Origin of the sequence: Leisingera sp. ANG-S5 (genome assembly GCF_000813925.1) — a bacterium.
GTDB lineage: Bacteria > Pseudomonadota > Alphaproteobacteria > Rhodobacterales > Rhodobacteraceae > Leisingera.
This window is the reverse complement of record NZ_JWLH01000001.1, coordinates 1-54882: the sequence shown is the minus strand read 5'-3', so window position 1 is coordinate 54882 and position 54882 is coordinate 1. Positions and strand designations below refer to the sequence as shown.

59 protein-coding genes are annotated in these 54882 nt (G+C 64.1%); 25 read left to right on the top strand and 34 right to left on the bottom strand.

The features are described 5' to 3' along the window. Nucleotides 1-18: 18 nt before the first annotated feature. Together RA25_RS00280 and RA25_RS00275 are read right to left on the bottom strand one after the other, a co-directional pair. On the bottom strand, nt 19-1530 hold the full coding sequence (locus tag RA25_RS00280) for a CoA-acylating methylmalonate-semialdehyde dehydrogenase (RefSeq protein WP_039169333.1): 1512 nt from the start codon (nt 1528-1530) through the stop codon (nt 19-21). Nucleotides 1531-1562: 32 nt separating this feature from the next. Further along, nucleotides 1563-2885, bottom strand: a complete 1323-nt coding sequence (locus tag RA25_RS00275; RefSeq protein ID WP_039169330.1) for an aspartate aminotransferase family protein — start codon at nt 2883-2885, stop codon at nt 1563-1565. A gap of 144 nt (nt 2886-3029) precedes the next feature. Here RA25_RS00275 and RA25_RS00270 point away from each other — a divergent pair, with 144 nt between their 5' ends. Next, nucleotides 3030-3596, top strand: a complete 567-nt coding sequence (locus RA25_RS00270) for a cupin domain-containing protein (RefSeq protein ID WP_052254122.1) — start codon at nt 3030-3032, stop codon at nt 3594-3596. Between the two features lie 397 nt (nt 3597-3993). On the opposite strand, the gene RA25_RS00265 is transcribed toward RA25_RS00270, so the two are convergent. After that, a complete protein-coding gene (locus tag RA25_RS00265) occupies nt 3994-4512 on the bottom strand; it encodes a YHS domain-containing (seleno)protein (protein WP_039151496.1) in 519 nt (172 codons plus the stop codon). A 273-nt stretch (nt 4513-4785) separates the two neighbouring features. Between RA25_RS00265 and yghU the strand changes: the two genes are divergently transcribed. Continuing rightward, on the top strand, nt 4786-5661 hold the full coding sequence (gene yghU / locus RA25_RS00260; RefSeq protein WP_039169327.1) for a glutathione-dependent disulfide-bond oxidoreductase: 876 nt from the start codon (nt 4786-4788) through the stop codon (nt 5659-5661). 69 nt (nt 5662-5730) lie between these two features. On the opposite strand, the gene RA25_RS00255 is transcribed toward yghU, so the two are convergent. The 3 genes from RA25_RS00255 to RA25_RS00245 all read right to left on the bottom strand — a co-directional run bounded on the left by RA25_RS00255 (nt 5731) and on the right by RA25_RS00245 (nt 7654). After that, nucleotides 5731-6144, bottom strand: coding sequence for an ester cyclase (locus tag RA25_RS00255; RefSeq protein WP_039169326.1), 414 nt, complete (start codon nt 6142-6144; stop codon nt 5731-5733). Nucleotides 6145-6236: 92 nt separating this feature from the next. Continuing rightward, on the bottom strand, nt 6237-7040 hold the full coding sequence (locus tag RA25_RS00250) for an SseB family protein (protein ID WP_039169323.1): 804 nt from the start codon (nt 7038-7040) through the stop codon (nt 6237-6239). Further along, the gene (locus tag RA25_RS00245) at nt 7037-7654 is read right to left on the bottom strand and encodes a uracil-DNA glycosylase family protein (protein ID WP_446720358.1); all 618 of its coding nucleotides are present in this window, start codon (nt 7652-7654) and stop codon (nt 7037-7039) included. The genes RA25_RS00250 and RA25_RS00245 overlap by 4 nt, the downstream gene beginning before the upstream one ends. A 241-nt stretch (nt 7655-7895) precedes the next feature. Here RA25_RS00245 and RA25_RS00240 point away from each other — a divergent pair, with 241 nt between their 5' ends. From RA25_RS00240 to RA25_RS00225, 4 genes are read left to right on the top strand one after another with little or no spacing between them, the layout of a single operon-like run. Then, entirely contained in the window at nt 7896-8555 is a 660-nt protein-coding gene (locus RA25_RS00240; protein WP_019296077.1) for an ABC transporter ATP-binding protein, read from the top strand. Then, nucleotides 8533-10191 (top strand): capsule biosynthesis protein, encoded by a 1659-nt coding sequence (locus tag RA25_RS00235; protein ID WP_039169320.1) that lies wholly within the window; start codon nt 8533-8535, stop codon nt 10189-10191. The genes RA25_RS00240 and RA25_RS00235 overlap by 23 nt, the downstream gene beginning before the upstream one ends. Nucleotides 10192-10206: 15 nt before the next feature. After that, on the top strand, nt 10207-11040 hold the full coding sequence (gene kdsA / locus RA25_RS00230) for a 3-deoxy-8-phosphooctulonate synthase (RefSeq protein ID WP_039169317.1): 834 nt from the start codon (nt 10207-10209) through the stop codon (nt 11038-11040). A gap of 20 nt (nt 11041-11060) precedes the next feature. Next, a complete protein-coding gene (locus RA25_RS00225; protein ID WP_039169315.1) occupies nt 11061-12557 on the top strand; it encodes a phosphomannomutase/phosphoglucomutase in 1497 nt (498 codons plus the stop codon). Nucleotides 12558-12770: 213 nt separating this feature from the next. On the opposite strand, the gene RA25_RS00220 is transcribed toward RA25_RS00225, so the two are convergent. Continuing rightward, nucleotides 12771-14687 carry an AsmA family protein gene (locus RA25_RS00220; RefSeq protein WP_039151439.1) on the bottom strand — a complete coding sequence of 639 codons (1917 nt, stop codon included), beginning with the start codon at nt 14685-14687 and terminating at the stop codon, nt 12771-12773. Between the two features lie 242 nt (nt 14688-14929). Here RA25_RS00220 and rimO point away from each other — a divergent pair, with 242 nt between their 5' ends. Beyond that, nucleotides 14930-16348 carry a 30S ribosomal protein S12 methylthiotransferase RimO gene (gene rimO, locus RA25_RS00215; RefSeq protein WP_039169311.1) on the top strand — a complete coding sequence of 473 codons (1419 nt, stop codon included), beginning with the start codon at nt 14930-14932 and terminating at the stop codon, nt 16346-16348. Here the strand turns inward: rimO and RA25_RS00210 are convergent. Next, on the bottom strand, nt 16345-16944 hold the full coding sequence (locus RA25_RS00210) for a hypothetical protein (protein WP_039169308.1): 600 nt from the start codon (nt 16942-16944) through the stop codon (nt 16345-16347). The genes rimO and RA25_RS00210 overlap by 4 nt on opposite strands. A 199-nt stretch (nt 16945-17143) precedes the next feature. On the opposite strand from RA25_RS00210, the gene RA25_RS00205 reads away from it, so the two are divergent. After that, nucleotides 17144-17386 (top strand): CDGSH iron-sulfur domain-containing protein, encoded by a 243-nt coding sequence (locus RA25_RS00205; RefSeq protein WP_039169305.1) that lies wholly within the window; start codon nt 17144-17146, stop codon nt 17384-17386. Nucleotides 17387-17388: 2 nt separating this feature from the next. Here RA25_RS00205 and RA25_RS00200 read toward each other — a convergent pair whose 3' ends face one another. From RA25_RS00200 to RA25_RS00180, 5 genes are all read right to left on the bottom strand, one after another. Further along, on the bottom strand, nt 17389-17670 hold the full coding sequence (locus RA25_RS00200; RefSeq protein WP_039151458.1) for a DUF6455 family protein: 282 nt from the start codon (nt 17668-17670) through the stop codon (nt 17389-17391). After that, the gene (locus RA25_RS00195) at nt 17667-17927 is read right to left on the bottom strand and encodes a DUF6455 family protein (RefSeq protein WP_039169302.1); all 261 of its coding nucleotides are present in this window, start codon (nt 17925-17927) and stop codon (nt 17667-17669) included. Before RA25_RS00195 ends, RA25_RS00200 begins: the two co-directional genes overlap by 4 nt. A 14-nt stretch (nt 17928-17941) precedes the next feature. Beyond that, the gene (locus RA25_RS00190; RefSeq protein WP_039169297.1) at nt 17942-18205 is read right to left on the bottom strand and encodes a DUF6455 family protein; all 264 of its coding nucleotides are present in this window, start codon (nt 18203-18205) and stop codon (nt 17942-17944) included. Between the two features lie 88 nt (nt 18206-18293). After that, entirely contained in the window at nt 18294-18686 is a 393-nt protein-coding gene (locus RA25_RS00185) for a YigZ family protein (protein WP_193747951.1), read from the bottom strand. Between the two features lie 2 nt (nt 18687-18688). Continuing rightward, complete coding sequence (locus RA25_RS00180; protein WP_019296064.1) at nt 18689-19402, bottom strand: M48 family metalloprotease; 714 nt, start codon at nt 19400-19402, stop codon at nt 18689-18691. Nucleotides 19403-19551: 149 nt separating this feature from the next. Between RA25_RS00180 and RA25_RS00175 the strand changes: the two genes are divergently transcribed. Beyond that, nucleotides 19552-19788 (top strand): hypothetical protein, encoded by a 237-nt coding sequence (locus tag RA25_RS00175; protein ID WP_019296063.1) that lies wholly within the window; start codon nt 19552-19554, stop codon nt 19786-19788. A 17-nt stretch (nt 19789-19805) separates the two neighbouring features. On the opposite strand, the gene RA25_RS00170 is transcribed toward RA25_RS00175, so the two are convergent. Continuing rightward, entirely contained in the window at nt 19806-20087 is a 282-nt protein-coding gene (locus tag RA25_RS00170) for a DUF167 domain-containing protein (RefSeq protein WP_039169294.1), read from the bottom strand. Nucleotides 20088-20284: 197 nt separating this feature from the next. On the opposite strand from RA25_RS00170, the gene RA25_RS00165 reads away from it, so the two are divergent. Then, nucleotides 20285-20863 (top strand): nitroreductase family protein, encoded by a 579-nt coding sequence (locus tag RA25_RS00165; protein WP_039169292.1) that lies wholly within the window; start codon nt 20285-20287, stop codon nt 20861-20863. Further along, on the top strand, nt 20860-21549 hold the full coding sequence (locus RA25_RS00160; RefSeq protein ID WP_039151469.1) for an EI24 domain-containing protein: 690 nt from the start codon (nt 20860-20862) through the stop codon (nt 21547-21549). Before RA25_RS00165 ends, RA25_RS00160 begins: the two co-directional genes overlap by 4 nt. Nucleotides 21550-21799: 250 nt before the next feature. Here RA25_RS00160 and RA25_RS23080 read toward each other — a convergent pair whose 3' ends face one another. From RA25_RS23080 to mce, 3 genes are all read right to left on the bottom strand, one after another. Continuing rightward, nucleotides 21800-21964, bottom strand: a complete 165-nt coding sequence (locus RA25_RS23080) for a hypothetical protein (protein WP_206539678.1) — start codon at nt 21962-21964, stop codon at nt 21800-21802. 272 nt (nt 21965-22236) lie between these two features. Next, entirely contained in the window at nt 22237-22512 is a 276-nt protein-coding gene (locus tag RA25_RS00155; protein WP_019296059.1) for a DUF1467 family protein, read from the bottom strand. Nucleotides 22513-22568: 56 nt separating this feature from the next. After that, on the bottom strand, nt 22569-22973 hold the full coding sequence (gene mce / locus RA25_RS00150; RefSeq protein ID WP_019296058.1) for a methylmalonyl-CoA epimerase: 405 nt from the start codon (nt 22971-22973) through the stop codon (nt 22569-22571). Nucleotides 22974-23150: 177 nt separating this feature from the next. On the opposite strand from mce, the gene RA25_RS00145 reads away from it, so the two are divergent. Next, nucleotides 23151-23870 carry a response regulator gene (locus RA25_RS00145; RefSeq protein ID WP_039169291.1) on the top strand — a complete coding sequence of 240 codons (720 nt, stop codon included), beginning with the start codon at nt 23151-23153 and terminating at the stop codon, nt 23868-23870. 1 nt (nt 23871) lies between these two features. Next, nucleotides 23872-24015: a hypothetical protein gene (locus RA25_RS22910; RefSeq protein ID WP_019296056.1), complete on the top strand. Its 144-nt coding sequence runs from the start codon at nt 23872-23874 to the stop codon at nt 24013-24015. Nucleotides 24016-24274: 259 nt separating this feature from the next. Here RA25_RS22910 and RA25_RS00140 read toward each other — a convergent pair whose 3' ends face one another. The 5 genes from RA25_RS00140 to RA25_RS00120 form a co-directional block, all read right to left on the bottom strand. Beyond that, nucleotides 24275-25501, bottom strand: coding sequence for a DUF1501 domain-containing protein (locus tag RA25_RS00140; RefSeq protein WP_039169287.1), 1227 nt, complete (start codon nt 25499-25501; stop codon nt 24275-24277). A 15-nt stretch (nt 25502-25516) separates the two neighbouring features. Next, nucleotides 25517-26902 carry a DUF1800 domain-containing protein gene (locus RA25_RS00135; RefSeq protein ID WP_039169285.1) on the bottom strand — a complete coding sequence of 462 codons (1386 nt, stop codon included), beginning with the start codon at nt 26900-26902 and terminating at the stop codon, nt 25517-25519. A gap of 258 nt (nt 26903-27160) precedes the next feature. Further along, complete coding sequence (gene aspS, locus RA25_RS00130; protein ID WP_039169282.1) at nt 27161-28945, bottom strand: aspartate--tRNA ligase; 1785 nt, start codon at nt 28943-28945, stop codon at nt 27161-27163. Between the two features lie 350 nt (nt 28946-29295). After that, nucleotides 29296-29949 (bottom strand): aminotransferase class IV family protein, encoded by a 654-nt coding sequence (locus RA25_RS00125; RefSeq protein WP_039170216.1) that lies wholly within the window; start codon nt 29947-29949, stop codon nt 29296-29298. Beyond that, a complete protein-coding gene (locus RA25_RS00120; protein WP_039169278.1) occupies nt 29892-31043 on the bottom strand; it encodes an aminodeoxychorismate synthase component I in 1152 nt (383 codons plus the stop codon). Before RA25_RS00120 ends, RA25_RS00125 begins: the two co-directional genes overlap by 58 nt. Nucleotides 31044-31244: 201 nt before the next feature. Between RA25_RS00120 and carB the strand changes: the two genes are divergently transcribed. Next, the gene (gene carB, locus RA25_RS00115) at nt 31245-34601 is read left to right on the top strand and encodes a carbamoyl-phosphate synthase large subunit (RefSeq protein ID WP_039169276.1); all 3357 of its coding nucleotides are present in this window, start codon (nt 31245-31247) and stop codon (nt 34599-34601) included. 183 nt (nt 34602-34784) lie between these two features. Here carB and RA25_RS00110 read toward each other — a convergent pair whose 3' ends face one another. The 3 genes from RA25_RS00110 to RA25_RS00100 form a co-directional block, all read right to left on the bottom strand. Continuing rightward, nucleotides 34785-35504: a trypsin-like serine peptidase gene (locus tag RA25_RS00110; RefSeq protein ID WP_039152432.1), complete on the bottom strand. Its 720-nt coding sequence runs from the start codon at nt 35502-35504 to the stop codon at nt 34785-34787. Nucleotides 35505-36135: 631 nt separating this feature from the next. Beyond that, the gene (arsH, locus tag RA25_RS00105; RefSeq protein WP_039152430.1) at nt 36136-36864 is read right to left on the bottom strand and encodes an arsenical resistance protein ArsH; all 729 of its coding nucleotides are present in this window, start codon (nt 36862-36864) and stop codon (nt 36136-36138) included. Then, entirely contained in the window at nt 36857-37321 is a 465-nt protein-coding gene (locus RA25_RS00100; protein ID WP_019296046.1) for a hypothetical protein, read from the bottom strand. The genes arsH and RA25_RS00100 overlap by 8 nt, the downstream gene beginning before the upstream one ends. Before the next feature lie 369 nt (nt 37322-37690). On the opposite strand from RA25_RS00100, the gene RA25_RS00095 reads away from it, so the two are divergent. Beyond that, nucleotides 37691-38296: a thymidine kinase gene (locus RA25_RS00095; protein WP_019296045.1), complete on the top strand. Its 606-nt coding sequence runs from the start codon at nt 37691-37693 to the stop codon at nt 38294-38296. A gap of 72 nt (nt 38297-38368) precedes the next feature. Here RA25_RS00095 and RA25_RS00090 read toward each other — a convergent pair whose 3' ends face one another. The 8 genes from RA25_RS00090 to RA25_RS00055 form a co-directional block, all read right to left on the bottom strand. Then, a complete protein-coding gene (locus RA25_RS00090) occupies nt 38369-39322 on the bottom strand; it encodes a 2-hydroxyacid dehydrogenase (RefSeq protein ID WP_039169273.1) in 954 nt (317 codons plus the stop codon). A 1-nt stretch (nt 39323) separates the two neighbouring features. Next, nucleotides 39324-39662: a tRNA-binding protein gene (locus RA25_RS00085; protein WP_019296043.1), complete on the bottom strand. Its 339-nt coding sequence runs from the start codon at nt 39660-39662 to the stop codon at nt 39324-39326. Beyond that, nucleotides 39655-40470 carry a pyrroline-5-carboxylate reductase gene (gene proC / locus RA25_RS00080; RefSeq protein WP_039169270.1) on the bottom strand — a complete coding sequence of 272 codons (816 nt, stop codon included), beginning with the start codon at nt 40468-40470 and terminating at the stop codon, nt 39655-39657. The genes RA25_RS00085 and proC overlap by 8 nt, the downstream gene beginning before the upstream one ends. Nucleotides 40471-40510: 40 nt before the next feature. Then, entirely contained in the window at nt 40511-41011 is a 501-nt protein-coding gene (locus RA25_RS00075; RefSeq protein WP_019296041.1) for a YbjN domain-containing protein, read from the bottom strand. Between the two features lie 295 nt (nt 41012-41306). Then, nucleotides 41307-42383 (bottom strand): DUF2652 domain-containing protein, encoded by a 1077-nt coding sequence (locus RA25_RS00070; RefSeq protein WP_039169267.1) that lies wholly within the window; start codon nt 42381-42383, stop codon nt 41307-41309. 135 nt (nt 42384-42518) lie between these two features. Beyond that, entirely contained in the window at nt 42519-43070 is a 552-nt protein-coding gene (locus tag RA25_RS00065) for a 2OG-Fe(II) oxygenase (RefSeq protein WP_019296039.1), read from the bottom strand. Between the two features lie 118 nt (nt 43071-43188). After that, nucleotides 43189-43542, bottom strand: coding sequence for a hypothetical protein (locus RA25_RS00060; RefSeq protein WP_019296038.1), 354 nt, complete (start codon nt 43540-43542; stop codon nt 43189-43191). A gap of 130 nt (nt 43543-43672) precedes the next feature. Continuing rightward, complete coding sequence (locus tag RA25_RS00055) at nt 43673-43918, bottom strand: accessory factor UbiK family protein (RefSeq protein WP_019296037.1); 246 nt, start codon at nt 43916-43918, stop codon at nt 43673-43675. A gap of 112 nt (nt 43919-44030) precedes the next feature. Here RA25_RS00055 and lgt point away from each other — a divergent pair, with 112 nt between their 5' ends. From lgt to RA25_RS00035, 5 genes are all read left to right on the top strand, one after another. Next, the gene (gene lgt / locus RA25_RS00050) at nt 44031-44930 is read left to right on the top strand and encodes a prolipoprotein diacylglyceryl transferase (RefSeq protein ID WP_039169264.1); all 900 of its coding nucleotides are present in this window, start codon (nt 44031-44033) and stop codon (nt 44928-44930) included. Next, complete coding sequence (locus RA25_RS00045; RefSeq protein ID WP_039169262.1) at nt 44927-45994, top strand: class I SAM-dependent methyltransferase; 1068 nt, start codon at nt 44927-44929, stop codon at nt 45992-45994. Before lgt ends, RA25_RS00045 begins: the two co-directional genes overlap by 4 nt. Continuing rightward, nucleotides 45991-46746 carry a peptidoglycan editing factor PgeF gene (gene pgeF / locus RA25_RS00040; RefSeq protein ID WP_039169260.1) on the top strand — a complete coding sequence of 252 codons (756 nt, stop codon included), beginning with the start codon at nt 45991-45993 and terminating at the stop codon, nt 46744-46746. Before RA25_RS00045 ends, pgeF begins: the two co-directional genes overlap by 4 nt. 298 nt (nt 46747-47044) lie before the next feature. Beyond that, a complete protein-coding gene (locus RA25_RS23385) occupies nt 47045-47179 on the top strand; it encodes a hypothetical protein (protein WP_275041656.1) in 135 nt (44 codons plus the stop codon). Nucleotides 47180-47445: 266 nt separating this feature from the next. Then, the gene (locus RA25_RS00035; protein WP_019296032.1) at nt 47446-48222 is read left to right on the top strand and encodes a Hint domain-containing protein; all 777 of its coding nucleotides are present in this window, start codon (nt 47446-47448) and stop codon (nt 48220-48222) included. A 56-nt stretch (nt 48223-48278) separates the two neighbouring features. Here the strand turns inward: RA25_RS00035 and RA25_RS00030 are convergent, their stop codons facing one another. Then, on the bottom strand, nt 48279-48779 hold the full coding sequence (locus tag RA25_RS00030) for an Lrp/AsnC family transcriptional regulator (protein ID WP_019296031.1): 501 nt from the start codon (nt 48777-48779) through the stop codon (nt 48279-48281). A gap of 242 nt (nt 48780-49021) precedes the next feature. Here RA25_RS00030 and trxB point away from each other — a divergent pair, with 242 nt between their 5' ends. The 5 genes from trxB to RA25_RS00005 all read left to right on the top strand — a co-directional run bounded on the left by trxB (nt 49022) and on the right by RA25_RS00005 (nt 54831). Further along, on the top strand, nt 49022-49963 hold the full coding sequence (gene trxB / locus RA25_RS00025) for a thioredoxin-disulfide reductase (RefSeq protein WP_019296030.1): 942 nt from the start codon (nt 49022-49024) through the stop codon (nt 49961-49963). Nucleotides 49964-49968: 5 nt separating this feature from the next. Beyond that, complete coding sequence (locus RA25_RS00020) at nt 49969-50301, top strand: ribonuclease E inhibitor RraB (RefSeq protein ID WP_019296029.1); 333 nt, start codon at nt 49969-49971, stop codon at nt 50299-50301. After that, nucleotides 50223-50783, top strand: a complete 561-nt coding sequence (locus RA25_RS00015; protein WP_342586123.1) for an RES family NAD+ phosphorylase — start codon at nt 50223-50225, stop codon at nt 50781-50783. Before RA25_RS00020 ends, RA25_RS00015 begins: the two co-directional genes overlap by 79 nt. 56 nt (nt 50784-50839) lie before the next feature. Next, entirely contained in the window at nt 50840-52519 is a 1680-nt protein-coding gene (locus RA25_RS00010; protein ID WP_039169257.1) for an adenylate/guanylate cyclase domain-containing protein, read from the top strand. A gap of 236 nt (nt 52520-52755) precedes the next feature. Then, a complete protein-coding gene (locus tag RA25_RS00005) occupies nt 52756-54831 on the top strand; it encodes a bifunctional sulfate adenylyltransferase/adenylylsulfate kinase (protein ID WP_039152443.1) in 2076 nt (691 codons plus the stop codon). Nucleotides 54832-54882 lie beyond the last annotated feature (51 nt).

The following is a 54882-nucleotide window of genomic DNA, read 5'->3' as shown; positions in this document are numbered from 1 at the left end:
ACTCCAGGAAAGAGAGGCTCACTTGGCCGTTGGCATAACGAATTCAGCACCTTCCGAGATGCTTTCAGGCCAGCGCTGCATGATGGATTTCTGCTTGGTGTAGAAACGGACGCCCTCTTCGCCATAGGCGTGCATGTCGCCGAACAGGCTCTTTTTCCAGCCGCCGAAGCCATGCCACGCCATCGGCACCGGGATCGGAACGTTGACGCCGACCATGCCGACCTGAACCTGTTTGCCGAACTCACGCGCGACGTTGCCGTCCCGGGTGAACAGCGACACGCCGTTGCCGAACTCGTGGTCGTTGATCAGCTGCAAGCCTTCGGCAAAGTTCGGCACGCGGACACAGGCCAGAACCGGGCCAAAGATCTCTTCGCGGTAGATCTTCATTTCCGGGGTAACGTTGTCGAACAGGGTGCCGCCCAGGAAATAGCCGCCTTCGTGCCCTTCGACGGTGTAGCCGCGGCCATCGACCAGCAGGTCAGCTCCTTCTTCGACGCCGCTATCGATATAGCCCTTGATCCGGTCGCGCGCGGCGGCGGTGACGATCGGGCCCATTTCTGCGTCCAGTTCGAGACCGTTCTTGATCTTCAGAGTCTCGGCGCGTTCTTTCAGAACCGGCATCAGCTTGTCCGCGGCATCGCCAACCAGCAGCGCAACCGAGATCGCCATGCAGCGCTCTCCGGCTGAACCGTAGGCTGCACCGATCAACGCGTCGGCGGCCTTGTTCATGTCGGCATCAGGCATCACCAGCATGTGGTTCTTGGCCCCGCCCAGGGCCTGGACGCGCTTGCCGTGGCGGGCGCCGACTTCGTAGATGTAGTTGGCAATCGGGGTCGAGCCGACAAAGGACACAGCCTTGACGTCTTCGTTTTCCAAAAGTGCATCCACGGCAACCTTGTCGCCCTGAACGACGTTGAACACGCCATCGGGGAAGCCTGCCTGCTTCATCAGATCCGCATAAAGCAGAGAAGCCGAAGGATCGGTCGGCGACGGTTTCAGAATGAAGGTATTGCCTGCGGCGATGGCGATCGGGAACATCCACATCGGCACCATGACCGGGAAATTGAAGGGCGTGATCCCGGCCACGACGCCCAGGGCCTGGCGTGTGGTCCAGTTGTCCATGCCGGTGGACACCTGCTCCGTGTAATCACCCTTAAGGAGCTGCGGGATGCCGCAGGCAAACTCGATGATATCAATGCCGCGCTCGACCTCGCCCTGGGCATCGGTGAAGACCTTGCCGTGTTCGACAGTGATGGCGCGGGCCAGGTCGTCCTTGTGCTGACGCACCAGCGCCAGGAAATTGTTCATCAGCCGGGCTCGGCGGATCGGCGGCGTGTTCGACCACGCAGGAAAGGCCGCCTTGGCCGCGACAACCGCAGCGTTCACGGTTTCGACGGTTGCCAGGGACACATCGCCGGTATGTTCACCGGTTGCGGGGTTGTAGACGGCCTGGGTGGTTTCGCCGTCGGGAGCTGTGTTTTGGCCACAGATATAGTGGCCGATCGAAGCGATCGGGGCAGCATCTTTCATGATTGCAGTCCTTTGGATTTAGAGGGGAAAGGTCACGGAAGCTCAGCCAGAACTTCGCCAAGCGTCTGAACAAGCGTGTTGATTTCAGGTTCCGAGATGATCAGCGGCGGAGAAAGTGCGATGATGTCGCCGGTTACCCGGATCATGATCCCAGCGTCCCAGGCGCGTTTCATCGCCTCATAGGCTCGCTCGCCCGGCGCGCCTTCGCGCGGGGCCAGCTCGATGGCACCAACCAGCCCAAGGTTGCGGATGTCGATGACATTGGGCAGATCCCTCAGGCTGTGGAGCTGATCCTCCCACGGTTGCGACAGCAGCGCCGCGCGGCGGAACAGGTCGTTCTGTTCGTAGCTTTCCAGCGCCGCCAGTGCGGCTGCGCTGGACACCGGGTTGGCCGAGTAGGTGTAGCCGTGGAACAATTCGATCGGCGCGTCGGCGTTTTCCATGGCGGAATTGTAGATCGCGTCGGACACGATGACCGCGCCCATCGGGATGACGCCGTTTGTCAGCCCTTTGGCGGTGGTGATGATGTCCGGCGTAACGCCGAAATATTCCGACGCGGTTGCCGCACCCAGACGGCCGAACGCGGTGATGACCTCGTCAAAGATCAGCAGGATGCCGTGCCGGTCACAGATCTCGCGCAGCCGTTGCAGATACCCCTTGGGCGGCAGCAGCACACCGGTGGACCCTGCCATCGGCTCGACGATGACGGCCGCGATGGTCGAGGCATCATGCAGCGCAACGATGCGCTCCAGATCATCGGCCAGTTCGGCGCCATGCGCGGGGCAGCCGCGGGTGAATGCGTTCTTTTCCAGATCATGAGTATGACGCAGGTGATCGGTTCCGGTCAGGAGCGTGCCGAAGTGCATGCGGTTTTTCACGATGCCCCCGACCGAGATGCCGCCGAAGCCGGTGCCATGGTAACCGCGTTCGCGCCCGATCAGACGTGTGCGGGCGCTGTCGCCGCGCATCCGGTGGTAATGCAGCGCAATCTTGAGCGCGGTGTCGACCGACTCAGACCCCGAGTTGGTAAAGAACGCATGGCTCATCCCCTCTGGCATCATCGCCGTCAGCTTGCCCGCCAGCTCGAACGCCTGTGGGTGGGCAAACTGGAAATTCGGAGCATAGTCCAGCTCGTGAACCTGCTTCTGCACTGCCTCTACAATGAGCGGATCACGATGGCCTGCATTAACGCACCACAACCCCGCGGTGCCGTCCATAATCCGGCGGCCGTCCGAGCTGGTGTAGTACATCCCTTCGGCAGACTGGATCATGCGGGGCTCGCGAAGGAAATCACGATTGGCCGAAAACGGCATCCAGAAAGACGACATGGTATTTGACTGAACGGGCATATCCATTCCTTGCAAGGCAGATTATTATTTGATGAGAGATACTTGCAAAGTTTCACCCTTTCGCACACCCGGCTTTGTAGGAATGTCTAAGTCATTGAAAAACAGATCGGGCCGCCTTAAGGTGCTTTCGATCAGAAGCAGGAAATCACAATGGGCGACTCTTCGGCACCCGATCTGGAAACCGCAAGACGCCTGCGATTGATTCGAACCTCAAAAGGTCTCAGCCAACGCGAGATGGCCAAGCGCGCGGGGGTGGGAAGCGGTACGATTTCCCAGATCGAGAGCGGATCAACCCAGCCTTCAGTGGCTCTGCTCAAGAAAATTCTCGCAGGTGTTGATGTTAACCTGGGTTTTTTCTTCAGCTTCGAACTGAAGAACGAGGACAACTTTTTCTTTCCTCACAGCGGTATGCGGGACCTGGGGTCGCCGGGCGTATCCTACCTGCTGGTCGCAGGTGAGCGGCGGAATCGAAAGCTGCAGATGCTGATTGAAGAGTACGGTGTCGGTGCAGACTCGGGCCGTGGAGCCCTGTCGCATGAGGGCGAAGAATGTGCGGTCGTTATTGAGGGGCGTCTGGAAGTAACAGTAGATGGACAATCCAGAATTCTAGGCCCAGGAGACGCTTATTACTTTTCCAGCATCCTGCCACACCGGTTCCGCAACGCCGGGGACAAGGTGTGCAAAGTCATCAGCGCGTGTACGCCTTCATCGTTCTAGGCCGGGTCGGGTGTCCGGGCTAACGATGTTCCAAGATGGTATTTTCCTGGTGGTTCCGGCCGATTTGCCCAAATCATTGGTGCCAGACAGTACATAGAATTGTGCCGAATGTTCACTAATGTCCTGCAGCCCGGGTCCCGGCTCTCTGAGGATGCTGTGTTGCACCTGACCGGAAGGTTTGACCAAGCTGCACTGCGGCGGCCATAGGCGGGACCAACGGCAGCTTGGCTCCGAACATGCTTCGGCCAATGGCGGCTTTACGCGTTTCCTTGCCGCTAACTGCCCAGTGCAGCATTTGGCGATGCGGGCTCAGAGCCGCCGATCGCTGGGCCTTGGCCCAATAGCAGCCTTGAATGGAGCATGCAGGCAAAGCCCTCGCCTTGCCTGCAAACGCTAATCAGTTCGCGACCGGGCCCTCAGATGTGAACTTCGGGATCACGCTGTCCGAGGCCGCCTTACCCTCAATGCCCGGCCAGTTGCCTTCGGCCAGGTTGATGTTGCCGGGGATGTCCTCTTCCCAGAAGCCAACCACCACGTCGGTGATGTTCAGATAGAGCTTGTCGTCGACGATGCGCCAGAGGTTCGGGTTGGCCGGTACCTTGCCGCCCTTGGAGACGCCATAGGCGCAGTGGCCGTCATACTGCGGCGCATAATAGGCCGGGTTGGCGGAGAACATGTCGCGGTTCTCTGCCGAAGCGAAGGCCCAGGTGGCACCGTTATACTCGGCGGTGAACTCGGTGCTGCCGCGCACCGGGGCGGTCTGCGGGGTGCCGACCGGGTTCATCTCAAGGCTGCGGTAGGCCACCACGTCGTAGCCGGACACCGCATAGCCGGTGCCATCGACATACTGCTCCCCGGCAAAGGCCGGCAGGGCAAAGGAGAGCGCTGCCGCAGCAGCAAAAACAAGACGCTTCATGAAATCATCCCTTTCATCGGTGATCGCTTCAATTCGGGCACCGGTCCAACGCACCGGCCTTGGCACTGACATTACCGCCCCGGCAGCAAATGCGAAGGGGGGCTCACGGCTCTGTGTCCGGGAACGAGAGGATGTGAGCACATTGTAAAATTTCCGCGTGCAGACCTTCCAGTCATTGGAATTTCCGGAACACCCCTTATCTCTGGCTGAGCCGGTCGCCGCAGCGCGTGCGATTGAGACGCAACAGGAAACAATTGAGAGCAAGGCCGACAGATGAGCGACACCCCCTACACCCCGCCGAAAGTCTGGAAATGGGAACAGGCGAACGGCGGCGAATTTGCCTCGATCAACCGCCCGATTGCAGGCGCGACCCACGACAAGACGCTGCCCGCCGGCAAGCACCCCTTCCAGCTCTATTCGCTGGCGACCCCGAACGGGGTGAAGGTCACCGTGATGTTCGAGGAGCTGCTGGCCGCGGGCCACACAGATGCAGAGTATGACGCCTGGCTGATCAAGATCGGCGACGGCGACCAGTTCAGCTCTGGTTTTGTCGATGTGAACCCGAACTCCAAGATCCCGGCCCTGCTGGACCGCAGCGGCGCGGAGCCAGTGCGGGTGTTCGAAAGCGGCTCGATCCTGCTGCATCTGGCGGAGAAGTTCGGGGCGTTCCTGCCCAAGGCGGGCGCGGCCCGTGCCGAGACCCTGAACTGGCTGTTCTGGCAGATGGGCAGCGCGCCCTACCTGGGCGGCGGCTTTGGCCATTTCTATGCCTATGCGCCGGAAAAATTCCAGTATCCGATCGACCGTTTCACCATGGAAACCAAACGTCAGCTGGATGTGCTGGACCGGCAGCTGGCAGAGCGGGACTTCATTGCGGGTGACGAATACACCATCGCCGATATCGCCATCTGGCCCTGGTACGGCCAGCTGGTACTGGGTCGCAACTATGGCGATGCGGCAGAGTTTCTGGATGCGGCGAGCTACACCAACGTGGTCCGCTGGGCCAAGGCCATCGACGCTCGCCCGGCGGTGCAGCGCGGCCGCATGGTGAACCGCACCTCCGGAGATCCGGAAACGCAGCTGCATGAACGCCACAACGCCAGCGATTTCGAGACCCGCACCCAGGATAAGCTGGAACCGGCAGAATAACCCCCGCCTTCAAGGCTCAGGTTCAAGGATTGCCAAGCGCCCGCCTCGCCGCGGGCGCTTTTTTTCCGGCTACATCCAGCCCACCTGCGTCAGGGCATGCACATCGTTCCAGACCTTGGTCATGTGGCGGATTTTGCCGCCGTCAAAGTCCAGCACGTAGACATAGTCCGAAGCGACCGTCTTGCCCGTCGGCGCGCCGTTTCCGGCGTCCACCGTATGGGTGCCATGGAACACCGCAAACAAGATCGCGCGGCTGGCGTCCTCATCCACCGTGAGGGATTTGAACTCCGCATGGGCATCCGGCATCGGTGTCAGCAGACCCTTGGCCCATTCGGTATATTCCGCAAGCGTCTTGATCTCCGCCAGCGCGTCCGCCTGGACCGAGAAGGTGGCGTCCGGCGTGCACCATTCCTGGCAAACTTCCCATCCTTTGCCCGCGTCACAGGCCTCGCAGAAATCATGTGCGGTTTGTTTGATGGACATCGTTTCCCCTCCCTGCTGGGTTGCCGGGCACGGGCCGCAGCCCTGCCCTTGCAGCAGCAGATAAGGCGAAAACGGCGGTGGGCGAGAAATGCCTATTTGAGCCGCGGCGGCTTTTCCGGGTCGCTGCCGGGTTTCACCGGTTTCAATTCCTGCGGCGCCTTAGGCTGCGGCAGGTCAAAACGCAGGCCGACGCGGGCCAGGCTGGCCGCCACCGGGTCCTCGGCCGCGAAGAAGCCCACATCCATCGCACCGGCCTCAATGCCGGAGAAGGTCAGCGCTTCGCTGGCGGCCTTGGCAAGCGAGGCCTGCGCGGCCTCCTTGGCACCGACGAAGCCCAACAGATGCCCCTGCCCGCCGCCAGCATAGCGCACACCGGCCAGATAGGCCGCCGCCGCCAGCCCGCCCGCGGTGGCAAGCTTGGCGCCCAGCGCCGTCAGCAGCGCCTCCGGCAGGCCCTTGGGAGCGGTGAATTCGGTGACGCCGGCCTCGACCTCCTGCGGTGCATGGCCCAGGGTCTGGTGCAGCCAGTTGATCGCCTCTGCCGGGATCAGGAAGGCGGAGGGCGCCACCTCCAGGTTCAGCCCCAGTCCAATTCCCTGGCCAACCCCCTGCCCCGCCAGCATCTGTGCCACCACCCGGCCCGACAGCGCCGCGTAAGGCACCGCCTGGCCGGCAAATTGCGCCAGCCGCTCCTCCCGGTCGAACACCAGAACGAAGGCGCCGTCCGGCGTCTCGAACAGCGCTGGCGAGATCTGCCCCCCCGCGGCTTCTTCCTCCAGCATCAGGAACAGCTCCGCATCCGCCAGCCGTTCATAGAACCGCAGCCGGGCGGCATCATCCTCGGGCGCAGCCTCCATCGCGGCGTGGGCCAGATCCAGCGGGGTTTCATCTGTCATCGCATCAGCTCCTTCACCCGGGCCTGCAAAACCGGCAGCAGCTCCGCCTCGAACCAGGGGTTTTTCTTCAGCCATCCGGTATTACGCCAGGACGGATGCGGCAAGGGGAAGACCTGCGGCGCATGATCCCGCCAGCCGCGGACAACATCCGTCACCGGCCCCTTCAGCCCCAGGTGATAACGCTGCGCATGGGCGCCCACCAGCACCTTCAGCTGCACCTCCGGCAAGTGGTCCATCACCTGATGATGCCAGGTTTTGCCGCAGACCGCAGGCGGCGGCAGGTCAGCTTTCTTGTCGTTGTAGCCGGGAAAGCAGAACCCCATCGGCACCACCGCGACGCGGTCCTTGTTGTAAAACTCCGCCTCGCTCAGCCCCAGCCAGGCCCGCAGCCGGTCGCCGGAAGGATCGGTAAAGGGCCGGCCGCTTTCGTGCACCCGCACCCCCGGCGCCTGGCCTGCAATCAGGATGCGCGCTGCAGGGCGGAACCACACCACAGGGCGCGGCGCATGCGCGGTGGCGGTCGCTGCAAAGCGGTCCGCGCAGATCCGGCAGTTGCGAATCTGCGCCTTCAGCCGCTGGCTGGCCTTCATTGTTTCAGCTTTGGAAACAGCCATCTTGCGCCCCGTAAGTCTGTTCTGCCTGCAATTTCCGGCACCTGCGGTCAGGACAGGCGGCAAATTGGTTAAGACTTGGTTGATGATTTATGTCACAATTCGACATAATAAGGCCAAATTCACCCCGTAGGCCATTAACACTCTTTTGATAAGAAAGGGCCATGGGCGCGCTGTAAGCGCCTGGGCAATGAGGCACAACAGAGCCCGCCACTGGGCCGCAAGGGCAGTACCGGAACAAGCGATGCTTGAGTTTGAAAACGTCAGCAAGTCCTTTTGGACAGGAACCCAGCGCAAGGTGATCCTTGACCGCGTGTCGTTCCGCATCGAGCCCGGCAAATCGCTGGGCGTGCTGGCCCCGAACGGCACCGGCAAGACCACCCTGATCAACATGATGGCAGGCCTCGAAAAACCCGACGAGGGCGAGATCCGCCGCAACTGCAAGGTGTCCTTCCCGCTCGGGTTCATGGGCGGCGTCATCAGCCGCCTGTCGGCGATGGAGAACTGCCGCTACATTGCCAAGCTTTACGGCCTCGATCCGGATTATGTGGAGGCCTACTGCCGCTGGCTCTGCGGGCTCAAGGAATATTTCGACCAGCCGGTGGGCACCTATTCCTCAGGTATGCGGGCGCGGTTCAGTTTCTCGCTGATGCTGGCGCTGGACTTCGACATCTACCTGATCGACGAGGGCATGCCCTCCACCACCGATGTGGAATTCAACCGCAAGGCCGGCGAGATCCTGCAGGAACGGCTGCAGACCACCACGATCATCATCGTCTCGCACCAGGCCAAGACACTGGAAAAATTTGCCCGTTCAGCTGCCGTCCTCTTGCAGGGGCAGCTGCACATGTTTGACACTCTGGAAGAAGCGAAACAGCTCTATGACTACGAAACCGAGAGCTAAGAAGTTCCGCATCCGCCGCAGCGCCTCTGTTGCCGGCGCCGAGGCCCAGCCGCAAGCGCCGGAGCAGCCGCGCGCTGCCGCCGCTGCGCAGCCGGCAGCCCCGGCGGCAGCGCCTTCGGGGGCTGCAACGGCTGGCGCCGGGGATGGCGGCGCGCCGATGTCCGGCATGGTCAGCTCGCCCCGCGAAACCAGGATGGAAACCGATATCGACGCGATCCGCCAGGAGGGTCTCACCGGCCGCCAGCTGCGCCTGGCACGGCGGATGGCGCAGAAGCACAACCTGCCCGCCACCTCGGATTTCGAAGCGGTGCGGATGCTGCGCGAGCGCGGCATCGACCCATTCAAACGCGCCAACATGCTGGAGCTGGTGGTGCCCCAGAACAAGGCGCAGCCTGCAGGCACCCCGCCCGCCCCCGGCTCGGTCCAGCTGCCGCAAACGGTTCCGGCCGGCAAAACCAACCTGCCCTCAACAGAGCTGAGCCCGGCAGAGCGGCGCGCCCGTGAAATCCAGGACATCCAGCGCGACATTGCCCGCCGCCGCCGCCGCAAACTGTCGCTGCTGGCGGCGCGGCTGGCGTTCTTCGTGATGCTGCCGACCCTGGCCGCGGGCTATTACTTCTATTCGGTGGCCACACCGATGTTCTCCTCCAAATCCGAATTCCTGGTGCTGAAGGCCGACAGCGCGGCCGGCGGCGTCGGCGGGCTGCTCAGCGGCACCCAGTTTGCCACCAGCCAGGATTCAATCGCGGTGCAAAGCTACCTGATGTCGAAGGAGGCGATGCTGCGGCTCGACGACGAGGTCGGGTTCAAGGCGCATTTCACCCAGGAATGGCTGGACCCGATCCAGCGGCTGGAGAGCGATCCGACCAACGAGGAGGCTTATGCCACCTACAACCGCAATGTGAAGATCGGCTATGACCCGACCGAGGGCGTGGTGCGGATGGAGGTCTCTGCCGCGGACCCCGAAGTGGCGGCGGAGTTTTCGCGCAAGCTGATTTCCTATGCGCAGGAGAAGGTAAACAACCTCTCGCAGCAGAAGCGCGCCGACCAGATGTCCGAAGCGGAGCAGGCCCTGCTTGACGCCGAGGCCCAGCGCCGCGCTGCGCAGGAACGGCTGGTGGTGCTGCAGCAGCAGGGCGCCGTCCTCGATCCCGAGGGCGTAGTGGCCTCGCTGCGCACCCAGATCAGCACCTTTGAGATCCAGCTGGAGGAAAAACGGCTGGAGCTGGCCGCGCTTCAGGACAACGCCCGCCCCAACCGGGCCAAGGTCAGCGGCGCGGAGGCCGACATCCGGCGGCTGGAGGCGGTCATTTCCAGCCTCAACAACCGGATGGTCGATGCCTCGGCCGGCGAAAACTCGCTTGCCAACCTGCGCATCCAGATCCAGATGGCGCAGGCCGACCTCGCCACCCGCGACCTGATGCTGCAATCGGCCTTGCAGCAAGTGGAAACCACCCGGCTGGAGGCCAACCGCCAGGTCCGCTACCTGACCACCGCGGTGGAGCCGGTTGCCAGCGACGAGCCCTCCTATCCGCGCAAGTTCGAGAATACCGTTTTGGCATTCCTGATCTTTTCCGGTATTTACCTGATGTGTTCGCTCACCGCGTCCATCCTGCGGGAGCAGGTCTCATCGTAAAGCCATCGGGTACCCATGAAAAACATCGATATCGCCGGCCTCACCGTTGGCAATGACCGTCCGCTGACCTTCATCGCCGGTCCCTGCCAGCTGGAAACCGAAGACCACGCCCGGATGATTGCCGGGCAGCTCAAGGAAGCCTGCGACAAGGCAGGCGCCCAGTTCGTGTTCAAAGCCTCCTACGACAAGGCCAACCGCACCTCGCTGTCGGGCAAGCGCGGCCTTGGCATTGACGAGGGACTGAAGGTGCTGGACACCATCCGCCGCGAATTCGGCGTGCCGGTGCTGACCGATGTCCACACCGAGGAACAATGCGCTGTGGCGGCTGAGGCCGTCGACATCCTCCAGATCCCGGCCTTCCTGTGCCGCCAGACCGACATGCTGCTGGCTGCGGGCAACACCGGCAAGGCGGTGAACATCAAGAAAGGCCAGTTCCTGGCGCCCTGGGACATGGCCAATGTGGTCGCCAAAGTCGAAAGCACCGGGAACACCAACATCCTGCTGACCGAGCGCGGCACTTCCTTTGGCTACAACACACTCGTGGCCGACATGCGCTCGCTGCCGCAGATGGCACAGGGCGGCTATCCGGTGGTGATGGACGCCACCCATTCGGTGCAGCAGCCCGGCGGCAAGGGCGGCTCCACCGGCGGCCAACGCGAGTTTGCCCCGCTGATGGCCCGCGCAGCGGTCTCGCTGGGCATCGCCTCGGTCTTCATCGAGACCCATCAGGACCCGGACAATGCACCGTCCGACGGGCCGAACATGATCTACCTCGACCAGATGCCGCAGCTGATCGAAAGCCTGATGCGCTTTGACGCGCTGGCCAAGGCCGACCCGATCCGTATTTGACCTAAAAAGAGATTTTCAACATGACCAAACCGCTGTCCGAGGTGACCCCGAACACCTGGAGCTTTCTGCGCGACGCGATGATCAAGCCGACGGGCTTCCGCGAATATGATGCGCGCTGGAAATCCCCGGAAGAGATCAACCTGCCCGGCATGACCGCCCTGGGCCTGGGCCTCGGCACCCAGATGCGCAAGCGCGGGATCGACCCGGTGATCGCGGTCGGCAACGACTACCGCGACTATTCGCTGGCGATCAAAAACGCGCTGATCCTGGGCCTGATGCAGGCCGGCATTCAGGTCAAGGACATCGGTCCGGCACTGTCGCCGATGGCCTATTTCGCCCAGTTCCACCTGGATGTGCCCGCGGTTGCCATGGTCACCGCCAGCCACAACCCCAACGGCTGGACCGGCGTCAAGATGGGCTTTGACCGCCCGCTGACCCATGGCCCCGACGAGATGGGCGAACTGCGCGACATCGTGCTGAACGGCGAAGGCCAGCCTGCCCCCGGCGGCTCCTATGAGTTCGTGGAGGGCGTCAAGGAAGCTTACCTGGACGACCTGGCAGGCGGTTTCAAAATGTCCCGCCCGCTCAAGGTGGTCTGCGCCACCGGCAACGGCACCGCCTCGGCCTTTGCGCCGGAGCTGTTCAAACGCATCGGCGTCGAGGTGGTCGAGAGCCACAACGAGCTGGACTACACCTTCCCGCATTACAACCCCAACCCCGAGGCCATGGAGATGCTGCACGACATGTCGGCATCCGTGAAGGCTTCCGGCGCCGATCTGGCGCTTGGCTTTGACGGCGACGGCGACCGCTGCGGCGTGGTTGATGACGAGGGCGAGGAGATCTTTGCCGACAAGGTTGGCGTGATCATGGCCCGCGACCTCAGCAAGATCTATCCGAACTCCACCTTTGTGGCGGATGTGAAATCTACCGGCCTGTTTGCATCCGACCCGGAACTGCAGAAGAACGGTGTGACGGCGGACTACTGGAAGACCGGCCACAGCCACATGAAGCGGCGGGTGAAGGAAATCGGCGCCCTGGCAGGTTTTGAAAAATCCGGCCACTACTTCCTGGCTGAGCCCGTTGGCCGCGGCTACGACTGCGGCATGCGGGTGGCGGTTGAGGTCTGCAAGATGCTGGACCGCAACCCGGATATGTCGATGTCCGATCTGCGCAAGGCGCTGCCCAAGACCTGGTCCACCCCGACCATGTCGCCCTATTGCGCCGACACCGAGAAATACGCCGTGCTGGAGCGGCTGGTGCAGAAGCTGGTCGCCAAGCATGAGGCTGGCGAGCAATTCGCAGGCCGCGCGATCAAGGAAGTTGTCACCGTGAACGGCGCCCGGGTGATCCTGGACAATGGCTCTTGGGGGCTGGTGCGGGCGTCCTCCAACACCCCGAACCTGGTGGTGGTCTGCGAAAGTTCCGAAAGCGAGGCAGAAATGCGGGCGATCTTTGCCGATATCGACGCGGTGATCCGCACTGAACCGCTGGTGGGCGACTACGACCAGACCATCTGATCCCGGTTCACATGAGGGATTTCGCCTGCTTCGCAGGCGATCCGCGCCCGCCTACGGCGGGCGCTTTTCTTTTGGCTGAGAAGCGACCTAAGGGCAGGTCTGCCCTTAGGTGCGCGTTCCCCAGTTTACGACGCCTGCAACCGCGTCAAGGACGCGCCGGGCTGCGCCCGGAGGCCGCGCGGCCTTCCTTGACCCGGCCGCAGGCCCAATGGGTCAATCGCCGCCAAGCAGGCGCAGCAGCTGGTCGCGGGCTTCCTGTTCGATCCGCTGTTTCAGCACATCGTTCAGGTCCTGCTCGGGCGCGATTTCGGTTTCCAGGTCCAGCTCCTCAGCCAGTTTCTGGCGCACCCGGTCTTTGGCTTCCTGCTCGATCTCTTCGATCTTCGGCTGCAGCGCCTGGCTGAAATCCGGGCGGATGTCCGGATTGTCCCAGCTGCCGCGGATGCGCACCGGAATGGTCAGCACCTGATCGCGGCCCGCCCGCACCAGCTGCGGTGTGAACAAGTAGTCGATGTCGCGCGCCCCCAGCCCGATCCGGCCCTTGCCCTCGGCCCGGAACCCCTTGAGCAGCACCAGCAAGTCTTCGTTGCGCAGGTTGCCGCCTTCGATGGTGTAGCTGGCGGTCAGCTGGTCGAACACGGTGCTGCCGCCATTGCCGCCTGAGCGCATCAGCTGCTCAAGGTCGAACCCGGTGAAGAAGCCCTTGCCCGCCTCCAGCCAGCCCTTGCCGCTCAGCGAGCGCATGATGGCCGCCACCGAGTTGCCGGAGCCGAGGAATTCCAGTTCGCCAAGCGCCTCGCCATTCAGCCGGTCATAGCCCGCGGTTTCACCCAGCGCGCGTTCCAGCCGGATACCGGTGAAGGTCATCTTGCCCGCCACCGACAGGCCGTTTCGGTTGTTGGCCACCAGCTGCCCCTGCACCTGGCCGCCGAACATCGCCGCCGGCAGAAATTTCAGCACCGCGCGGCTGCGCTCCACCGTCAGGTTCAGTTTGCTGGCCCCAAGGTTCACCCCGCCAGTGCGCAGGCTGTCAAACGTCAGGTCCACCACCGCATCCGCCAGCCCCAGCGCCGAGGCGTCAATCACGTCCTCCGGCCAGCCGCTGCTGCCGGAGGTGCCGCTGCCCGCGCCGCCAGCGCTGCCCGCAAAGGCCGTGAAATCCAGCGCCCCGCCCCGCAGCTGCGCGGTTATATTGGGGCGGTCCCTGAATTCCACATCCGCGGCACCGGTCAGCCGGTTGGCGCCCAGCTCCAGCGCCAGGTCCCGCATCGACAGCCGCCCGTCGGCAGTATAGGTCACATCGGCGCCAAACACCGCCTTCTGCGCCAGCGCATCCGGCAGGAACACCCCCAGCGCCACGCCGGTCTTCAGCGCATCCTCTGCCCCAAACGTCAGCCGCCCGCTGGCCTCGCCATTGATGCCGGCGTGGCCGTCAAACCGCCCCTTGCCGCCCGGTGCCGTGATGGTTGCGCCAACCGACGAAACCTCCCCCGCCAGGAAGGCTGCAAAGGTGCCGATCTCCGCGTCCACCTCCACCGGTTCCCCCGCCGGGCGCAGGGTGGCCTTGGCGTTCACGGTGCCCGCCGGGTCCGGCCACAACAGGCTGAGGTCGATGTTCTTCATCTCCACCGGCGCTTCGCCGTGGGCCGCATAGCGCAGCGAGGCCCCGGTCAGCTCCACCGCCTCGATCCGCAACGGCAGCGCACCACCGCTTGCAGTGCCCGAGCCGCCCGCCGCCGCGCCGCTGCCGCCCATCACCCAGTTGCCAACACCCTCGGCATTGGTTGCCAGATTGAGATGCGGCAGGATGGCAGAGACCTCGGTGACCCGCACATCGCCCTGGATCAGCTCGGCGGCGGAAACCCCGATGGTCAGCCGCTCCGCCCGCAGCAGCGGCTCCGGCCCGGCCCAATCCGCATTGGAGAGCGTCACCGCATCGGCCTTGACGCCCAGCGTGGGCCAGAAGGTGAAGCGCACCTTGCCGCCAAAATCCAGCTTGCGCCCGGTCTGTGTCTCCAGCTGATCCGCTGCCAGCCGCGCGATCTTCTCGCCCGGCAGCAAGAGCACCAGCGCCGCCAGCAGCACCACCGTCAGCACCAGCGCCGTCACCACCCGGAATATCAGCTTCATTGGCCCGCTCCTCTTGCCTTGCCCCATGTTCCCCAATGGGTTTTGCGCAGCTTACCGCGTGGGCGTGCGGGTGCAATGCACGAAGCCCCCGCACGGCATCAAAGCTTTGCGTGTTCAGACCAGAAATCTCCAGCAACCTGCGAAAATGCACCTCCCCGGTGCACAAGGGGTGTACAGGCGGTGCACGGCCGGCATCCCCCGTTTTCCTTGCCTCCTGCCGCATTCCTGATATATGCGCGCGCATGACCAGTACCCCGTCCAGCAACCCGCCCAGCCTCCGCCCTGACCTTGCCCCGGAACCGCAGTTCCGCGAGGCGCCCCGTGACGGCCAGCCGACCCTCGGCATGGTGTCGCTCGGCTGCCCCAAGGCGCTGGTGGACAGCGAGCGCATCCTGACCCGGCTGCGCGCCGAGGGCTACGGCATCTCACCCGATTACGCCGGCGCCGACGCGGTGATCGTCAACACCTGCGGCTTCCTCGACAGCGCCAAGGCGGAAAGCCTGGAGGCGATCGGCGAAGCGCTGAAGGAAAACGGCAAGGTGATCGTGACCGGCTGCCTCGGCGCCGAGCCGGACTATATCCGCGAGCATCACCCGCGCATCCACGCGGTCACCGGCCCGCACCAGTATGAACAGGTGCTGGACGCGGTGCATTCCGCGGTGCCGCCTAGCCCGAACCCATACGTGGACCTGCTGCCCGCAGCCGGTGTGAAACTCACCCCGCGGCACTTCAGTTATCTCAAGATTTCAGAAGGTTGCAACCACAAGTGCAAGTTCTGCATCATCCCGGACATGCGCGGCAAACTGGCCTCGCGCCCGGTGCACGCGGTGCTGCGCGAGGCGGAGAAACTGGTTGAGGCCGGGGTGCGCGAACTCCTGGTGATTTCGCAGGACACCTCTGCCTACGGGCTGGACCGCAAGTACTCAAGCCACCTCTGGAAGGGGGAGGAGGTGCGCAGCCATATCCTCGACCTGTCCCGAGAGCTGGGCAAGCTGGCCCCGGCAGAGGACCTGTGGGTGCGGCTGCACTATGTCTACCCCTACCCGCATGTGCGTGAGCTGATCCCGCTGATGGCGGACCCGGACAACGCGCTGCTGCCGTACCTGGACATCCCCTTCCAGCACGCCCACCCGGACGTGCTGCGCCGCATGGCCCGGCCCGCCGCCGCCGCCAAGACGCTGGACGAGATCAACGCCTGGCGCGCGACCTGCCCCGATATCACCCTGCGCTCCACCTTCATCGTCGGCTTCCCGGGTGAGACAGAGGCGGAGTTCCAGCACCTGCTCGACTGGATGGACGAGGCGCAGCTGGATAGAGTGGGTTGTTTTAAATACGAAAATGTCGATGGCGCGCGTTCCAACGACCTGCCGGACCACGTGCCGGAAGAGGTGAAGCAGGAGCGCTGGGAACGCTTCATGGAGAAGGCCCAGGCGATCTCCGAAGCCAAGCTGGCGGCCAAGGTTGGCCAAACGATGCAAGTGATCGTCGACGACATTGACGAAGACGGCATCGCCACCTGCCGCACCAAGGCCGATGCGCCGGAGATCGACGGCAACCTGTTCATCGACGAGGGTACGGACGGGTTGCAGGCGGGCGATCTGGTGACGGTCGTTGTGGACGAGGCCGGGGAGTATGACTTGTGGGGATGTGTCGGAAACTAACTAAAGGTCTTATCCTCTTCGGACAATTTGGAAATCGTTAAGCTACCGCTCGGGCTATAGTGGTTCACATCCAAGTCTGCCGCTCCTAGAAGTGTCTTAAAAATTAGCTCCATAGCCGCGTACTGCCTGTTGACCTCAGCAACTGTGAACGAGGCCAAGAATGGAGGGCGCTGCAATTCTGATAGCTGCTTCTCAGATGGCCGCCCGTCAAACTCCTTTCGAAATGGCTTCGGGTTCTGCAACTTTGGGTGAGCCATTTGATTTCTCATCTTTATCAACCCTTTTGCGGCAGAGCAGGCATCTTCAAAGTCCTTTCTGTTAAGAGAAAAGTGCTTCTTTAGAAGCTCTAATTTCTCAGTAGCCTTCGCACTATCTGGCCATCCTCCTCCAAACACGTGGCTCCCAACTACGTTAAGATTTGCTTCGTTCGCAAAGGCCGTTAGGACCAATGCGGACATGCACAAATACGTCAAACCACCACGCTCGTCACTTTGATCTGCTTCCCCCACTTTCTTAACAAGATTCCAAGCAGCATTTGCAGCCCACACATGGGCTGCGACTGTGTTCTCGCCACTGACAACGTATTTTTCCTTCATGTTAAAGTTCCCAAGAGGTTTTGCGAAAGAGTATGTTAACTTAGGTGCCGCCGCCAAAGCGCTCAACCCTAACATGTAATTCTTTCGACACCTGACTCAAAGCCCGCGCAACGCGCGGGCTTTGGGTTTTCCCTCCCCTCACGCCAATTCCCTGCTACGCTCTCCCAAAACCGCAACCAGCCAGGGAGAACGCCCAGCCATGTCAGACACTCCGGAAATCGCCCAGAAAGCCCCCTTCCCCGTCGAGGTGACAGAGGGAAAGACCTATTTCTGGTGCGCCTGCGGCAAGTCCTCGCGGCAGCCGTTCTGCGATGGCTCGCACAAGGGCACGGATTTCGAGCCGGTTAAGTATAAGGCAGAGAAGGACGGCAAACTGTTCTTCTGCGGCTGCAAGCACTCGGGCAAGAAGCCGCTCTGCGACGGCAGCCACTCCAAGCTTTAGGGTCAGGACCCGGGCATCAGCCGCTTGAAGACACCGGCGCTGGGGCAGAACTCCGGCACTGCGGGAGCGTCATCGCGGCGGGCGGACAGCCACAGGGCACAGGACTTGCTGCAGCCGGCGCTGCGGCAGCTGGTGACCATGCGGGCATAGTCCAGCCCGCTGAGGCGGCCAGCTTTCACCGCCGCGTCCAGATCGACTCCTGCGGCCTCTGACACGGCGCGCAGCAGCCACAGGTGGCGGAAGATATTGCCGAGGCCCTCTGCCTCCGCTGCCATGTCTTTCATGCGCCGCGGCCCTTCAGCTGCATCAGCTGGTCCGCATTGCGGCAGCCGGGCATCGGCGCACCGGCGCGGGTATTGGCATCCAGAAAGGCCTCGCACTGCGCGGGCGCATCGCAGCCGCGGCAGCGGGTGATCATTGCCGCCCAGTCCTCGTGGCTGATGACGCCTGAGGCAAAGGCGGCGGACAGGTCAACGCCCGTGGCCTGGCCCATCCGGGCCATCAGGCGCAGATGGTAAAGGGGATCGCCCAGCGGCTGCATGGCATCAGCTCCTGTTACGCGTGGCTCTCGTTCAGATAGCCGAGCAGATCGCGGTTGCGGCAGAAATCCGGGGCATCAGCACCCGGGCGCTGGCCCTCTGCCAGCCATTTGCGGCAGGCGCCGACGCCGCCGCAGCGGGTGCAGCGCAGCACGGCCTCGGCAATCTCGTCAAAACGCAGGGTGCCGGCCACGGCCTCTTCCTCCAGGTCCAGCCCGACGGCGCAGGCCATCCGGTCGAACAGTTCGGCGTGGGTTTTCAGGTCAGCTTCGGCGGTCATCGCGCATACCCCGTAATCATGCATTGCCGGGGCAGCTTAGCCGCAGGCGGCGGGTATGGATTTGACTCAGGTCAACCGGCGGGAAATTTCAGGCGGCGCTCCCGCCCCGGTGGTCCAGATAGGCGCGCACTGCATCCTGAACCCGTCGGAAGCGGTCGCCGCCCAGTTTCTTGCCGCCATACCAGCGGGTGACAATGATGACGTGATCGGTGATGCCTTCCCGCTCCATCATCCGCAGAATCACCATGCCTGCGCCGCTTTCGCCGTCGTCGGCCTTGAGCCCGCCGGTGGGCAGCATTGCCGCCCAGGTGTTGTGGGTCGCCTTGGCGTAGGCGCGCTCCGACTTCAGCTCCGCCAGCACCGCATCCACCTCCTCGCGCGAGGTCACGCGCGCGCCAGTGACCGCGTATTTTGAGCCGCGGTCCGTCAGCACCACGCCGAGCTTTTCCAGCGCGGGGGCGGAGGTGTCCCTGGCAGCCACGGTCAGTTCAGGTTGTTGCGGTCGATTGTCGCCTGCACCACCCGCACCCGGTCCGGGTTGGCCGGGTGGGTGCCGAGGAACCGGTCGCCCGGATCCGGCAAGCGGTTGAAGAAGCGCACGCCGACGCTGGGCCGGTAGCCGGACTTGTGGGTGATGATGGTGCCCAGCTCATCCGCCTCCAGCTCAAAATCCTTGGAATAGGTGCGGGCGCCGACAAAGCCGCCGATATCCTGCGCGGTTGACACGCTGGCAGACCCGCCCCCCGCCAGCGCGGTGATCAGCCCGGCGCCGACGCTGACCAGCGCAGAGTTCTGCGCCTGCCGCGCCAGGTGGCCGCGGATGTGGTGGGCTGCCTCATGCGACATCACAAAGGCCAGCTCGTCATGATTGGCAATCTGCCCCAGCATCCGCCGGGTGAAGGTGATCACAGGGCGGCCGTTGCGGTCGAGGCTCTGGTAGGCGTTGGGGGCGGCGTTCGGATTCGGGTCGATGCGGATCAGGAAATCGCAGTTCAAGCCCTGAGTGCGGCTGCGGCATTCGCGTTCTGCCACCGGCTCCACCCGGCGGGTGACAGCGGCAAAGGCACTGCTGGCCTCACCCGGCGCCAGCCCCTGCACCGGCTGCTGCGGCGCGGTCCCGACAGGTTGGGGACCCGGTTCCACCACCATGTTGCAGGCGCTGGCAGTCAGGGCAATCAAACACAGAAAACGGCGCATGGCACATCCTTTTGACAGTCGTCCGCACATTATCGCGCAAGCCCCGGGGATGGCAATTGCCCGGCGGCGGAAGTTCGCCGTTACATTGGAATGATCGCCAGCAATTGCAAGGCCTTGCCAGCAGGTCGCGCGCAGTGCAGGCTGGGGGCATGTTTACCATCGAACATGAATTCGACTCGACGGTCATCACCCTTGTTGACGAGAACAACACTCCGCTCAACGAGGATGTAACCATCAATTCCTTTGCCGAATGCGTGACGGTCGAGCAATACGACCCGCGCACCGACAGCGTGCAGAAAATCACCCTCTCGCACCTGATGGTGCGGGACCTGGCCGCCGCTCTGGACCTGCCTGAAGGCGTCTACCGGCTAGTGGGCGAAGACTAGCGCTCAGGCCCTGATCCTCAGCCTGGCCCGGTGTAGACGAACACCTTGTCCCGGGAAGTTGCCCCGCGGCGCAATTCCAGGTTCGACGCCGCGGTGCCCATCGCCGCGGCCAGCAGGCTGCGGATGGCTTCGGTTGCCTTGCCGTTTTCCGGCGCCGCGGTGACAGAGACCTTCAGTGCGCCCTCTGCCTCCACGATGGCATTGCGCGCCGCCTTGGGCGTCGCGCGCAATGCTATCTCTGCACCCGTAACGCACATATGGCTCAGATCCGGCAGGTCTTTCTTTCTTGGCTTCCCCATGCAGCAACACATGCCCTGTGCCGGCGGCAAAAGCCATAGACTTTGCCGCCCTCCCGCAGCTATCACCCACACAGCGAAACCCAAGCCCCGCCGCCTGCTGCATTTCCGGCACAGATGGTTCGCAAGGCCCGTTGGCTCTTGAAAAAACACCCCCAGCTGCCGAGATAGGCAGCAACAGATGTAAAAAGGTTTCACATATGCCTGCACGCAATGACGCAGCCCTTGATTTTCTGCTGTCGCGCCGCTCCCGCCCGGCCAAGACGCTGGTAGCGCCAGCACCTTCGCGCGAAGAGCTGCTGCCGATCCTGACCGCCGCCGCACGCTCCCCCGATCATGGCAAGCTGGAGCCCTGGCGCTTTGCCGTGGTAGAGCAGCCCGCGATGGCGCGGCTAGCGGAGCTGACAGAGGAATGCGGCCAGCGCCTTGGCAAAAGCCCGGAGGATACCGCCAAGGGCCGCAGCCAGTTCGACCAAGGCCAGCTGGCCGTGGTAGTGATCGAGGTGCAAAAGGACAGCCCCAAGATCCCAGCCATCGAGCAGACCTACTCCGCCGGCGCCGTTTGCCTGGCGCTGCTGAATGCGGCGCTGGCTGCCGGCTGGGGTGCCAACTGGCTGACCGGCTGGGCCAGCCATGACAGGGGCTTCTGCGAAGCCGCCTTTGGCCTCGCAGAGAACGAGCGCATCGCCGGCATCATCCACATCGCCACCGAAAGCTCCGCCCCGCCGGAGCGCCCGCGCCCGGACCTTGAGGCCATCACAACCTGGATGAGCGCATGATCTTCACCGCCTTTTTCAAGACCCTCGGCCAGACCGGCGACCCGCGCTTCCGCAAGGTGCTGTTCCTGGGGCTGGGGCTGACCATTGCCCTGCTGATCGCGGCCTACGCGGGCTTCCTGATGCTGATCCAATGGCTTGTCGGCCCTGAGGCCACGCTGCCGGTCCTGGGCGAAGTCACCTGGCTCGACGACCTCCTGTCGTTCGGCTCGCTGTTTTTCATGCTGTTCTTGTCGGTCTTCCTGATGGTGCCGGTGGCCTCCGCCATCACCTCGATGTTCCTGGAGGAAGTCGCCCAGGCGGTGGAGGACAAGCACTACCCGGCCCTGCCCCCGGCGGCCAAGGTGCCGTTCTGGGACGCGGTCAAGGACACGGTGAATTTCCTTGGCCTGCTGATCGCGGCCAACATCCTTGCGCTGTTCCTCTATGTGATGTTCCCGCCCGCGGCGCTGTTCATCTTCTGGGGCCTCAATGGCTTCCTGCTGGGCCGGGAATATTTCACCCTCGCCGCCGCCCGCCGGGTCGGCACTGCTGAGGCCAAGAAGCTGCGCCGCCGCCATTCCACCACCATCTGGGCTGCCGGGACTCTGATGGCGGTGCCGCTGTCGGTGCCGCTGGTGAACCTGGTGATCCCGATCCTGGGCGCTGCCACCTTCACCCACATCTACCACGCGCTGGCCCGCCGCTAGGCCAGCGCCGCCCTCTCCGGCCTGCGCCGGGTCAAGGCCGGCGCCAGCCGCCGCGCGGCACGCGCGGTTCAGCCTTGACGCGGTAGAGGCCGCAATACACTTGCGATAGCGCCTTGAGGGGCAGCCCCGCCCCTCAAGCGCTTCTCAGCAGAAAAGCTTTTGTTGTGTCCGCAAATCTTGCTGGCTGATTCAACGGCTCCCGGAGCGCATTGATGGCGCTTCATTTGCCGAGGCACATCAAAGGTTTCTGCTAATAAATCGGATCAACCTCAGGGACGCAACGTGCTGCCCGGCCAATGTAAGCGAAACCGCATCCCGCAAAAAAGATTAGCGCCAGAAGAGAGAACTTCAGAATTCGCTGCCTTTTCATTTTCTGATGGATGTAATCCATCAGCGCGCCCAATACGATCTCCATGGAACCCCCGGCTTTGCATTCCCGAGTATTTTTCACACCAAATGTGAGCAGTAGCAACATAGCCCCGATTAACTGATCAACACGGCTTGCGGACACTGCTAAGTCTTCTCACCTGGTACTGGCACCCCGGCCCGCTCCAGCCCGCCGGGCTGGCCGCAACCGCGCCGCGAGCCAGCGCGGCGCCATGCCCAACCGGTCCTGAGGCATATCAATGCCTCCCGGACTGGTTGGGAGGGTCTGCTGTCTTGCCTTTTATCAGGTGCTGGCGCAGATCACTGCTGTTCCGGCATCATCCCCATCCAGTCGAAATCATGCACAGAGATCACGCCGGAGATGATGATCGCGCAGATGACAGCCCACAGCACTGCGGCGACGCCGGTGGTGATCCAGGCCTTCTGCTTCAGGAAGTGCTTTTCCGGGGCGCCTGCATGGGTGCCGGGCACCACTTCACCCTTGTCGCCCTGGGTCTCCAGCCGGATTGGGATGATCACCAGGAAGGTCATGAACCAGATCACCGCATAAAGCACGATTGCGGATGTAATGCCCATTTCCCTGATCTCCCGGAATTGCCCTGCCCCGCAGCCGGGACAGGGTGCTCATAGCGTCAAACTTCTTCGAGTTCCACCAGGCAGCCGTTGAAATCCTTGGGATGCAGGAACAGAACCGGCTTGCCATGGGCGCCGATCTTCGGCTCGCCAGAGCCCAGCACCCGCGCGCCTTCGGCCTGCAGGTGGTCGCGGGCCGCCAGGATATCCTCGACCTCGTAACAGACATGGTGGATGCCGCCGGCCGGGTTCTTTTCCAGAAAGCCGTTGATGGGGGAGTTCTCTCCCAGCGGATACAACAGCTCGATCTTGGTGTTGGGCAGTTCGATGAACACCACGGTGACGCCGTGATCCGGCTCATCCTGCGGGTCGCCCACCTTGGCGCCCAGCGCGTTGCGGTATTGCGCCGAGGCGGCCTCCAGGTCGGGGACAGCAATGGCAACATGGTTCAAGCGGCCGATCATCTCTGTTGTGCTCCTCTCACAAACATTCCTCCGCTGCGGTTATGGGGGCTTTGCTGCGCCGCGGCAAGTGCGCCAATCCGCACGGCAGAGGCCTGCGGGCACCGGCGCGCGCTGCGTTAACGAGTAATTAGCCTCGAATCCCTAGCGTCAGAACATATCCCGCAAGGAGGATACGTTATGGACGATTCGGAACTGTTTGCTGCCGCCCAGCGCCTGCCCACCACCCGGCGCCCGCTTCTGGGGCTGACCATCCTGGTGGTCGAGGACAGCCGCTTTGCTTGTGAGGCGCTGCGCCTACTGTGCCTGCGCAGCGGCGCACGGATCCGGCGCGCCGATTGCCTGAAATCCGCCCGCCGCCATCTGCAGGTCTACCGCCCGTCGGTGCTGATCGCCGATGTTGGGCTGCCGGACGGCTCCGGCCTCGACCTGATCCGCGAACTGGCGGATGCCAGCCCGCGCCCCAGCGTGATCCTTGCCACCTCCGGCGACCCCAGCCTGGCAGAGGCCGCGATTGAGGCCGGCGCTGCAGGTTTCCTGGAAAAGCCGATCACCTCGCTGGCGGCCTTCCAGCAGGCGGTGCTGTCCAGCATGCCCGCAGACCGCCAGCCTTCCGGCCCGCGCCTGCTGGACGACGAAACGGTGCAACCGGACCTGATCGCCTTCCGCGATGACATGGCCCATGCCGCCGACGTGCTGAACATGGGGCAGGAGGAAAAGACCCTGGCCTATCTGGCGCAGTTCGTGGGCGGCGTTGCCCGCAGTGCCGGCGACAGGCCGCTGGCTGATGCCGCCGACCGCTTGGCGCGGTCACGGCAGAAGGGTAAGCCGCTGTCACAGGACGCCGCCACGCTGGCCGGCCTGGTGCAGGAGCGGCTGCAGCGCCGCGCGGCGATCTGACATGGCCGAAGCCTGCCTTATCGCCCTCGCCACGCTGATCATCGTCCTTTACGGCCAGGTCCGGCTGGAGGCCCGCGCCATCCGCCGCAACCGCAGCAGCAAGGCCCATGACCGCACCCTGATCCTGCAGACCGGCAAGCGCTAGGCGCCAGCGGGCGCTCCGCAGGTCCAGCTCTTTCCGGCAGCCGCCGGGAAACGCCCCGCGGCCTGCACATCTGTCACCGGTTTCTGCCTGCACCCGCCACTCCGCGGCGCCGTAACCGCCGGCCCAACTCCCGCGCTCCCCCAAATCACTCGCATCCGCAGTTTTCCCGCGCCCGCAGCCTCCCGGCTTGCGCCGGGCCGCTTGGCGGCCTTGGGCCCGGACCGGCGGGAGCACCACCCCCTGTCAGGAACTTTAACTGCTACAGCAGCAGGCCCGGGTCTGCGCCCATGTCCAGACCGGGGAAAACATTGGCCTGCAAACCGCTCCTGCCAGCACCTGTCAGCCCGTGCAGCAGCCAGGCCAGCTGGCCGCGCACATCCGCGGTCGGCATCAGGTCGCGGCGGTCATAGAGATCCGTCTCCGCCAATCCCGGCCAGCGCCCCAGCACCCGGCCGCCGCGGATGGCACCGCCAGCCAGCAGCATCGCGCCGCCGGTGCCATGGTCGGTGCCGCCGGTGCCGTTTTCCCGCACGGTGCGTCCGAACTCGCTGACAGCCACAACCGCCGTCTTCCCCCAGGCTTGCGGCCCCAAGCCGCTTTGCAGGGTCAGAATGGCCTCAGACAGCCGCCCTAGCGCATTTTTCAAGCCATTGGCCTGCCGCTGATGGGTATCCCAGCCGTTGATCGAGAACGCCGCAATCCGGGTCTCGCCGCGCAGCTGCTGCGCTGCATAGGCGGCAACTTCCTGATGCGCCTTGCCCTTCGGCGCGGTCATCATGGACATCATCATATCCTCGCCCTCATCGCCGCTGCCATCCTCCTGACCCAAGTCCAGTGAAAGATCCTGACGGGTCAGCTCCAGCGCCTCGTTCAGGGCCGCATGGAACAACGGGTCCTCCTCCATCAAGAGGCCGGCCAGCCGCTCCGCCTGCGGGCTCATCGCCAATCCGGCCCCCGGCGCCCATTGCGAGACCGGCGCGCCGCCTTCCATCAACAGCATCCGCTCCTGACCGATGGCAAAGGCGGTGCGCGCCTCCACCCCCGGCAACTGCTGCAACAGCCGGTTCAGCCAGCCGCCCTCCGCTTCGCCCGGCCCGGCGGTGCCGGCCTCCAGCAGGTCCTGGCCGTCAAAATGGCTGCGCCGGTCGCGGTAGGGGGTGGAAACCGCCTGCACAAAGCCCAGCTGGCCCGCCCGCCACAGCGGCAGCAGCTGTGCCAGCGCCGGGTGCAAGGCGTAGAACCCGTCCAGGTCCGCAGCCCCCGCCGCCGGGCCGCCCGCCAGGCTCTGCCGCAGCCCGGCGTAGTCCGGGTCGCCATAGGGCTGCACCACATCCAGCGCATCCATGCCGCCGCGCAGGATGACCACCACCAGCCGTGTGTCCCAGGGCGCAGCGGCAAAGGTGACCGGGGTCAGCAGCGGGCTGGCCGCCAGCGAGCAGCCCAGGGCGGCGGAACAGGCCAGAAGCGAACGTCGGGTCATCTGCATCTGGAAATCCTCCTGTCAGCGGCGCTGGAATGCGGGAGAAGAGAGGATCAGGCCGATCCCCTCGGCTTGGGTTTCCGCCGCTCGGGCAGCAAAGCGGACTCTCTCATTGGCGTATCCGCCCAAGGCGTTCTGCGCAAAGTCCCGCGGATCCGGCAGCTCTTGCAGCAGCCGCCGCGGCGCTGCCATCGTCCAGCGCAGCCGGGCGGCCAGCGCCTGCGGGGTGATCCAGGCGGTGTCTGCCTCCGGCCAGCCGTCCGGGCCGCTGGAAAACTCCCATCGCTGCCCCATCGGCGTCAGCGGCGCGAGCAGCAGGCGGTTCTTCTGCCCGGGCTTGAATGTCTCAATTCGGGCTGCTGGCACGGCCAGTGCCCGGCAGGCAGAGGCAACAAAATCAAACGGCGGTTTCACGTTTTTCAGTTCAGGCGCCCAGGCCTGCGGATGCTCCAGCAGCGCCTCGTAAACCGCCAGCAACGCCCCGTCCGATTCCAGGTAGCGGGCAGCCATATGATCAACCAGCGCCGTCTCCGGCGTGTCAGACACAAAATGCACCGCCAGTTTCCGCGCGAGATGGCGCGCGGTGGCGGGATGGCGCGCTAGGTCGCGCAAGACCTCCAGCACCTGTTCCAGCTTTGGTTTGCCGCCGCCATAGGTTTCCCCAAGAACCGTTTCGGACCCCGGCTCGGTCATACCCGGCCGGAACACGAAGCTTGCCTCCTTCGAGATGCTCAGCCCCGTGAACAGTTCCGCAAGCTGCCGCACATCTGCCTGGCTGTAGGGCCCGTCCACCCCCAGTGTGTGCAGTTCCAGCACCTCGCGGGCCAGGTTTTCGTTCAGCCCGTTCAGCCGCTTGCGCCGCGCTGCTGCGCGGCTGCCGGGGCCGGAGGAGCGGCTCTGATCCAAGTATTGCAGCATCAGCGGGCTGGTTGCCGCGGCAATCAGCATGTCCTCGAACCGGCCCACCACATGAGGACGGATCACACTCTCGGCATAAGGAGCAGCCAGATGCCGCCAGGCGCCGGTCTTGCCCTGCGCGGTGAAATGGTCGGCCCAGAACAGGGCCAGTCTCTCCCGAAATCCATCCCTGGAATGGACCATGCGCAGCAGCCGCTGGCCATGCCATTCGAAGCGCAGGCGGTTCTGGGCCCGGCGGTAGCTTTTGAACGCTTGCTGAGCCGCCTCGGCCCCGGCTGCATCCTGCTGCTCTTTGCGCGCACGCCGCAGCTGGCGGTATTCCTGGACACCGGCAGCGACGTCTTCAAACCTGCTCACCGGAAACCGCTGTGCAATGACATCTGTTTCCTGCAGCCGCTCCAGCATGTCTGCGGCCGACGCCGGCGGCGGCAGCAGCGGCGACAGCCCTGCACCAAAACGGATTTCAGCCAAATCTCCGTCGAATTGCATGGCCCTGCTTGCCCCCGGACTGTCAGTACACCTGCAGGTTAGAGCATCACCGTCCCCGCCCACAGGTGAATTTCAAGTGATACGCAAGTTTCCGCGGTTTGCCATACAACTTATCGGAAAACCGATTTCCGGCGCGGAAAACGGCCAGGAAAACACCTGTGTTGCTGGCCGGAATTTTCGCAGAATTCCGGCTGCGCCCCGGCGGCAAAGGAAAAGGCCCGGGCAAATACCCGGGCCTCAACAAAATCCTCGCGGCAGTTACTGATCCTGCGGGATCACCCGCAGCCCCAGCTCCATCAGCTGCTCGCTCAGCGGCTCCGACGGTGCCGACATCATCAGGTCCTCGGCGCGCTGGTTCATCGGGAACATGATGACCTCGCGGATGTTGGCCTCATCGGCCAGCAGCATCACCATGCGGTCGATGCCGGCCGCGCAGCCGCCGTGCGGCGGGGCGCCGTACTGGAAGGCGTTGACCATACCGCCAAAGCGCTTCTTCACCTCGTCTTCGCCGTAACCGGCAATTTCGAAGGCCTTGAACATGATCTCCGGCTTGTGGTTCCGGATCGCGCCGGACACCAGCTCATAACCGTTGCAGGCGAGATCGTACTGGTAACCCTTCACGGCCAGCGGATCGCTCAGCAGCGCGTCCATGCCGCCCTGCGGCATCGAGAACGGGTTGTGCTCGAAATCGATCTTGCCGGTTTCCTCGTCCTTCTCGTAGATCGGGAAGTCGACGATCCAGGCAAAGGCAAAGCGGTCCTTGTCGATCAGGCCCAGTTCCTCGCCGATCACGGTGCGGGCCTTGCCTGCGACGCCTTCAAACGCTTTCGGCTTGCCGCCCAGGAAGAAGGCCGCGTCGCCCACGCCCAGGCCCAACTGCTGGCGGATCGCCTCGGTGCGCTCGGGGCCGATGTTCTTGGCCAGCGGGCCTGCGGCCTCGATCCCCTCGCCCTGGTCGCGCCAGAAGATATAGCCCATGCCCGGCAGGCCTTCGCCCTGGGCGAACTTATTCATCCGGTCGCAGAACTTGCGGGAGCCGCCGGTCGGCGCCGGGATGGCGCGGATTTCGGTGCCTTCGTTTTCCAGCAGGTTTGCGAAGATCGCAAAACCAGACCCGCGGAAATGCTCGGAGCAGTCCTGCATCTTGATCGGGTTGCGCAGGTCCGGCTTGTCGGTGCCGTACCATTTGGCAGCATCCTTGTAGGAGATCTGCGGCCAGTCGGCGGCGGCGTCCACCTTGCGGCCCTGCCCGAATTCCTCGAACACGCCCGCCATCACCGGCGCGATGGTGTCAAAGACGTCCTGCTGGGTGACAAAGGACATTTCCATGTCGAGCTGGTAGAAGTCCGCGGGCGAGCGGTCGGCGCGCGGGTCCTCGTCGCGGAAGCACGGCGCGATCTGGAAATACTTGTCAAAGCCCGAGACCATCATCAGCTGCTTAAACTGCTGCGGCGCCTGCGGCAGCGCATAGAACTTGCCCGGATGCAGGCGCGACGGCACCAGGAAGTCGCGCGCGCCCTCGGGGCTGGACGCGGTGATGATCGGGGTCTGGTATTCGTTGAAGCCGATGTCCCACATGCGCTTGCGGATCGACTGGATCATATTGGCGCGCAGCACCATGTTCTTCTGCATCTTCTCGCGGCGCAGATCCAGGTAGCGGTAGCGCAGGCGGGTTTCCTCCGGGTATTCCTGCTCGCCGAAGACCATCAGCGGCAGTTCCTCGGATTTGCCCAGGATTTCGATGTCGCGGATGAAGACTTCGATCTCACCGGTGGAGATTTTCGGGTTCACCAGGCTCTCGTCGCGGGCCATGACATTGCCGTCGATCCGGATGCACCATTCGCTGCGCACCTTCTCGATCTCGGAAAACACCGGGCTGTCCGGGTCGGCCATCACCTGGGTCACGCCGTAGTGGTCGCGCAGGTCGATGAACAGCAACCCGCCGTGGTCGCGGACGCGGTGAACCCAGCCGGACAGGCGGACGGTTTCACCGACGTTGGATTTGTTCAGTTCGGCGCAGGTGTGGCTGCGGTAGGCGTGCATGGCTCGGCCTTTCGTTATGCGGGTCGCGGGTCCTTGGGGACCGTCATTCGGGAAATGCGCATTCGGGCGCTTAAATTCGTCCGGGGTGGTACACAAGGTTGCAGCGCGCTTGTCAAGCAAACAGGGGCATTTCGGCGCGGACGAACACCTGAAATCGGCGGTTCCGGACGCTATCGGGGATCTCCCGCCCCCCCCAGCCCCGCCGCTGCCGCGACGGGACCTTCAGCGTTGGGCCAGGCGCCGCGCCTGCGGTGCGGCGTGCAGCGCACCGTCAGGTGCGCTGCCGGGCCCAAGGTCAACGGCCCGCTGGCGCCAGCCAGGGGGCCGGTTGTGCGCGGGAGCACTGCCTGTCAGACCAGCCGCACCGGGATCAGCCCGCGCAGCGAGTTGCCCATGTGGATGGCTTGCGCACGCTTCAAGTCCTGCAGACCCAGAACCGCCTCCTGGCACTCTTCACGCTCCAGAAGCACTTGCCGCAGGATGCCCGGCAGCAGGCCGCAGGAAAGCCGTGGCGTCACCATCCGGCCATCAGCACAGGTCACAAAGAGGTTCGTGATTGTCCCCTCGCAGAGCTCGCCGCGCTGGTTCAGGAACAGCAGTTCATCCACGCCCGTTGGCAGCGCAGCGCGTGCAGTATCATAAAGCGCGCGCCGGGTCGTCTTGTGCTGCAGCCACATGTCGTCCGCGTCCAGCCGGGTGTCCGCGATGCCGAGGCACCATTCAGAGGGGCTGCTTCCCAGCGGCGCTGAGGTCAGTTCCAATTGGCCAGACGCATCCAGCGTCAGGCGGCAGCGCAGCGGCGCATCGCCGGCAGCCTCTGTCAGAACCGCTTGAGCCTCATCAGGATCAAAGGGAATGCCAAAGGCCGCCGCGCTGCGCTCCATCCGGGTCAGATGCGGCTGCAAATACCGGAACCCCTGCCCCGGATGCCAGCCCAGCGTCTCGATCAGGCGGAAAGCGGGATCGTTCTGGACGGCGTCACGCGGGCGAACCGGGCTTTCCATAGCGCTTCCTCATATTCCGATTCCGCGGTGCTGTCCCAAACCACGCCGCCACCCACATTGAGCGTCGCGCGGCCGTCCTCCAGCATCAGGGTGCGGATCGCCACGTTGAACTCGGACGACCCGTCTGGCGCTGCCCAGCCAATGGTGCCGCAATAGATGTCGCGCGCCCAGGGCTCCAGATCGGCCAGGATCTCCATCGACCGGATCTTGGGCGCGCCGGTGATGGACCCGCAGGGGAACAGAGCGGCAAAGATCTCTGCCAGCCCGGCATCACGCCGCAATTTTGCCCGCACCAGCGACACCATCTGATGCACGGTGGCGTAGCTTTCCACCGCAAACAGCTCCGGCACATGCACGGACCCGGTCTGCGCCACGCGGCTGATGTCATTGCGCAAGAGGTCGACAATCATCAGGTTCTCGGCGCGGTTCTTCTCGTCCTGGCGCAGGAAGTCGCGGCGGCGGGCGTCCTCGACGGGATCGTCGCTACGCGGCTGAGTGCCTTTCATCGGGCGGGTCTCAATCACGCCCTCCGCATCGGTGCGGAAGAACAGCTCCGGCGAGCGCGACAACAGGTCCGGCAGCCCGTCCTGTTCGACTAGAACGCCGTGGCCAACTGCCTGTTTCGCCTGCAAGGCCGCATAGAGCTCCTCGGAAGAGCCATAGGCCTCTGCATCAATCGGGAAGGTCAGGTTGGCCTGGTAGATGTCACCCTTGCCGATATTGCGCTTCACTTCGGCGAAGGCCTCGGTGTAACGCTCCTGGCCCCAACGAGGGGTAATACCCTCGAGACCCGCATCGCTCCCCCGCGGCCGGGCGTTGCTCTCGGTGTTTTGCGGCAGCGGCTCATTATAAACCCCAAAGCAGATCAGCGGCAGCCGCCGCTCCTTTGGCATCCGCACAGCCAGTTTCGGCTCCAGCGCATAACCCAGCTCATAGGACGCATAGCCCGCCAGCCAGAGCCCGGCGTCCCGCGCCGCATCCAGCGCAGCCAGTGCGGCAGGCACCTCTTCCGGCCCGTCCGCGCGGATCATGCGCAGCGGCTGGTCAAAGCATGTGCCAGCCCCCTTGGGGCCCCGGTCAAAGCGAATCCGCACTGAAAAAATCTCCGCGAGTTTCTTACCCCCACATATATCTGTTCGCTATGCGAACAAAAGGGGTGGATGCGGCATTTCCAATTCCGTTTCCGATACCCCTTGAACCTTTCGGCGCGGTCCCTATAACGCAGGACAATTTGGGCGCACGCCAGCGCCCGTGATTCAAAGCCTGCCCGCGCGAAAAACCAGAGGAAGCCTGCCATGCCCAAAAGAACCGACATCCAGTCGATCATGATCATCGGGGCAGGCCCCATTGTCATCGGGCAGGCCTGCGAGTTTGACTACTCCGGCGCCCAGGCCTGCAAGGCGCTGCGCGAAGAAGGCTACCGGGTCATTCTGGTGAACTCCAACCCGGCCACGATCATGACCGACCCGGGCCTGGCCGACGCCACCTATATTGAGCCGATCACCCCCGAGGTTGTCGCCAAAATCATCGAGAAAGAGCGCCCCGACGCGCTGCTGCCGACCATGGGCGGCCAGACCGGCCTCAACACCTCGCTGGCGCTGGAAGAGATGGGCGTCCTGGAAAAGTTCGGCGTTGAGATGATCGGCGCCAAGCGCGACGCCATCGAGATGGCCGAAGACCGCAAGCTGTTCCGTGAGGCGATGGACCGTCTGGGCATTGAAAACCCCAAGGCCACCATCGTCACCGCGCCCAAGCGTGAAAACGGCACCGCGGACCTGGACGAAGGCGTCCGCATCGCGCTGGAAGCCCTCGATGAAATCGGCCTGCCCGCGATCATCCGCCCCGCCTTCACCCTCGGCGGCACCGGCGGCGGCGTGGCTTATAACCGCGACGACTACATCCACTTCTGCCGCTCCGGCATGGATGCCTCGCCGGTGAACCAGATCCTGGTGGATGAGAGCCTGCTGGGATGGAAAGAGTATGAGATGGAAGTGGTCCGCGACAAGGCGGACAACGCGATCATCGTCTGCTCCATCGAAAACGTCGACCCGATGGGCGTGCACACCGGCGACTCGATCACCGTCGCCCCGGCGCTGACGCTGACCGACAAAGAATACCAGATCATGCGCACCCACTCGATCAACGTGCTGCGCGAGATCGGCGTCGAGACCGGCGGCTCCAACGTGCAGTGGGCGGTGAACCCCGCCGACGGCCGCATGGTGGTGATCGAGATGAACCCGCGCGTGAGCCGCTCCTCCGCGCTGGCCTCCAAGGCGACCGGCTTCCCGATTGCCAAGATCGCTGCCAAGCTGGCGGTGGGCTACACCCTGGATGAGCTGGACAACGACATCACCAAGGTGACCCCGGCGTCGTTTGAGCCGACCATCGACTATGTCGTCACCAAAATCCCGAAATTCGCCTTCGAGAAATTCCCGGGCTCCGAGCCCTACCTGACCACCGCGATGAAATCGGTGGGTGAGGCGATGGCCATCGGCCGCACCATCCATGAATCGCTGCAAAAGGCGCTGGCCTCGATGGAATCGGGCCTCACCGGCTTTGATGAAGTCGCTATAGACGGCGTCGGCGCAGGCCCGTGGGAACCGGCAGGCGACACCGCCGCGGTGATCAAGGCCATCGGCCAGCAAACCCCCGACCGGATGCGCACCATCGCCCAGGCGATGCGCCACGGCCTCAGCGATGACGAAATCCAGGCGGTCACCAAATTCGACCCCTGGTTCCTGGCCCGCATCCGCGAGATCGTCGAGGCCGAAGCGGAAATCCGCACCGGCGGCCTGCCGTCGGATGCTGCCGGCTTGCGCGCGCTCAAGATGCTGGGCTTCACCGACGCCCGCCTGGCCAAGCTGACCGGCCAGAAAGAGGCTGAGGTCCGCAAGGCCCGCCGCGCCGCCGGCGTCAACGCCGTGTTCAAGCGGATCGACACCTGCGCCGCCGAGTTCGAGGCGCAGACGCCCTACATGTATTCGACCTACGAGGCACCGGCATTCGGCGACGTCGAATGCGAGGCGCGCCCCTCGGACAAGAAGAAAGTTGTCATCCTCGGCGGCGGCCCCAACCGGATCGGCCAGGGCATCGAGTTCGACTACTGCTGCTGCCACGCCTGCTTTGCGCTGACCGATGCGGGCTATGAGACCATCATGATCAACTGCAACCCGGAAACGGTGTCGACCGACTATGACACCTCAGACCGGCTGTATTTTGAACCGCTGACGTTCGAGCATGTGATGGAAATCCTGCGGGTCGAGCAGGACAACGGCACCCTGCACGGCGTTATCGTGCAGTTCGGTGGCCAGACCCCGCTGAAACTGGCAAACGCGCTGGAAGAGGAAGGCATCCCGATCCTGGGCACCTCCCCCGACGCCATCGACCTGGCCGAAGACCGCGAGCGCTTCCAGGCGCTGGTCAACCAGCTGGGCCTGAAGCAGCCGAAGAACGGCATCGCCTCCACCGACGAGCAAGCACTGGAAATCGCAGGCGAAATCGGCTTCCCGCTGGTGATCCGCCCGTCCTATGTTCTGGGCGGCCGGGCGATGGAAATCGTCCGCGACATGGACCAGCTGAAACGCTACATCGCCGAAGCGGTGGTGGTCTCCGGCGACAGCCCGGTGCTCTTGGACAGCTACCTGGCCGGCGCGGTCGAACTGGACGTCGATGCGCTGTGCGACGGCAAGGACGTGCACGTCACTGGCATCATGCAGCACATCGAGGAGGCCGGCGTGCACTCCGGCGACAGTGCCTGCTCGCTGCCGCCCTACTCGCTCGACAAGGCCATGATCGAGCAGATCAAGGTCCAGACCAACGCCCTGGCGCTGGCGCTGAACGTGGTCGGCCTGATGAACGTGCAGTTCGCGATCAAGGACGATGAGATCTACCTGATCGAGGTGAACCCGCGCGCCTCGCGCACCGTGCCGTTTGTCGCCAAGGCCACCGACAGCGCCATCGCCTCCATCGCCGCCCGGGTGATGGCCGGGGAGCCGCTGTCGAACTTCCCGATGCGCCCGCCCTACGGCCCGGACGCAGGCTATGACGTCAACACCCCGATTGCCGACCCGATGACGCTTGCGGACCCGGACATGCCCTGGTTCTCGGTCAAGGAAGCGGTGTTGCCCTTTGCCCGCTTCCCGGGCGTCGATACCATCCTCGGCCCGGAAATGCGCTCCACCGGCGAAGTCATGGGCTGGGACCGCTCCTTTGCCCGCGCCTTCCTCAAGGCGCAGATGGGCGCCGGCATGGTGCTGCCGTCCAAAGGCCGCGCCTTCATCTCGATCAAGGACGCTGACAAGGGCAAGCTGATGCTGGAAGCGGCGCAGATCCTGGTCGAGCAGGGCTTCACCCTGGTCGCCACCCGCGGCACCCAGTCCTGGCTGGACAGCCAGGGCGTCGCCTGTGATCTGGTTAACAAGGTCTATGAGGGCCGCCCGCACGTGATCGACATGCTGAAGGACGGCGACGTCCAGCTGCTGATGAACACCACTGAGGGCGCGCAAGCCGTTGAAGACAGCAAGGAAATGCGCTCCGTCGCGCTTTACGACAAGATCCCTTACTTCACCACCGCCGCCGGCTCCAACGCCGCCGCGCGTGCGATCAAGGCCCAGGCCGAAGGGGACGTCGAGGTGAAGTCGCTGCAGGGGTAATCCCCCGCAGACGCCCTGCCGTCACGGATTTAAACAGAAAGGCCCCGGGATTTCCCGGGGCTTTTTGCTTTGCGGTGCGGCCTTGCCGCCGGACATGGAAACAGCCCCGGGGGAACCAAGCGGGGCTGTTTCGCATTCTGATGCCGCGCTCCGGCAGCAACAGTATCTGTGCGCGGGCCTGCCTCAGCCCGCCTGACGGATCAGCGCTTGCAGCTCATGCCCCAGCGGCGCCGCCAGCGATACACCGCGGCCGCTCATCCGCGCCTTGGAGGAAATCACCGACACCAGCTGCGGCAGCCGCCCGGGCCGCGTCTGCAGCACCGGAGAGCCGGACGCGCCGTAATCCACCCGGCAGGAGGTAATGACCGAGCTCTGGCGCGCCGACAGCACCTGGCAGGCGCTTTGCAGCCGGGGTGAGGTGGCGTGGCTGTGCGAATAGGACATCACATCCACATGCGCGCCCTTCTGCGGTGCAGCCGCCAGCGACAGCGGGCGAACAACATCGCCGCTGATCGCACGGTCCAGGCGCAGCACGGCAATATCGGTGCCGGTCTGGAACTGGCTGGTCTGGCCGTGGCGGTAGCCGGGGTGGATCACTGCCTTGGCCACCTTGCGGGCGGCCTTGGACTGGCGGCCGTTAAGGCCAGCTTCGAACCGGATGCTGCGCGGGTTAACCTGGCGGCCATGGCGGACATCAAACATGCAATGGGCCGCTGTCACCACCAGATCCGGCGCAATCAGCGTCGCCGTGCACATCGCGCGGCCGCCAATGTTCAGACGGCCCACCGCCTGCCACCCCGGCACCGTCTGCACTGCGGTCCCCTTCCCTCCTGCGGCCGCGCTGCCGGCGCTGCAAACGGTTGCGATGGCTAAAGCGGCGGCTATTCCCAGTAGTCGTTTCATAACTTTCACTCCATGTTCCCACATCTCCAATGTCGGTGAGCTGTGAGGCTGGAATGGGGCCTGCTGCGGTGCCGCGCTGGCAGAAAGATGCGCAGAATATGACAGGGTTAACAGGATCTTAACAGGTGCTCGTTTTGCCGGAACTTGCGCCTGTAAACTCCTTATTTACTTAACGGGCGCCGTCAAATTTTGGAAAATTCCTGTAAAAAAACTGGAAAACCCTATCCGTTTCGTTAGGAGGAAAATCTGCGGTTTTCGCTGGTTTTACGCAAGTTCCGGCGCCGCTGGTAACTTCGCGGCCCAATTGCGGCGCAAATGAGCCTTAACAACCGGCTAATGGCCGGAAACAGCAGCGCCCAATTACTTAACCGCAAGGCACACCCATAAGGGGAACCGGCCCGCAGCCTATCGCCCGGCACTTCACCGCCGCCGCGCTTGCGCCGCGGGTTTGCCTGCGGCAAGGATGGGAAATCCACCTTTCAAAGGAGCCCCCGAATGCGCCTGACCCTGCTGCTGTCCGCCCTCCTGGCCTTGGCCGCCTGCGATGTGCCGCTGATCCCGCTGATCTGAACAACAAAGCCCCGGCGCTGCCGGGGCTTTGTTCATCTGGCCGCGGGCACCCTGCCCCGGGTTATTTCTGCGACACCCGCTTGTGCACCTCTTCGGCGCTTTCGACCCGCTCGGAATAACGGTCGGTCAGGTAATCCTTGCGGCCGCGCACCAGCCAGGTGAATTTCACCAGCTCTTCCATCACATCCACCAGGCGGCGGTAGAACGGACCCTCGGGCAGGCGCGCGCCCTCCTCAAATTCCAGCCAGGCCTTGGGGATCGAGCTTTGGTTCGGGATTGTCAGCATCCGCATCCAGCGGCCCAGGATGCGCATCTGGTTGACCGCATTGAAGCTTTGCGAGCCGCCCGACACCTGCATCACCGCCAGCGTCTTGCCTTGAGTGGTGCGGATGCCGCCCTGCAGGGACAGGGGCAGCCAGTCGATCTGCAGCTTCATGATGCCGGTCATCGCGCCGTGGCGCTCCGGGCTGGACCAGACCATGCCCTCGGACCAGACCGCCAGCTCGCGCAGCTCCGCCACCTTGGGATGCTCCGCCGCGCCCGCATCATCGGGCAAAGGCAGGCCTGAGGGGTCGAAGATCCGCGTCTCGCAGCCAAGCGCACGCAGCACCCGTGCCGCCTCCTCTGCCGCCTTGCGGGAATAGCTCACCTCGCGCAGGGAACCATACAGCAGCAGGATGCGCGGCGGATGGCGCGGATCATCCGGTGCTGCCAGCGTCTCCACGTCGATTCCATGCAGCTGCCCTTCCGCAATGCCGGGCAGGTCGCTCAGATCCGGTGTGTCAGGCACTTTCTTCTTCCAGATGCAGCTTCATATCCAGCAGCACCTGCTGCAGCAGCACCGTCTCGCGCAGCAGGCGCTTGGCCTCGTTCACGGTGATGATGCCGTCTTCCATTGCAGCCTGGTATTCGCACATCAGCTGGGCAAACCGCTGGCTGAGAGCAATCACGTCCGAGTTCACACCGCCGCTGCGGCCGGTTTCCTCAGCACTGCCGTTGCCGTTGTAGGACAGCGTGATGTTCTTCAGATCCGCCAGCGCCGAGGTCACATGCGGAAAGGACGCCGCACTTTCCAGCTTGGCCACCGCATCCACTGGCATAAACCGGTCGGCGTGCTCTGCATTGTCCGAATAATAGCGCCCCAGCGTCGCCTTCGACTTGCCGGTGATCTGGCAGGCGGCTTCGATGCCGACATCCTTCACCAGCGCTTCTGTGTGCTTCTTCAGATACGTCCCGATTTCAGCCATATACGTCCTACCTGGCTTGCCCGCCGCCCCTTAGGGGAACGAACTGATTGTTTTCCCATTTCTGAGTTGTAGAGGAATTGCGATACCTTATCCATCCCTCAGGTTTTCAGGGATTTAGCAAGTGACATGGTGCAATTGGCATCTGTTGTCCAGTGCAAAGCAGGACGGAGTGAGTGACGGCCTGCCTTCAGGGTAATTGGTCTGCCCGGAACTTGCGCTCTCCGGGGCAAATGGCGTTGGCCGCTAACAGGGGTTTTGTTCCACCCCGGCCGCGTCTGCCCCGGTGAGCCTTCTCAGGCCGCAAGTCCTGCACTGTTTCCGCCAAGAAACCGGTTTCCCCGGCGCCGCCATGCGGGTAAACCCGCCGCCATGGCCAAGCTCTATTTCAACTACTCCACCATGAACGCGGGCAAGTCGACGGTACTGTTGCAGGCGTCGCACAATTACCGCGAAAACCATATGGAGACCTACTTGCTCACCGCCCGCCTGGACGACCGCGCAGGTATGGGCAGAATCGCCTCCCGCATCGGCATCGGCGAGGAGGCGGACATGTTCGCCGCCGGTGACGACCTTTTTACCCGCATCAAGGCGCGCCTGGCCCGCGGTCCGCTGGCCGCGATTTTCGTGGATGAAGCCCAGTTCCTGGAGCCTGCGCAGGTCTGGCAGCTGGCCCGCGTGGTCGATGATCTGCGGGTGCCGGTGCTGGCCTACGGATTGCGGGTGGATTTCCAGGGCAACCTTTTTCCCGGCTCCGCCACCCTTTTGGCGCTGGCAGATGAAATGCGCGAGGTCCGCACCATCTGCCATTGCGGCAAGAAGGCCACCATGGTGGTCCGTCAGGACGATCAGGGCCGGGTGATGACCGAGGGCGACCAGGTACAGATCGGCGGCAATGAAACCTATGTCTCGCTCTGCCGCCGCCATTGGCGCGAGGCGGTGGGAGACCTGCCTCAAAGAAAAACAGCAGCGGAATAACCCGCTGCCGCTTCTTTCTGGTTCAAAATACTCCCGGGGTCCGGGGCGGAGCCCCGGTTCCAAAAACCGGCCTCAGACCCGGTTCGGCAGCGCCTCGCCAGCCAGATAGGCCGCAACATTGTCCAGCGCCATATGGCCCATGTTGCTGCGCACTTCCTCCGTCGCGGTGCCCAGATGCGGCAGCAGGGTGGCGTTGTCGAGATCAATCAGAGCTTGCGGCACTTTGGGTTCGAACTCATAAACATCCAGACCCGCACCACCGATACTGCGGTTCTGCAGCGCCTCGATCAGCGCCGCCTCTTCCACCACTTCGCCGCGGGCGATGTTGATCAGATGCGCATGGCCCTGCATCGCGTTCAGCACCTCCGCGTTGATCAGATGCGTGGTCTCGGCCCCGCCCGGCACCGCCACCACCAGGAAATCCACCTCGCCCGCCATGGAAATCAGGCTCTCGGCGCGGTCGGCCGGGAAGTCCAGTTCCTTGGGGGAGCGCGCCACATAAGACACATCCATGCCAAAGCCGAAATGGCAGCGCCGCGCAATCGCCTGGCCGATCCGGCCCATGCCGGCAATGCCGACGCGTTTGCCGGTGGCGTGCAGGCCCAGCATCTGGGTCGGGTGCCAGCCTTGCCAATCGCCCTTGCGCAGCATCCGCTCGCCCTCGGAAGCGCGGCGCGCCGACATCAGGATCAGCGTCATGGCGATATCGGCGGTGGCATCGGTCACCGCGCCCGGCGTGTTGGTCACCTCGACACCAGCCGCGCGCGCGGCCTCAACGTCGATATGATTGTAGCCGACGCCGAAGTTGGCCAGCAGCTTGCAGCGCGGCGTGCCCGCCTTGGCAAAGATCTCCGCCGTGAACCGGTCGCCCAGCGTCGGCACCACGATGTCGAACTCGCTAAGCGCGCGCAGCATCTCCGCCTCGCTCATCACCGCGTTGGTCTCGCGGATTTCCAGATCAGCAAACGCCTCCCGCGCCCGTGCCGTGACCGCTGCCGTCATCGGCCGCGCAATCCAGATTTTCATCTCAGTGCATCCTCCCGCCCAGCGGGACCTGTCCATCAGGCCCGGCCAGGAATATCTCTCCGTTTTCATCCGGCAGGCCCAGAACCAGGATCTCTGACATGAACGTGCCGATCTGCCGCGGCGGGAAGTTTACGACGGCCAGAACCTGCTTGCCCACCAGCGTTTCCGGCATGTAATGCGCCGTAATCTGCGCTGAGCTCTTTTTTACGCCAATATCCGGCCCGAAATCGACCCAGAGCTTGATTGCCGGCTTGCGCGCCTCGGGAAACGGCTCCGCACGGATGACTTCACCGACCCGGACGTCAACTTTCAGGAAGTCGTCAAAGGAAATCTCAGCCACGCGACAGCTCCTTGGAGCGGTTGGTGGCCGCCGCCACCGCCCGGTTCAAAAGCGCCGGGAAACCGTCGTCATCATCCATCAGCACTTCCAGCGCCGCCTGGGTGGTGCCATTGGGGCTGGTCACATTGACGCGCAGCTGGCTGGGGCTTTCCTCTGCCGCCTCTGCCAGCGCGCCGGCGCCTGCGACGGTTGCCTTGGCCAGCTGCATCGCCAGCGCCGCAGGCAGCCCCTGCGCCTCGCCCGCAACAGCCAGCGTCTCGATCAGGTGGAAGACGTAGGCAGGACCGGAGCCGCTGACGCCGGTGACCGCATCCATCTGGCCCTCGTTGTCCAGCCGCACAACCTGCCCCACCGCCTTCAGCAGCCCCTCGGCGCGGTCCAGATCCGCATCGCTGGTGTGGCTGTTGCCGATAATCGCGGTAATGCCGCGCCCGACAGCGGCCGGTGTGTTCGGCATCGCGCGGACAATGGGCGACTGCGCGCCCAATACATCCTCAAAGGTTGCGATCGAGGTGCCTGCCGCCACCGAGATAAACAGAGTGGAACCATTGCCGTAGCTCTGCAGCGTGGGCAGCGCGGCGCCCATCATCTGCGGCTTCACCGCGATCAGCACAATGCCCGGCGCCGCGGGCAGTTCTGCGTTGATGTGAACCCCGGTGCCCTTCAGCCAGTCCGACGGGTGCGGGTCGATCACCCAGACCGAGGATGCGGGCAATCCGCCCTCCAGCCATCCGGCCAGCATCGCCGATCCCATCTTGCCGCAGCCCAGCAGCACCAGGCCGCGTGCAGCAATATCCTGCATATCCATCTTAAGCCCCTCCCCTTGGTGTCAGGTTCAGGGCACAGGTTTACGCCCGGCCGTAGGCCTCTGCAATGGCGACCTGCATCGCCTCCTGCGGGCTGCGCTGGCCCCAGACCGCTAGCTGGATCGCCGGATAGTAGCGCTCCGCATTGGCGACGGCTGCATTCAGCATCGCGTCGATCTGCTGCGGGCTGGCCATCTGGCCGCCGGACAGCATCAGCCCGTAACGGAACAGCATCAGCTTGTGGTCTGCCCAATAGGTAAAGGAGCCTTCCCAGCACTGGTCGTTCATGCAGTTGATCAGCTCATAAAGCCGCGGCAGTTCTGCCTCCGGCGGCTCCATCTCAAAGCTGCAGACCAGCCGCAGGCATTCTTCATAGCCCGACCAGGCCAGCGTCAGCGAATAGGTGCGCCACTGCCCTTCCACCGACATCGCAATCTGATCGTCCCCGACCCGGTCAAAGTCCCAGTCGTGGTGCGACGCCAGATGCTCAACGATGTCGATCGGATGGACGTCTTCTTCCAGGTGAAGCTCGGATAGTGCCATGATGCCACCTCTCTTTTTGCCTAGCACATCAGGGCACATAGGCACCCTATAGCTAGGTTTTTGTGCTATGGGCCGGGGAGGCATCCCCGCTCCCATACTAGATATGGTGGAGCCGAAAAGGTGATCTGGCAACCCTTTATTTTGGGGATATCTGCAATAACTTGTGGATGAACTATCCACAGCCCCCTAAATGCCGGCTGCGCGACTATGAAACGGGCGGCCGCAAAGGTAAAGCCCGGACAGCCGCCCGCGCCCTGTATTTTGTGCCTTGATCTACCCCTTGTGAATTGCCGGTTCAGGACAGCCGCGACACCTGCGGGTCCATCGCGTCAAAGGATACCGGCCAGAATTCCGAAAGGAACCCGGCGGCCTCCTGCTCAGAGGCCTCAGAGCGGTTGCCCGCGCGGTCATAGGCCCGGCCCATCGTATAGCGCAGCGCAGTCCCGTCCCCGTCCGGCGTCAGCTGGTAGGTCTCGGGCAGCTCAACGCCGTCCCGGGCCGGGTCCTTGATCCGGGTCGAGAAATAGTCGAAGGGCTGCCAGTCCGTGATCCTGTACACAAACTCCGCCAGCGAATGGGCGCAGTGATAGACCGATCCCGGCCCCAGGCGGCCTTGCGGGTTCTCCATCCGCATAGCGCTGACCTGATCCATCCACCGCAGCTTGAACTCCGGCGCAGTCAGCGCCTCCCAGACCAGCTGCGGCGAGGCGTCGAACCGGCGCCGGTAAGTCCAGACCCCGTCTGACTCCTCCAGGAAATCCCGCGCCTGCCCGGCCCGGAAGTGCTCCCAGGCGCGGGCCAGGTCATAGACCTGCATGGAGACATCGCCGAAATGCTCGATAGCTTGCGAATAGGGCTGCATCGCCGCCTGCAGCTGCATCGCCTCTACCGCCGCATCGCTGAACAGCGCATAGCTGCGCACGCCGGTTTCCGCCGCGGCCTCGGTCTTGGTCATCCGGTGCACCAGGATCACGTCGGCGCCGGACAGATCCTTGACCGGACCCACCTGCATCTCGTCAAAGGCGCCGTAGTGGACGATCACCTTCAGATCCAGCCCGCCGGCATTGGCGCAGGCGCGGCAGGGGCATGTGGTATTGGCCACGATATCCTGCCGCCGGGCGGCGAACGCGTTATAGAGGTTCTCGCAAAACGTGAGCATCAGATCGCCGGAGACCAGCTCAGCCCGGGATGAATAGGCCAGCACTGCGTCGCCTTCCAGTTTCCAGAAATGCAGCGGCTCCCCGACCTGCTCCGCCACCGCCTGCAGCAGCGACTGCAGGATCGGATTGGCGTGGTCCAGCTCCGATGAGGTCAGAAATTGCGTGTAGCCGGAAATATCCGCAATCAGCATATAGCCGTTTTGTGCCGTCATTGTACCAGTCCCCCGCTGAACAAACCCCGGGCGCCGCCAGGGCAGCCCGGGACCAGTATAGCAGAACACATCGCAATTTGCGCATGAATGACGGTCCGCGCGTGCCACAGGCCGCGCGACAGGTCTGTCAGCCCTTCAGCGGAAGGCCGGCCCATGCGCCCAGACGGTCAGCGACTTGCGGGTGCCCCGGGTGACCGGCGTCACCTGATGCAGCAGGAAACTCGGGAACACCGTGGCGCTGCCCTGCACCCGGCTGGCGGCCACCACATGGGCGCCCGGCATTATTTCCAGATCGCCGCCGTCATAAGATCCGGGCTTGCTCAGCTGCACCACCAGGCTCAGCTTGCGCTTGCCCGCCACCGGCCCGTCGCCGATGTCGGAATGCCAGGCGAAATGTCCCGCATCGTCGGCCTTGTAACTGGCCGCCTGCGGGCTCTCGGCAAACTCGCGAAGATCAAAGCCGAAGCGCTCCTTGTTGGCGCGGCGCACCACAGAGATCAGCCGGTCCATCACCCAGCCGGTGCCCGGCACATCGTCCAGCCACACCACGCTGCCGCGGCGCAGGTTGTGATCGCGGGTCTGGCCGACCAGCAGCGCTTCGCTGTCCGGCGCTTCCTCTGATTTGCGGATGATTTCGGCGCATTCCTGCGTGCTGAACGCCCCCGGCACCGTATAGACAGAAACCATGCTGTGATCCTCTGATGAAACTGAGGCAGCATGTACCGCCCGGCCTGCAAACCGCTGCGCAGTTTTCGACCCCGCAGGCGGAAAGCGACCAGTTTTTATCCACAGGCCCGCAGGGCAGCTATGCGCGGGAGACAGACCGCCGCACCACAAACCCGTTTTTGACGATTTCGGTGGCAAAGCCGCGGGCTGCGAAATACGCGGACAGCTCACGTGCGAGTTCAGTTCTTACAAACATAACTTCGCTCCACTCGGAGAAGTGAAGCTCTACCTGCTCGAACTGATCCAAAAGCCTGTCAGAAAGCGCCTCGTGCGGCTTTATGGCAAACAATGCGCTATTCGGCACCGCTGCATTCCGCTTCCAGAGGCTTTTGGCAAAGGCTCGGTGAGCTGGAAGGTCGGCTAGCCAGAACGCTTCGCCGCATGGCGGCAACTCGTTTCCGCTAAGCTCTTCGATTGCAACGGTGATGCGCATTTTGCTTACTTTTAGCCTCCGTGTCCTCCTGCACGCTAAAGCTTAATGCGAAAACAAAAAAGCCCGCCACAGGTTTCCCTGCAGCAAGCCTTATAACACCATACGGCGGGCAATCTGCCCGCGCCCTGACTTACTTCTGTGCGGCTTCCAGCGCGTCCAGACGGGCCTTCAGCGCCTCATTTTCCTCGCGTGCTTTCTGGGCCATTGCGCGCACTGCGTCGAATTCCTCGCGGGTGACGAAATCGCGGTCGGCCAGCCAGCGGTCGATCATGCTTTTCAGCGCGGTGTCCGCCTCATCCTTGGCGCCCTGGGCCACGCCCATCGCGTTGGTCATCAGCTGCGAAATATCGTCCAGGATCTTGTTGCGGGTCTGCATGTTCTTCTCCGTCTCGGGGTTGATCCCTATATGGGGAAGCACGCGCGCGGCTGCAAGCCGTTGACTTTCCCCCCGTTGACTTCCCCCAAGGACCAAAGGCATTCAGACGCCCATGCAGGCCATGATCCAATTCCCCGACCTTTCGCCCGAGATTTTCTCGATCGCCATCGGCTCCTTCGAGTTTGCCCTGCGCTGGTATGCGCTGGCCTATATCGCGGGCATCGTCATCGCCTGGCGCCTCGCCGTGGCCGCCCTGCGCCGCCCCGGCCTCTGGCCCGCAAACCAGCCGCCGATGAAACCGCAGCAGGTCGAGGATCTGCTGACCTGGATCATCCTCGGCGTGATTGCGGGCGGGCGGCTCGGCTTCGTGCTGTTCTACCAGCCGGCTTATTACTTGGCGAACCCTGCGGAGATCCTGAAGATCTGGCAGGGCGGCATGGCCTTTCACGGCGGCCTCATCGGCGTGATCGTGGCAACCCTGATCTATGCTGCACGCCACAACATCCCGAAACTGCAGATCGCCGATCTGGTCGCCCATACCGTCGCGCCGGGCCTGCTGCTGGGGCGGCTGGCAAACTTCATCAACGCGGAACTCTGGGGCCGCCCGACCGATCTGCCCTGGGGTGTTGCCTTCCCCGGGCAGGCGGCACAGGACTGCGGCCAGGCGCTGGGAGAGCTCTGCGCCCGCCACCCTTCGCAGCTATATGAGGCGCTGATGGAGGGGCTGATCCTTGGTGCCCTGCTGTTGTATCTTGCCTGGCGCCGCGGCGCCTTCCACACCCCGGGCCGCCTCATGGGCGTGTTTCTCGCCGGCTATGGCCTTGCCCGCTTCATTGTCGAATTCTTCCGCCAGCCGGACGCCCAGTTCGTCACCCCCGGCAACCCGCTGGGTCTGGCCTGGCACATTGACGGCATCGGCCTCACCCAGGGCCAGGCGCTGTCGCTGCCGATGATCGCCATCGGCCTCTGGTTCCAGATCCGCGCCCGCCGCGCGGCCCGGAGCACGGCATGAGCCTGCAGAATCATCTGACCGCCCGCATCCGCGCCGATGGCCCGATGTCCGTCGCCGACTACATGTCCGACTGCCTGCTGCATCCGCAGTTCGGCTATTACACCACCCGCGACCCGCTGGGCGCCAAGGGCGATTTCACCACCGCGCCTGAGATCAGCCAAATGTTTGGCGAACTCCTCGGCCTCTCCCTCGCCCAGGCCTGGCTGGATCAAGGCGCGCCTGCGCCCTTCACTCTCGCCGAACTCGGCCCCGGCCGCGGCACCCTGATGGCCGACCTCCTGCGCGCCACCCGCGGCGTGCCGGGTTTTCACGCCGCCATGCAGATCCACCTGGTGGAGGCCTCGCCCGCCTTGCGCGGCGTGCAAGCCAAGGCGCTGAAGGACCAGGCTCCCCGGTGGCAGGACAGCGTGGATGCCCTGCCCGATCAGCCGCTGTTCCTGGTCGCCAACGAGTTCTTCGACGCGCTGCCCATCCGCCAGTTCATCCGGGCAGGTGACGGCTGGAGCGAAATGCGTATCGGCCTGCAGGACGGCGCGCTTGCCTTCGGCCTCAGCTCCGCCGCGTCACAGCCCGCGCTGGCGCACCGGCTGGAAGACACAAAAGACGGCGATCTGGTCGAACTGTGCGAGGCCGCCGCCCCCATCCTACACGCCATCGCCGCCCGAATCGCCGCCCGTGGCGGCGCCGCGCTGATCGTGGATTACGGCGACTGGAGGGCGCTTGGAGATACGCTTCAGGCCCTGCGCGCGCATGAACCCGCCGATCCGCTGCAGACGCCGGGAGAGGCCGATCTAACAGCGCATGTGGATTTTGAGGCGCTGGCAATGGCTGCAAAAACCGCAGGTTGCGCCTTTACCCGCCTCACCCCGCAGGGCGTGTTCCTGGAACGGCTTGGCATCACAGACCGCGCCCGTGCCATGGCCGCGCCGCTGCAGGGTGCGGCGCTGGACTCCCTGATCGCCGCACATCGGCGGTTGACGCACCCGGAGGAAATGGGAAACCTGTTCAAAGTGCTCGGCCTCTACCCGCCCCAGGCCGCCCCATTGCCAGGATTGAACCCATGACGCTTGAAATTCTCACGTCCGATCTGCTTGGCCCGGTGCGGCACGGTTTTTTCACCCGCAGGGGCGGCGCATCTTCCGGTATCTACCGCGGCCTGAACTGCGGCCTCGGCTCCACCGACCAGCGCGAGGCGGTGCAGATCAACCGCAACCGCGTCGCCGCCGCGATGGATGTGCCGCCGGAACACCTCAGCGCCGTGCACCAGGTCCACAGCGCCGATGTGCAGGTGGTGACGGAACCCTCGCAGGAGCGCCCGCAAGCAGATGCAATGGTCACCAATGTTCCGTGGCTGGCGCTGTCGATCCTGACCGCCGACTGCCAGCCGGTACTGTTCTCCGACCCCGATGCGGGCGTCATCGGCGCCGCCCATGCGGGCTGGCGCGGCACCCTGGACGGGGTTTTGGAAGCCACGTTGGAAGCGATGGAAGGCCTCGGCGCGCGGCGCGAAAACACCGCCGCGGTGATCGGCCCGACCATTTCCCAGCGCGCTTATGAGGTCGGCCCCGAGTTCTTTGACGACTTCATGATGCAAGACGACGCCTACGCCCGCTTCTTTGCCAATGGCGAAGGCGACCGCTACCTGTTCGATCTTCCCGGCCTTGGGCTGCACAAACTGCGCCAGGCGGGGATCGGCGCGGCTGAGTGGAGCCGCCACTGCACCTATTCGGATGCGGAGAAGTTCTTCTCCTTCCGCCGCGCCACCCACGCGAAAGAGGCCGACTACGGCCGTCTGATCTCCTGCATCCGGCTTTAAGCCCGCGTTAACCAATACAGACCAACGCAATTGTGGCGGATTTTATTAAATTCCGCCGCATTCACTGTTTCCGCCACGGAAACCCGCCAGCCCACGCTGGCATTATCCTTTGAAATCAGCCTCCTGCAATCACAGGTAAAGCCGCACGCCAGCCGCCCCCCGGCCTGCGGCTTGGCCGAAATTGCCCCCGGCGGGTCATAATCCGGGCGCAAAGATTACCCATAAACAGGTCAGAACAAACAAAACCGCAGCCGCCCGGCGACACGGGTGCAGCTGCAGGGCGAAGGACAGACTGACCATGAAGATGAACAAGCGTTTCATTGCCTCGATCACCCGCTCCGCCAAGAGCGAAACCGTGACCCTGCCCTGGGTTGCCGCCCGCCGCCGCCGCGGCCAGGCGCAGCTTCAGCCTGCAGAACGGAAACTGGGTTAACGCCGGGGACGGATGCCCCGGCAGCGGCACCCCTGGCGCAGCTGCGCCAGCCCGGCCAGCCGCCAACGGGGCATCCAACCGGCCTGAAGGCGCGGCCCGCTGAAACTGCCGCAGCACCGCCGCCCGCCGTTAACCAGTTTGATTCAGATTTTTTGACAATTCGAATTAATTGCTGCCAATTTGGGCGCATCATATCGTTCAAGCACGTCTGCGTTGCCGGTGGGGGCCGATGCAAGCGGGCAGTTTGAAAGGAGAGGTCTGCTGTCATGACCATCCCGCACTCGCTGCACAGGGCTGCAGCCAATGCCGTCGAAGCCACTGCAATCCTGCAGGACCCCGCTGCGCTGCGCAGCGCGAACAAACCGCAGCTGCGCCGCTATGAGGTCAGCTGCCTGCTGCCCGGCGGAGGCATCTCGGAAACCCGCCATATCGCCCCGGCCCTGCCGCTGTTCGAGGACGCCTTCAGCGCCTTCTCCCGCGGTTCGCTGGTGGAAACGGCACAAGGCCCGATCGCGGTCGAGGATCTGCTGCCCGGCGATGAACTCCTGACCCGCGACGGCGGCAGCCAGCCGCTGCTGTGGATCGGCCGCACCAGCGTGCTGCCCGGCCGCTCCGGCAGTCGCAGCTGCACTCTGACCAGCTTCATGGCAGACAGCCTGGGCCTGCAGAAACCCTCTGCCAGCCTGGTGGCAGGCCCCGCGGCGCGCCTGCTGCGCACGCCGCCGCACATGCAAGGATCAGGCGACGGCCAGCTCTTGACCCTGGCCTCGGAATTCCAGGACGGCATGAGCATCTTTGAAACCGCGCCGCCGGCGCCGGTCGACCTTTACCACCTGTGCCTGCCCCGCCATGCGGTGATCACCGTCGGCGGCCTCGCATTTGAAAGCTACCACCCGGGCCCCGACGCGCTGAAACTGGCAAGCTATGCAATCAAGACGCTGTTCTTGAACCTGTTTGCCCATGCCGACAGCATCCAGGGATTCGGCCCGCTGGCGCACCCAAGGGCTGACAGCATCAGCCAGCCGGGGCCTGCCATTCTATGAACCGGGAGCGGCGGGCGGGCTCGCCCGACATTGCCGCCCTCACCTGAAGAACTGCCTCAGGCCTCGCGTGCCAGACGTTCTTCCAGCACCTCAAACGGCACGCCCGGCTCATCCTTGGCGCCGCGGATCACCAGCGAGGTCTTGACGCTGGCCACATTCGGGGTGGTCAACAGATCGCCGGTCAGGAAGCTTTGAAAGGTGCTGAGGTCAGGCGACACGCATTTCAGGATGAAATCCACTTCGCCGTTCAGCATGTGGCACTCGCGCACCAGCGGCCAGCTGCGGCATTTCTCTTCAAAGGCGCTCAGCTCCGCCTCGGCCTGGCTCTCCAGCCCCACCATGGCAAAGACCTGAACTTCAAATCCCAGCTCGCGGGAGTTCACATCTGCGTGGTAGCCGTGAATCAGCCCGGCCTCCTCCAGCGCCCGCACCCGGCGCAGACACGGCGGCGCCGAAATCCCGACCCGCTTGGCCAGTTCCACGTTGGTCATCCGCCCATCGGCCTGAAGCTCCGACAAAATCTTGCGATCAATCGGATCAAGACGGGTTGTGACCATGCTGGAAACTCCTGTGAGATTTGCGTTTCTTATAGCACCGCCGCCGCAGCGCGCAATATTGTTTCAGCGTCGCGCAATATTCTTTGCAGCTCGGGCGCGCAAGCCGCAATGCGCAACCCTGCGGCAAATTTGTATCCCGCGGCATGCAGCCCCTTGGGGGTTTAAGCCTGCCCGCCCTGCCGCTATATGCATTGCCTGACGGCGGCACACCCGCCAGGCTGCATTAGTTGGGGACACAACACATGAGCGAGACGCGCCACACCAAGGTTCTGATCATCGGCTCCGGGCCTGCCGGCTATACTGCGGGGGTCTATGCTGCCCGCGCCATGCTGGAACCGGTCCTGGTCCAGGGGATTGAACCCGGCGGCCAGCTGACCACCACTACCGAGGTCGAGAACTACCCCGGCTTCACCGAGGTGCAGGGCCCCGACCTGATGATCAAGATGCAGGAGCACGCCCAGGCGATGGGATGCGAAGTGATTGGCGACTACATCACCTCGCTCGACACCACCAAGCGCCCGTTTGTGGCCAAGGCTGACAGCGGCACCACCTTCACCGCCGACGCGGTGATCCTGGCGACCGGCGCCCGCGCCAAATGGCTCGGCCTGGAAAGCGAAGAGAAGTTCAAGGGCTTCGGCGTTTCCGCTTGCGCCACCTGCGACGGCTTCTTCTACCGCGGCCAGGAGATCGTGGTGATCGGCGGCGGCAACACCGCCGTGGAAGAGGCGCTGTTCCTCACCAACTTCGCCTCCAAGGTGACCCTGATCCACCGCCGCGACGAGCTGCGTGCCGAAAAGATCCTGCAGGACCGCCTGTTCAAGAACGAAAAGATCGAGACTCTGTGGTTCCACACCCTCGAAGAGGTTGTCGGCACCGACAATCCGCTGGGGGTTGAGGGCGTCGTGGTCAAGAACGTGCAGACCGGCGAAGTCAAGGAAATCCCCTGCAAGGGCGTCTTTGTCGCCATCGGCCACGCGCCGGCCAACGAGCTGGTTAAGGAAGTGCTGGAGCTGCACAACGGCGGCTATGTAAAGGTGAAGCCCGGCTCCACCGAGACCTCGATCCCCGGTATCTACGCCGCCGGCGACCTGACCGACCACAAGTACCGCCAGGCGGTCACTTCGGCCGGCATGGGCTGCATGGCGGCGCTCGACGCTGAGCGCTTCCTGGCCGAGCAGGAGTAACAGGGATGCCGCATGATTTCGCCGCGCAACGGGCTGAAACCGTTGCGGCATTCAACGATCTGCAGGCCGAACACGGCCTGCCGGAGGTGGCGGACGTGGATTATTTCTTCGTCCCCGCCCGCACCGGCGCCGACTGGCGCCCGCTGGCCGAGGAACTGAGCCGCGAAGGCTATGCTTGCGAGTTCTTCGAGGCTGACGGCGAGGATCCCGCCTATCTGTCCGCCACCCTGCAGGACCAGATCATCTCTGCCACCGGCATCTGGATCGGCGAGGAACTGGCCACCCGCGCGGCCCTCTCCCACGGCTTTGCACCGGACGGCTGGGGGCTGGAGGGCTGACCCCGGCAGCTGGTCTTCTCAACTTCTCCGGCACCGTCTGGCGCATTCTTTTCCGCTCTCAGGCGGATCGGCCCTTGGCTCCGGCCCGCGCTCCTGAGGGCCGTTTTCACCACAGCGGCCAGTTGGCGCTTTATACTTCGCTCAGCGCAGAGGGAGCGGGCATTGCCATCCGCCGCTATGTCTCTTCCGATGACCCGCCGCGCATCATCCTGCCCCTGCAGGTGAAAGACATCCGACTGGCGGATCTGCGCGGCCGGCCAGAGGTCTCCGCGGTCTGGCAGGACATCCGTGCCAGGGGCACTCCTTCACCGACCTGGGTCTTTTCTGATACCGCCCGGGCGGAGGGGGCGCAGGGGCTGCTCTACTCATCCCGCTCTCGCCCGGACTTAACCCATTTGGTCTTGTTCGGCAGCGGCCTGCCCGTGCTTTCCCTTGCCGGTCCGCCCGCCCCGTGGCTCTCACCGCCTGCAACCGGGCATTGACCCCGCCCCCGCGCGCCCGCAGTCTGCACCCGGAAACCGCGAACAGGAGGACCCGGGTGGCAAGCGCGCTCTGGCAAGGCAACTGGATCACCCGCACCCGGATCACTACCGGGCTGGTGCTGCTCATCTTTGCCTTTTTTCACTTCCTCAACATCGGCCTCGGCCTGATCTCACCCGAATGGATGGACGAGTTTCAGGACGCCCGCCAAGTGATCACCCGCAGCCTGATTGGCAGCCTGATCCTCGGCACCTCACTGATCCTGCACGCAGGGCTGGCGCTGTGGAACCTGGCCCGCCGCCGCACCCTGCGGATGCGCTGGGGCGAGGCGCTGCAGACTGTGCTTGGCCTCCTGATCCCGCTGCAGCTGATCGCCCACATCGTCTTTACCCGCTACTCGCACGAGGTCTACGGCACCAATGACGAGATGCCCTATCAGATCATCCTGATGTGGGCCTCGCCCGAGATCTGGCAGCAAAGCCTGCTGCTGCTGGCAGTCTGGATCCACGGCTGCATGGGATTGCACTACTGGCTGCGCCTCACCCGCTGGTGGCGCCCGCTGATCCCCTGGATGGCAGGCGTGGCCGTGTTCATCCCCGCCTTCGCCTTTGCCGGCCTGCTGACAGAGGGCCGCCGCATCTATGATCTGTTTGTTGAAGGCACTGAGCGCGCCGCGCTGATGGCGGATTTCAACTGGCCCAGCCAGCAGGCCTTTGCACAGATGTTCGAGACAGAGACGCTCTGGCTTTCGATCTTCTTTGCACTGCTTGGCGTCACCGCCGCCGCCTATCTCCTGCGCAAGCTGCTGCGCCGCCGCCGGGCGGTCACCATCCGCTACGCCTTCGGTCCGGAGATCCGCGCCGAGCGCGGCATGACCCTGCTGGAAATGTCACGCGCGGGCGGCGTCCAGCACACCTCCCTTTGCGGCGGCAAGGGGCGCTGCACCACCTGCCGCGTGGTGGTGGACGAGGGCGGCGAGCATCTGCCGCCCCCGGAACCGCCCGAGGCCCGTAGCCTCGAACGGGTCAAAGCGCCTGCCAACATGCGGCTGGCCTGCCAGATCCGCCCGCAGACGCCGCTGACGGTCACCCGCTTGTTCCGCCCTGACGGCCGCAAGGGCCGCGCCCATGCCAGCCAGGGCAGCGAGCAGCAGCTTGCGGTGCTGTTCCTCGACATGCGCGGCTTCACCGCCCGCACAGCGGGACAGCTGCCCTATGACGTGGTGTTCCTGCTGAACCGCTTCTTCGACGCCATCGTCCCCGCCATTACCAATGCCGGCGGGACGGTGGACAAATACCTCGGTGACGGGCTGCTGGCGCTGTTCGAGGAGCGCTCCCCTGCCCGCTCGGCCCGCGCCGCGCTGGAGGCCGCCGCCGCCATCGGCACCGCGCTGCAGGACTTCAACGCCCAGCTGGCCGCCGACGGCGAACCGGAAGTCCGCATCGGGATCGGCATTCACTTGGGCGAGCTGGTGCTGGGTGAGATCGGCAGCGCCGCCCATGCCCCGCGCACCATCATCGGCGGCAGCGTCAACACTGCCAGCCGGCTCGAGGCCAAGACCAAGGAACTCGGTGTCGAACTGCTGATCTCCGCCCGGGTGCTGGAGGCCGCAGGCTATGATTCGGACCATCTGCCGCTGGAAACCTTCCAGCTGCGCGGCGTTTCCAGGCCGCTGGACGCCCTGCCGGTCGAACATGCCGCCGCTCTGCCCCGCACCCTGGCCGGAGAACAGCGTTAGGCCCGGCGTCCAAACCGCAAAACGGGTGTTTGCCCTGCCGGTCCAGCCCGCGCCAGCTATCCATCCCAGCACGCCGGGGGAGAACAAGCAGACCTGCTACCCGCGCCCGTTGCAGCCCTGCAACGCAGCAGATTTTCGCCAGCTGCGGCCAATTCCCCCTTTGCTTCCGCAGCAAACCATGTAATGCGTTCACGCGTGAACACACTTTTAACCCGTTGACCGTACTGCTGCCGCTCGTGACCGAAACCGCATCCATATCCACACCGGAAGGCGAAGACCTGCTGTTCCGCCTCCTGCGCCAGCTCGATACGGCGCCGGACGCCTCGCAGCGCGCCACCGCCGCGGCGGTGGGGATCTCGCTGGGGCGGCTCAACACCCTGCTGCGCGCTGCGGCCGAAAGTGGCCTGATCACCATCAGCGCCCGCCCCGGTCCCGACAAGCGGCAGCGGTTTGCCTATTCGCTGACCACCCGGGGTGCTGCGGAAAAAGTGCGGCTCACCGATCAATTCCTTGCCCGCAAGCTCGCAGAATACAACGCGCTGCATGCGGAACTCACCGGCTCCGCTAGCGGCCTCCCCCCTCTCAAACACAGGACCCATCCGATGCAAAGCAATCTGGCTCCCATCCCTGAGCTTTATGTTTCCTACGAAAGCGCCCAGAAACTGAAAGTCGAAGCAGCCGACCTGGTCAGCTGGGATCTGACCCCGCGCCAGATCTGCGACCTGGAACTGCTGATGAACGGCGGCTTCAATCCGCTTAAGGGCTTCCTGTCCGAGGCTGACTACAACAGCGTTGTCGACACCATGCGCCTGACCGACGGCTCGCTGTGGCCGATGCCGATCACCCTGGATGTGTCCGAAGATTTCGCGGCCAAGCTGGAAGCGGGCCAGGACATTGCCCTGCGCGACCAGGAAGGCGTGATCCTCGCCACCATGACCGTCACCGACAACTGGGTGCCGAACAAGGCAAAAGAGGCCGAGAAGGTCTTTGGCGCCGATGACGACGCGCATCCGGCGGTGAACTACCTGCACAACCAGGCCGGCAAGGTCTACCTGGGCGGTCCGGTCACCGGCATCCAGCAGCCCGTGCACTATGACTTCCGCGGCCGCCGCGACACCCCGAACGAGCTGCGCGCCTACTTCCGCAAGCTGGGCTGGACCAAGGTTGTTGCCTTCCAGACCCGCAACCCGCTGCACCGCGCCCACCAGGAGCTGACCTTCCGCGCCGCGCGCGAAGCCCAGGCCAACCTGCTGATCCACCCGGTGGTCGGCATGACCAAGCCGGGCGACGTCGACCACTTCACCCGCGTGCGCTGCTACGAAGCCGTCCTGGACAAATACCCGGCCGCCACCACCTCCATGTCGCTGCTGAACCTGGCGATGCGCATGGCCGGCCCGCGCGAGGCGGTCTGGCACGGCCTGATCCGCAAGAACCACGGCTGCACCCATTTCATTGTCGGCCGCGACCACGCAGGCCCCGGCAAGAACTCCGCCGGCGACGATTTCTATGGCCCCTATGACGCTCAGGACCTGTTCCGCGAGTTCCAGGGCGAAATGGGCATCGAAATGGTCGACTTCAAACACATGGTCTATGTGCAGGAGCGTGCCCAGTACGAGCCGAACGACGAGATCGCCGACCGCGACAACGTCACCATCCTGAACATCTCCGGCACCGAACTGCGCCGCCGCCTGGCCGAGGGCCTGGAAATCCCCGAGTGGTTCTCCTTCCCTGAGGTGGTCAAGGAACTGCGCAAGACCAAGCCGCCGCGCTCCAAGCAGGGCTTCACCGTGTTCTTCACCGGCTTCTCCGGCTCCGGCAAATCCACCATTGCCAACGCTCTGATGGTCAAGCTGATGGAAATGGGCGGCCGCCCGGTGACCCTGCTCGATGGCGACATCGTGCGTAAGAACCTGTCGAGCGAACTGGGCTTCTCGAAAGAGCACCGCGACCTCAACATCCGCCGCATCGGCTATGTGGCCTCCGAGATCACCAAGAACGGCGGCATCGCCATCTGCGCCCCGATCGCGCCTTACGCCACCACCCGCCGCGCCGTGCGCGAGGACGTGGAACAGTTCGGCGCCTTTGTCGAAGTGCACGTTGCCACCTCGATCGAGGAATGCGAACGCCGCGACCGCAAGGGCCTGTATAAACTGGCCCGCGAAGGCAAGATCAAAGAGTTCACCGGCATCTCCGACCCCTACGACGTGCCGGCCAACCCGGAACTGTCGGTTGAGACCGAAAACGTCGACGTCGACAACTGCGCCCACCAGGTTCTGCTGAAGCTGGAAAGCATGGGCCTGATCAAGGCCTGAGCCTGACGGCACAGCGAGACATGAGAGCGGCCCGCCAATTGGCGGGCCGCT

Coding starts and splice junctions, on each gene's coding strand:
- mce (WP_019296058.1), bottom strand. CDS start 22,973: ATGATCGGCCGCTTGAACCATGTTGCCATTGCTGTCCCCGACCTGGAG.
- RA25_RS00180 (WP_019296064.1), bottom strand. CDS start 19,402: ATGCGCCGTTTTCTGTGTTTGATTGCCCTGACTGCCAGCGCCTGCAAC.
- RA25_RS00140 (WP_039169287.1), bottom strand. CDS start 25,501: ATGCAGATGACCCGACGTTCGCTTCTGGCCTGTTCCGCCGCCCTGGGC.
- RA25_RS00095 (WP_019296045.1), top strand. CDS start 37,691: ATGGCCAAGCTCTATTTCAACTACTCCACCATGAACGCGGGCAAGTCG.
- RA25_RS00020 (WP_019296029.1), top strand. CDS start 49,969: ATGCCGCATGATTTCGCCGCGCAACGGGCTGAAACCGTTGCGGCATTC.
- RA25_RS00075 (WP_019296041.1), bottom strand. CDS start 41,011: ATGGCACTATCCGAGCTTCACCTGGAAGAAGACGTCCATCCGATCGAC.
- RA25_RS00210 (WP_039169308.1), bottom strand. CDS start 16,944: ATGAAGGAAAAATACGTTGTCAGTGGCGAGAACACAGTCGCAGCCCAT.
- RA25_RS00065 (WP_019296039.1), bottom strand. CDS start 43,070: ATGGTTTCTGTCTATACGGTGCCGGGGGCGTTCAGCACGCAGGAATGC.
- RA25_RS23385 (WP_275041656.1), top strand. CDS start 47,045: ATGAAGATGAACAAGCGTTTCATTGCCTCGATCACCCGCTCCGCCAAG.
- RA25_RS00240 (WP_019296077.1), top strand. CDS start 7,896: ATGCTTGAGTTTGAAAACGTCAGCAAGTCCTTTTGGACAGGAACCCAG.
- RA25_RS00125 (WP_039170216.1), bottom strand. CDS start 29,949: ATGGAAAGCCCGGTTCGCCCGCGTGACGCCGTCCAGAACGATCCCGCT.
- RA25_RS00090 (WP_039169273.1), bottom strand. CDS start 39,322: ATGAAAATCTGGATTGCGCGGCCGATGACGGCAGCGGTCACGGCACGG.
- RA25_RS00190 (WP_039169297.1), bottom strand. CDS start 18,205: ATGACCGCCGAAGCTGACCTGAAAACCCACGCCGAACTGTTCGACCGG.
- RA25_RS00225 (WP_039169315.1), top strand. CDS start 11,061: ATGACCAAACCGCTGTCCGAGGTGACCCCGAACACCTGGAGCTTTCTG.
- RA25_RS00175 (WP_019296063.1), top strand. CDS start 19,552: ATGTTTACCATCGAACATGAATTCGACTCGACGGTCATCACCCTTGTT.
- RA25_RS00265 (WP_039151496.1), bottom strand. CDS start 4,512: ATGAAGCGTCTTGTTTTTGCTGCTGCGGCAGCGCTCTCCTTTGCCCTG.
- pgeF (WP_039169260.1), top strand. CDS start 45,991: ATGACGCTTGAAATTCTCACGTCCGATCTGCTTGGCCCGGTGCGGCAC.
- RA25_RS00035 (WP_019296032.1), top strand. CDS start 47,446: ATGACCATCCCGCACTCGCTGCACAGGGCTGCAGCCAATGCCGTCGAA.
- RA25_RS00170 (WP_039169294.1), bottom strand. CDS start 20,087: ATGGGGAAGCCAAGAAAGAAAGACCTGCCGGATCTGAGCCATATGTGC.
- proC (WP_039169270.1), bottom strand. CDS start 40,470: ATGGATATGCAGGATATTGCTGCACGCGGCCTGGTGCTGCTGGGCTGC.
- aspS (WP_039169282.1), bottom strand. CDS start 28,945: ATGCACGCCTACCGCAGCCACACCTGCGCCGAACTGAACAAATCCAAC.
- RA25_RS00255 (WP_039169326.1), bottom strand. CDS start 6,144: ATGTCCATCAAACAAACCGCACATGATTTCTGCGAGGCCTGTGACGCG.
- RA25_RS00160 (WP_039151469.1), top strand. CDS start 20,860: ATGATCTTCACCGCCTTTTTCAAGACCCTCGGCCAGACCGGCGACCCG.
- RA25_RS00070 (WP_039169267.1), bottom strand. CDS start 42,383: ATGACGGCACAAAACGGCTATATGCTGATTGCGGATATTTCCGGCTAC.
- rimO (WP_039169311.1), top strand. CDS start 14,930: ATGACCAGTACCCCGTCCAGCAACCCGCCCAGCCTCCGCCCTGACCTT.
- RA25_RS00250 (WP_039169323.1), bottom strand. CDS start 7,040: ATGACAGATGAAACCCCGCTGGATCTGGCCCACGCCGCGATGGAGGCT.
- RA25_RS00030 (WP_019296031.1), bottom strand. CDS start 48,779: ATGGTCACAACCCGTCTTGATCCGATTGATCGCAAGATTTTGTCGGAG.
- RA25_RS00205 (WP_039169305.1), top strand. CDS start 17,144: ATGTCAGACACTCCGGAAATCGCCCAGAAAGCCCCCTTCCCCGTCGAG.
- RA25_RS00195 (WP_039169302.1), bottom strand. CDS start 17,927: ATGCAGCCGCTGGGCGATCCCCTTTACCATCTGCGCCTGATGGCCCGG.
- RA25_RS00200 (WP_039151458.1), bottom strand. CDS start 17,670: ATGAAAGACATGGCAGCGGAGGCAGAGGGCCTCGGCAATATCTTCCGC.
- carB (WP_039169276.1), top strand. CDS start 31,245: ATGCCCAAAAGAACCGACATCCAGTCGATCATGATCATCGGGGCAGGC.
- RA25_RS00145 (WP_039169291.1), top strand. CDS start 23,151: ATGGACGATTCGGAACTGTTTGCTGCCGCCCAGCGCCTGCCCACCACC.
- RA25_RS00270 (WP_052254122.1), top strand. CDS start 3,030: ATGGGCGACTCTTCGGCACCCGATCTGGAAACCGCAAGACGCCTGCGA.
- RA25_RS23080 (WP_206539678.1), bottom strand. CDS start 21,964: ATGGAGATCGTATTGGGCGCGCTGATGGATTACATCCATCAGAAAATG.
- RA25_RS00135 (WP_039169285.1), bottom strand. CDS start 26,902: ATGCAATTCGACGGAGATTTGGCTGAAATCCGTTTTGGTGCAGGGCTG.
- RA25_RS00220 (WP_039151439.1), bottom strand. CDS start 14,687: ATGAAGCTGATATTCCGGGTGGTGACGGCGCTGGTGCTGACGGTGGTG.
- lgt (WP_039169264.1), top strand. CDS start 44,031: ATGCAGGCCATGATCCAATTCCCCGACCTTTCGCCCGAGATTTTCTCG.
- RA25_RS00280 (WP_039169333.1), bottom strand. CDS start 1,530: ATGAAAGATGCTGCCCCGATCGCTTCGATCGGCCACTATATCTGTGGC.
- RA25_RS00235 (WP_039169320.1), top strand. CDS start 8,533: ATGACTACGAAACCGAGAGCTAAGAAGTTCCGCATCCGCCGCAGCGCC.
- trxB (WP_019296030.1), top strand. CDS start 49,022: ATGAGCGAGACGCGCCACACCAAGGTTCTGATCATCGGCTCCGGGCCT.
- RA25_RS00110 (WP_039152432.1), bottom strand. CDS start 35,504: ATGAAACGACTACTGGGAATAGCCGCCGCTTTAGCCATCGCAACCGTT.
- yghU (WP_039169327.1), top strand. CDS start 4,786: ATGAGCGACACCCCCTACACCCCGCCGAAAGTCTGGAAATGGGAACAG.
- kdsA (WP_039169317.1), top strand. CDS start 10,207: ATGAAAAACATCGATATCGCCGGCCTCACCGTTGGCAATGACCGTCCG.
- RA25_RS00275 (WP_039169330.1), bottom strand. CDS start 2,885: ATGGATATGCCCGTTCAGTCAAATACCATGTCGTCTTTCTGGATGCCG.
- RA25_RS00045 (WP_039169262.1), top strand. CDS start 44,927: ATGAGCCTGCAGAATCATCTGACCGCCCGCATCCGCGCCGATGGCCCG.
- RA25_RS00155 (WP_019296059.1), bottom strand. CDS start 22,512: ATGGGCATTACATCCGCAATCGTGCTTTATGCGGTGATCTGGTTCATG.
- RA25_RS00060 (WP_019296038.1), bottom strand. CDS start 43,542: ATGCGCATCACCGTTGCAATCGAAGAGCTTAGCGGAAACGAGTTGCCG.
- RA25_RS00165 (WP_039169292.1), top strand. CDS start 20,285: ATGCCTGCACGCAATGACGCAGCCCTTGATTTTCTGCTGTCGCGCCGC.
- RA25_RS22910 (WP_019296056.1), top strand. CDS start 23,872: ATGGCCGAAGCCTGCCTTATCGCCCTCGCCACGCTGATCATCGTCCTT.
- RA25_RS00245 (WP_446720358.1), bottom strand. CDS start 7,654: ATGGCTGTTTCCAAAGCTGAAACAATGAAGGCCAGCCAGCGGCTGAAG.
- RA25_RS00100 (WP_019296046.1), bottom strand. CDS start 37,321: ATGGCTGAAATCGGGACGTATCTGAAGAAGCACACAGAAGCGCTGGTG.
- RA25_RS00055 (WP_019296037.1), bottom strand. CDS start 43,918: ATGCAGACCCGCAACAAGATCCTGGACGATATTTCGCAGCTGATGACC.